The sequence below is a fragment of the Aeromonas sp. V90_14 genome (assembly GCF_029967615.1).
In the GTDB taxonomy this organism is placed as follows: domain Bacteria; phylum Pseudomonadota; class Gammaproteobacteria; order Enterobacterales; family Aeromonadaceae; genus Aeromonas; species Aeromonas hydrophila.
In genome coordinates this window covers 229,564-287,234 of sequence record NZ_JASCAS010000003.1, presented here as the reverse complement: position 1 = coordinate 287,234, position 57,671 = coordinate 229,564, and the positions used below count along the sequence as shown (strand labels likewise).

Genomic DNA, 57,671 nt, shown 5'->3' with positions numbered 1-57,671 from the left:
GCCAGGGCGCCCTGTTCATCCTCTGCCTGCAGATGTTCGGTCACTTCCTGCTGATCCCGCACTTTGCCAACTACTTCCAGTTCAACCTGGCGTTCCCGCGCGAGCAGATCGCCGCCCTCTATCTGTGCGGCGGCCTCGCCAGCATGGCCACCATGCGGCTGTGCGGCAGCTGGATTGATCAGGGCCGGGCCCAGGCCGCCATCCTGATCACCAGCCTGCTGCTGGCGCTGATCACCCTGCTCGGTTTCGCCATGCCGGTCGGCGTGCCCGTCTACCTGCTGTTCACCCTGTTCATGGCGCTGAGCTCGGCCCGCTCCAGCACCACCCTCGCCATCACGGCCTCCATCCCGGCCCCCCATCAGCGCGCCGCCTTCATGTCTTTTCAGGGCACGGTCACCAATGTAGCGGCCGGGCTCGGCAGCCTACTCTCCGCCAGGTTGCTGGTGTCGGATGAGAGTGGCGTGCTGCACGGATTTGCCCATCTGGCCTGGATCAATATCGGCTGCGGCCTGCTGGCCTGCGGCGGTGTCTGGCTCCTGCTCAAGGGGCTGGCACAGACAAGGAATAACAATAACCCCGAGTCTGGCACCGCCAGACAAGGAAGTCAGTGAGCCACCGGCCCCAGAGCCGGACCCCATAACCTCTGTTTTATTCATGGAGTTTTGACTATGCAGTTGCAGCCTGGCGTATTTCGCTTGAACCCGATTTTGCTCTCCCTCGGCCTGTTTGCCTTGCCGGGCCTGGCCCAGGCCGAAGCGGTCAAGGCCAACGAGACCATGGTGGTTACCGCCACCCAGACCCAGCACACCGAACTCTCCGCCCCGGCCAGCGTCTCTGTGGTGACCCGCGCCGATCTGGACAAGATGAACGCCAACAACGTCGGCGAAGCGCTCAAGCACGTGCCCGGCGTCAACATCATCGGCACCAACCCCACCGGTCGCAGCGAGATCAAGATCCGCGGCATGGGCGGCGACTACACCCTGCTGCTGATCAACGGCAAGCGGGTCAACGCCCGCGAAACCCTGGGCAGCTCGTTTGGCAATGACTTCGACTTGAGCTCCATCCCCATGGCCGCCATCGAGCGCATCGAGGTGATCCGCGGTCCCGTCTCCTCCCTCTATGGCGCCGACGCCCTCGGCGGCGTGGTCAACGTGATCCTGCGCCAGGCCAAGGAGCAGACCGAGGCGGCCTTCGGCTACACCCACACCATGCCCACCAAGGGTGATGGCGGTGATGCCAACCGTGGCAACGCCTTCGTCTCCGGCGCCCTGATCGACAACAAGCTGCTCGGCAGCCTGGTGGTGGAAGGCTATCAGCGCGACCGCTGGCACAGCGATCAGTCCAACAACCCGGACGCCGATGCGCTGGAGAAACGGGAAGTGGTCAACATGCTCTCCAGCCTGAAGTGGCTGGTGGCCGACAACCAGGATGTGGAGTTCGATCTGGGCTACAACCAGAACGACATGGACAGCTACTTCAACAACGTGCCGCGTGCCCCCACCGCCCCGGCCACCCCGCACAACGTGCAAAAACTCGATCGCCTGAGCCTGGGGCTGACCCACAATGGCCGTTGGGAGCACTTCGACAGCCGCGCCCGTTACTACTTCGAGCAGACCGATCTGATGGATGACTCCCAGCTCAACGGCGGCGCCGCCGATGTCACCCAGACCAACCACACGGTCGACGGCCAGCTGAGCGGCTACCTCGGGGATCACCTGCTGACCTCCGGCGCAGAATTCCGCAAGACCGAGCTGGAGCACAGCCGCAGCATCACCAACGGCAGCGTGGATGCGAGCCAGAGCGCCCTCTACCTGCAGGATGAGTTCAGCCTGGGGGATCTGGCGCTGACCCTCTCCGGCCGTCTGGATCACCACGAGACCTATGGCAACGAGTTCAGCCCGCGCGCCTATGCGCTCTACACCCTGAGCGACGAGTGGGTGATCAAGGGTGGCGCCGGCAAGGCGTTCAAGGCCCCGACCCTGGCCCAGTCCAGCGAAGGTTTCGCCACCACCGCCTGCCGCGGCGCCTGCAAGGTGATCGGCAACCCGGACCTGAAACCGGAAACCGCCGTCAGCTACGAGCTGGGCACCGCCTATGAAGCCGCTCGCTTCGGCGCCGGCCTCACCGGTTTCCACAACGACATCGAGGATCTGATCCAGAGCGATCAGTGGGGCCCGGGCTACCGTCCAACCGTCATGACCTACCTCAACGTCAAGAAGGCCCGGGTCAAGGGGCTGGAGCTGACCGGCTGGGTCGATGTGATGGACGACGTCAAGCTGACCGGCAACTGGACCATGCTGGACTCCGAAGACAAGAGCACCGGCGACGATCTGGCCAAGACCCCGGATCACACCGGCAACCTGAGCCTGGATTGGCAGGCCACCGAGATCGTCAGCACCAACCTGGCCTGGCAGTACGTAGGCAGCCAGTTCATCAAGGTGCCGATGCACAACTCCCAGGCACTCAAGTCCGACAGCTACCAGACCCTGGACGTCAACACCAAGTGGAAGGTCACCCCGGCGCTCGACTTCAAGCTGGGCATCACCAACCTCACCAACACCAAGCGTGACCAGGTCGCCACCGACGCCGACTTCATTCTGGAAGGTCGTACCGTCTACGCCGGCGTGGATTACAAGCTATAAACCCCGCAGGGAGCCCGTCAGGGCTCCCTTTTCTGCTGTTATTGCCTCGACGTGAAGGAGTAGCCGGGTGCACAGACACCAAACACACCTGTTCTGGCTGGGAGTGGTTCTCCTGTTCCTGCTCATCTGTCTCTCACTGGCCACCGGCGCCGGTGTCTATGGTGGCCGCGAGGTCGCCGGATTTCTGCTGGGCGATCCCGCCCTCATGGCCGATGAAAAGCTCGCCATGATCGTTCATACCCTGCGTCTGCCCCGCACCCTGTGTGCCCTGGTGGTGGGCGTCTGTCTTGCGCTGGCGGCCTCCATGCTGCAAAGCGCCACCCGCAATCCGCTGGCCGAACCCGGCCTGCTCGGGGTCAACGCCGGCGCCGTGTTCGCCCTGGTGATCGGCCTCACCTATTTTGGCGTCGAATCCGCCTACGGTTACCTGCTGTGGTCCGGCATGGGGGCCCTGCTCGGCAACCTCATCGTGCTCGGCCTCGGCCTGATGGTGGGGCGCTCCAACCCCCTCAAGCTCATCCTGGTGGGGGTTGCCCTCTCCGCCACCTTCGGCGGCCTCTCCAACTTCCTGCTGCTCTCCAACCAGGTGGTGCTGGAGCAGTTCCGTTTCTGGAATCTGGGGTCGCTGGCCGCCTCGGATCTCGATGCGGTGCTCACCGTGATGCCCTTTGCCCTGCTCGGCCTGCTGCTGACCCTGGCGCTCTGTCGTCAGCTCACCCTGATGCAGATGGGGGACAACCAGGCCCAGGCGCTCGGCATCCAGCCGACCCGGGTGCGCATCGGCGTGCTCCTGGCCGCCACTCTGTTTACCGCCTGCGCCATCGCCATCGCCGGCCCCATCGGCTTCGTCGGTTTTCTCGCCGCCTACTGCGCCCGTCTGGTGGAGCCGGTGCGCCTCGCCATCCAGGTGCGCTTCTCCGCCCTGTTCGGGGTGCTGTTCCTGCTCGGTGCCGACATCCTGGCACGCTGGCTGATCCAGCCGTTCGAGCTGCCCAACGGGGTGATCCTGGCGCTGATCGGTGCCCCCGTTCTCATCCTGGTAGTTCGCAGCGGCGGCTTCCGCTCCCTGCTGGCCGTCAAATAAGGTTGCCTGCCTCATGAACAATCCCATCCATCCCTCCCTCACCACGGCGCTTCCCACCGGCACCGTCTGCCTGCGCGTTGGCAGCCGCACCCTGTTGCTGCACCGCCGTGCCTGGCTGATCACGCTGGGGCTCCTGATCGCCCTGGTGCTGCTCTCCCTGCTGGCGCTGACCCTGGGCTCCGGCAAACTCACCATGCTGGGGGTGATCCAGACCCTGCTTGGCGAGGGCAACCGGCTGAGCGAGGTGACCGTCTTCAAGATCCGCTTGCCGCGCATCGTCGCCGTGCTGGTGGCGGGCGCCGCCATGGGCCTCTCCGGCTGCCTGGTGCAGACCCTCATTCGCAACCGCCTCGCCACCCCGGACATGATCGGGGTCAACGAGGGGGCCTCCTTGGCCATCATCGCCTTCTCCCTCTACCTGACCCTCGGCAGCTGGCCCTGGTGGGCCGCGCCGCTGGGCGCCCTGTTTGCCGCCGCCGTGCTCTATGCCCTGTGCAACAAGCCGGGGGAGCAGGGCTACCTGTTCGTGGTGATCGGCATCGGCGTCTCCGAGCTGATGAACGCCATCGGCCAGTTCGTGATGTCCACCCAGTCGCTGGTGCACCTCACCAGCCTCTACCTGTGGAACATGGGCAACTTCGTCGGCCAGGGCTACAGCACTGTGCTGCCGGTGGGGATCCTGATCCTGCTGGTCTGCCCCTGGATCATTTATCTCTCCCGGGCCCTGGGCGTGCTGCGTCTGGGCCCCGTCACCGCCCAGAGTCTGGGGGTGAACGTCAACCGGGTGCAGCTTGGCGTGCTGGCCCAGGCCATCGTCGTGGCGGCGCTCGGCACTGCCATCGGAGGCCCAGTGGTGTTCATCGCCATGGCGGCCCCGGTGCTCGCCTCCTGGCTCAGCCGGGATCGCATCGTGCCGCTGTGGATTGCCGCCCTGTGCGGCGCCCTGCTGCTGCTGGCCAGCGACACCCTGGTACGAGTGCTGGCCAGCCCCCACGAGGTGGCCACCGGCATCATGACCCGTATTCTCGGCGGCCTGCTGCTGCTGTTCATCCTGCTCAAAGACCGCCAGAAGGCCGACTGACGATGCCATTCATCCATTTTCAAGACAGACCGAGGGCCGCCTGATGACGCTCACCATCAATCACCTGCAATTTGGCTATCAGCACAAGCCCGTCTTCAAGGACATCTCCTTCACCATTCCCCAAGGCAAGCTGGTGGGGATCGTCGGCCCCAACGGCGGCGGCAAGTCCACTCTGCTCAAACTCCTGGCAGGCCAGGAGCAGCAGCAAGCCGGCGAGATCCTGCTCAAGGGCAAGCCGCTGGCAAGCTACGGCAAGAAGGCGCTGGCCCGCGAGCTCGCCTACCTGCCCCAGCGCCCGCTGGTGCCCGCAGGCATCCAGGTCGAGCAGCTGGTGCAGTACGGCCGCCATCCCCATCAGGGCTGGTTCAATCAGTGGAGCGAGGAGGATGCGCGCATGGTGCGCTGGGCCTGCGAGCGGATGCAGCTGGGCGACATTCTGCAGCAGAGCGCCAGCTCCCTCTCCGGTGGTCAGGCCCAGCGGGTGTGGCTCGCCATGGTGCTGGCCCAGGATGCGGACATCATCCTGCTGGATGAACCCACCAGCGCCCTCGACATCGGCCACCAGACCGAGGTAATGGAGGCCATCCACCAGATCACCGCCGAGGGCAAGACGGTGCTCATCGTCATCCACGACCTCGCCACCGCCGCCCGCTACTGCGACGAGCTGATCGCGCTGGGGGATGGCGGTATCCAGGCCATGGGGCCGGCCCGCGAGGTGGTGACCAAGTCCCTCATCGACCACCTCTACCAGACCGACGTGGACATACTGCACGCCCCCGGCGACGGCGCCCCCATCATAGTGCCGCGCCGCAGGCCGCACGCCTTTGCCATGAGGCAGCAGGCCTGAGCCCCATAAAAAAACCGCCGAGAGGCGGTTTTTTTATGTTTGCAGCTCGGCGCACCGCCACTCACAGCAGCAGGCTGGTGAGCACCCCGCCCGGTCGTGTTTGCCAGTGCCCTGTTTGCCAATGCTGTGTCTGCCAGTACATTGGCTGCCAGTAGAGCGTGCAGCACCAACCGGCGGGCAGCTCTGGAGTCAGCCCGCCCACCAGTTCGAGGGTGAGAGTCTGCTCCGTCATAGTCAGCCAGCGGGCATCGATAAAGTCAAAATAGCGCCCCACCCTGAGGTAGAGCGCCTTGAACAGGCTCTCCTTGGCCGAAAAAATCAAGGTGAGTGCCTCAGCCCTGCTCAGGCCGACGGCGCGGGCAGCGGCCGCCAGCCGGGTCCACTCCTCCCCGCTTGCAATGCCGGGCCAGAGCTCGCTCGCCTGCCCCTCTGCCAGCCAGCCCTCCAGATCCAGCCCCATCCCCGCCTGACCGGGGCGCACCGCACACAGCGCCATGCCGCGCCCCTGCAACAGGCTGTGGCTGATGCTGCCCTCAAACCCCGCAGGCCAGCAGGGTTCGCGGGCTGACCCTATGCTCACCTGCTGCTGGCCCAGACCAAAGGGGTGCAAGGCCCGGCGCGCCGCCAGCCGACCGGCCAGAAACTCCCCCAGCCGCTTGGGAGCCGCGCTCTGCAAGCTGGCGGGCAGCACCATGCCGGCTGCATCGTAACAGGCCGGGGTGAAGGCGGTAGGGTCAAAGCAGACCCGTTGCAGCGCCAGATGCGCTGCACCGGGCAGCGGCAGGCTGTCGGCCTGCACGATAAAGCGGTCCAGTGAACAGGCTGGCGCAGTGGCAATCAACATCACGAAGAGCCCTTGGTGGGTGAGCCAGCATGGTAGCAAACCGTCCCCTCTCTACGCCACAAACACAAATGACAATTCTTATCATTTGAATTTGTGGTAGCATGAGTTCGCCCGTTTGGGACCCAGTGTTCCACTGATTTCACCAAGAAGGATGTAACGATGAAGATCTCCTCTCCCCTGGCTGCCGTGCTGATGCTGGCCAGCCTGGTCGGCTTCCAGGCACAGGCCGGCAGCGAGACCCGTCAGGTGACCGATGCCGACGGCAAGACCCAGGTCGTACCGGCCCAGCCCAAGCGGGTGGTGGTACTGAGCGAAATCGATCTGGACAGCGCCCTGACCCTGGGGCTGCAACCGGTCGGCACCGTCAATGGCCGCGGCCAGTCCACCCTGCCCCGCTACCTGCTGCAACAGGCGGGCAAGGAGATCGCCGTGGTCGGCGATCTGGACAACCCCAACCTGGAGAAGCTGATCGATCTGGAACCGGATCTCATCCTCACCGGTCAGACCAAGCCCGAGCTGCTGGCCCTGCTCAAGGAGATCGCCCCCACCGTCGTCACCGGCAACTGGGGTGACTCCTGGAAGGAGATCTTCAATCGCAGCGCCCACGTGCTGAACCGGGACGCCGAAGCCAAGACCTTCCTCGCCCAGTATGACGCCCGTCTGCAGCAAGCCCGCAGCAAGCTTGCCAAGCATCAGGGCGAGCGCCTGAGCATAGTGCGCTGGAACCCCAAGGGCCCGAGCTACATGCACAGCGGCACCTTCGCCAGCAGCGTGGTGGAAGAGATGGGGCTGACCCGGCCGACCCACCAGATCGGTGACAAGACCCCCCACTCCCCGGCCCTGAGCCTCGAATCCCTCAACCTGCTGGACGGCGACTGGCTGGTGATCGGCACCCTCAGCGCCAGCGGCGATGCGGTGGATGCCATGAAGCAGGCCGAGCAGACCCCGGCCTTCCAGCAGCTCGGCGCCATCAAGAGCAAGCGCTTCGGCGCCGTGGACGGATCCCTGTGGACCTCCACCGGCGGCCCCCAGGCGGCCCTCAAGGTGATCGACGACGTCGAGCAGCTGCTGGCCAAACCCGATGCAGCCCCCATCACCCAATAAGCTCTCGTGATCAGCGCCCACAAAGAAGCCCGCATTTGCGGGCTTCTTTTTTATCCATGGCTTTTGACGTCCAACTTATTCCGGCAAGGGCAGCGCCTTCCTATCCAGTTTGCCGCTGCCGGTCTTGGGCAGGGCATCCAGCAGGATGAGCCGCGCTGGCACCATGTAGTGCGGCAACGTCGCCTGCAGCCCCTTGCGCAGGGCGAGGCGATTGAGGGTCACCCCGCTTTTCGCCTCCACGTAGCCCACCAGCATGGCCTCGTCCCCCTCGCCCACCAGACGCACCGCCACCTCCTGCACCCCGGCCTGGCGGCGCAGTCCCGCCTCCACCTCGCCGAGCTCGATGCGAAAACCGCGCAGCTTGACCTGATCGTCGCGCCGTCCCAGATAGAGGAAGCGGTCCGCCCCCAGTCGTCGCACCCGATCGCCGGTGCGATAGAGGCGATGGGTGGCAAGGCGCAGGAAGGCGGCGCTGGTCAAGGCCGGCTTGCGCCAGTACCCCTCGCACAGGGCCGGGCTCTCGATGCAAAGCTCGCCGCACTCCCCCTCTGCCACCGGCTGCCCCGCCTCGTCCAGCACCCAGTGCCGATAGCCGGGCAGGCTGTGGCTGATGGTGATCTGGCCATCAGTCGGTGGCCAGCGCACCTCGCTCACCAGCGACCAGACTGTGGCCTCGGTCGGCCCGTAGCAGTTCCACAGCCGCCGGGTGCGGGCACAGAGCTGCTCGGCCAGACCTGGGTCCAGCGCCTCGCCACCGCACAGGGCGGTGAGGGTATTGCGCCCCTGCCAGCCCGCCTTGAGCAGCATGCGCCAGCAGGCCGGGGTGGCCTGCAGCCAGTTGATGGAGGGGTCAGCCTCGAGCAGCGTCAGCATCCCCAGCGGATCCTTGTTGTACTCGCCGCCAGCCACCGTCAGCTGGCCACCACCCCAGAGCGGCCCCAGCATCTCCAGCAGGGAGATGTCGAAGGCCGGGGTGGTGATGAAGAGCCAGTGGCAGCTCGGTGAGAGCCCGAGCCGCTCGCGGATCCCGTCGAGGAAGCAGAGCAGGGCCCGCCGGCTGATGACCACCCCCTTGGGCTCGCCGGTGGAACCCGAGGTGAACATCATGTAGGCGGCCAGGGCGTCATCCACCTGGGGCCAGGAGACGGACCCTGCTGCCGGCCCGTCGAGGGTGCGCAGCGGACAGCCGAAGGCGGGAGCCGGCCTGTCGCCATCGCAGATCACCGCCGACAGGCGCGCCTGACGGGCGATCCCCTGCAGCCGCTCCACCGGAAAGTCCGGCTCAAGGGGCACGAAGGTGAGGCCGAGCCGCAGGCAGGCCAGCAGGCTGGCCACCAGATCAGGGCTGCGGGAGAGATAGAGGCCGACCCGCTCCCCCACCGCCAGCCCCTGCAGGCGGGCGGCAATCTGGGCCACCCGATCGTTGAGCGCGCCGTAGCTAAGCCACTGCTCATCTGATCCGCCCTCACTGAGGCCCTCCCCGCCCATACGGATGGCGGGGGCCAGCGGGGTGGCGGCCAGACAGGCCGCCAGCCGCGCGCCCAGGTTGGCCGCCCCCTTGGAGGCGCCTCTCAGGGGGGACACGGCCGGGGCCTTATGCTTGATGGTCACCGTCATAGCGCGGCCTCCGTTTGGCGCACCAGCCAGTGTCGATAGAGCCGGCTGGGGGATGGATGGGCCTTGAGGGTCTGCAGGGTGAGCGGCGCCCGATCCTGGCCAAACGCCTCGTTGAGGGCCGCCAGCAGGGCGAGCTGCTGCACCGAATCCACCCCGAGTTCACACAGGGTCTGCTGCCAGATGCCGGGTACGCCGCACTGGCGCTCCCACAGGGCCACCAGCACAAGGGCCTCGGCCGGCGGCTGAGCCAGGCCGGGCTCAGCCCTGGTGGAGGCCACCTGTGGCATCACCGGGGGCTGTGCCGCCGCCACTCTGGCCGGCTGGCTCAGATCCGCCTGTGCCAGCCAGTCGAGCTCGGCCAGCCAGGCAGCCAGCACCGCCTCGGCCTGGGCCTCGGGGATCTGCTCGCCGTCGAATTCGAGCCGCAGCTGGAGCGTCTCGCCCCGGCTGCTGACCACCAAGGAGAGCGGCAGCTCCACCTTCTCCACCACGGTGCCAAAGCGCGGCACCAGCTGGTGAGGTTCGGGGGCGGCAGGGGCCGCCGGCATGGGGTAGTTCTCGAACACGAACAGGCTCTGGAACAGACGCGCCCGGCCTTTGGTCAGCGCCGTCAGCGACTGGGTGCCGTGCTCGTTGAGCGCCATCAGGTCGGCCTGCAACCGAGCGATATGCTCGGCCAGGCTCAGCTCGGTGCGCCACTCAAGCGCCAACGGCAGGCTGTTGATGTAGAGCCCGACGCTCGCGGTGATCCCCTCGATGGGATAGTCCCGGCCCGGGGTCACATTGCCCACCAGGGTGACGGCATCGCCAGAGCGGCGTGCCAGCAGACGGTGCCAGGCATATTGGGCCAACAGGCCCGCGGTCACGCCTAGGTCGCGGGCACGGTGGGCGAGCAAGGTCGCCACCTCGGCCGGCAACGACGTGGCGCACACCGCCGGTCGCTGCTGGGTATGGCGCCCGCTTGAGCCAGCGTCCAGCGTCACCCCGAACAGGCAGGCGAGATCGTTAGGCGTTGCCAAGAGCTCGCCACGCCCCTGCCAGTAGGCCTCGGCGCTGCGGGTTTGGCTGGCGATATGGCGGCCAAATTCGAACCAGGCGGTATCCGGCTCGCCCTGCGGCAACAGGCCGTTCATCAGCGCCTGATAGCCGCGATGCAAGGAACCCAGCAACACGGGGCCGCTCCAGCCATCCAGCACGCCGTGATGGGCGCTGAAGATCACCTTGTGGTGATCGGGGGCCAATTTGAAACAGGCAAGGCGCAGCAGGGGCGCCTGCTCCAGCGGGATCGGACGGGCCAGATCCTGCTCGCGATAGGCCTGGACCCGTGCCTCTGCATTTCCCACCTCGGACAAGTCCTCATAGTGGAATGGCAACTCGGCATGCTTGAGGATGCGCTGCAGTGCCACCCCGTCCGCCAGCACCAGTTCGCTGCGAAGGGCCGGCCAGCGGGCGATCTGCCCCTGCCAGGCCTGACGGTAGACCGCCACGTCCAGCGGCTGGTGATAGGCGATCTCGGTCTGCAGGTGATAGGCGTGATCCCGGGGCAGCAACGCCCTGTGATGGAACATGCTCTGCTGAAGCGAGGTCATGGGCAGCAGGGTCTCCACCTCGCGTCCGCTCAGCACCCGATCGAGCGCGGCTTGCGAGAGGCCAAGCCCCGGGAAGTCGCTCGGGGTATGACGCGGAGCCTTCAGGTTGCAGCAGTGCTCCACCAGCGCCGTCAGGTTGTCCGCCAGCCGCGCCATCAGGGCGTCGCTCGCCTGCTGGTTGAGGGCGCCCACCTGGCGCAGGGTGAGGCGACCGTCGTAGATCCCCCCGTGCAGGCTGACCAGCTCGCGCGGCAGGTTGTCAGGGGACGTGGGTGCCCCCGGTGCCAGCGGCAGGGGCTGCCAGGCTTGGCTTGCAACGCCCTGATGGCTGACCCCCAGGTAATTGAAGACCACCAGGGTTTCGGGCAGTGCCCAGCCACGTGGGTGGTGCAGCCGCAAGGCGTTGAAGCCCACCCCCTTGTCCGGTACGGCGCGCAGCTGCTCCTTGGTGGCGCACACCAGCGCATCCCACTCCTTGGCATCCGCCAGCGCCAGCGGGTAGGTGCTGGTGAACCAGCCCAGGGTACGGCTCACGTCCAGTTCAGCATCGATGGCCTCGCGGCCGTGTCCTTCCAGCATCACGCAGTGACGGCTGCCGTAACCCTGCTCGCTCAGGGTACGGGTCAGTGCCGCCAGCAGCAGGTCGGGCACCCGGGTGAAGTAGGCCTGGTTGGCGGAGTCGATGAGACGGGCCGTGGTCTCCTGACTCAGTTGCAGCAGGCTGGCGGCGGCGCGGCCATCGGCGGCGCGGGCGGCTTCCAGCAGGTGACCCTGGCTGCCCTCCCCCTGAGCCAGCCAGAAGCCAAGCTGATCCTCTTCCCGTTTGGCGTAGGCCGCGAGCCCCTCGCCCCACTGGCGATAGCTGCTGCCCTTGGCGGGCAGCGGCTCGCCCCTGCTCACTCGAGCCAGATCTTCGGCCAGAATGCGCCAGGAGACCGCATCGATGACCAGGTGATGGAAGGCGAGGAAGAGCCCCTCCACCGTCTCGCCCTCGCACTCCCCCTCGAGGGAGAGATTGCGCAGGCGGGCCCAGGCCAGGGTGTGACCGCTGGCAGGGTCGAAATCTCCCTGCAGCTCGGTCAGGCGGGCCTGCAGTTCGGCCTCATCGAGGCTGCCAGCATCCAGGGTCGGCAGCGGCGGCAATGGCAGTTCGGCCAGGTAGCGCTGGCCGGTCGGGGTCACCGCCAGGCGCAGGGCATCGTGGTGCTGGCGCAACGCATTCAGCCAGCCGCGCAGGGCCTCATCGTCCACCCCGGCCGGCAGGCGCAGGATCACCCCCTGGTTCCAGTGACCAGACTTGGCAAAGCCCTGCTCGAAGAACCAGTGCTGAATGGGGTGGATCGGGAACTCGCCGGTCAGGCTGCCCTGCTCGCTTCTGTGGCTGACCGCCTGCTGCTGGCCGAGCTGGCGGCAGAGGCGGCGCACCGTCTTGGCTTCGAACACGTCCTTCACGCTGCAGTGCAGTCCCGCATCCCGCAGCCGGGTGGTGAGCTGGATGCTGAGGATGGAGTCACCCCCTAAGCGGAAGAAGTCATCCTCTACCCCGAGCGGTTGCTTGAGCACCCCTTGCCAGATGGCAAGCACGGTCTGCTCCAGTTCGTTTTGCGGCTCGCCCTTGCTCTGCTGCCAGACGATGGCGGGCAGGCGGCGCAAGTCCAGCTTGCCGTTGGGGGTGAGCGGCATCTCGGGCAGCCAGCAGAGGCGCGCCGGCACCATGTATTCGGGCAGGCACTCGCCGGCTCGCTGCAGCAGGGCGTCGCCGTCGGGCTCCCTTGCCCCGGCCTGCAGACAGGCATACGCCAGCAGGCGCCCCTCCTGCACCACCACCTTGATCTGACGAATGGCCGGGCACAATTCGGCGAGCCGGGTCTCTATCTCACCCGGCTCGATGCGATAGCCACGCAGCTTGATCTGCTCGTCTATCCGGCCCAGATACTGGATGTTGCCGTCGCGACGCAGCAGGGCCCGATCGCCGGTGCGATAGAGGCGATGGGTACGTTCCGCCAGCGCCAGCTCGATAAAGGCCTCCTGGGTGCGCTCCGGCAGATTAAGGTAGCCGCGGGCCAGCCCCAGCCCCGCCAGGCAGAGCTCGCCGGGCACCCCCACCGGGCAGAGGTTGCCCGCCTCGTCCAGGATCAGTGCCTTCAGGTTGTTGACCGGTCGACCTATGGTGATGGGCACCCCCGGGGTGAGCCGCGCGCAGAGCGCAGTGACGGTGCACTCGGTCGGGCCGTACATGTTGAACAGTGCCACCCGCTCCCCCCAGCGCTCCACCAGGCTGCTCGGGCACGCCTCACCGCCAAAGCCGATGGCCTTGAGGGAGCCGAGATCCGCCGCTGGCAATAGATTCGCCAAGAGCGCCGTGGGCAGGATCATATGGCTGGCGCCGCAAGCGATCGCGGCACCGATCACTCCCTCGCCCGGCTCGCCGAAGTGCAGGGCCGCGCCGCAGTACAGGGGCAGCAAGCTGGTCATGTTGCCCGCATCAAACGAGAGGGACATGCAGTTGAACATGGCGCCATCCTGATCAAGGGCGATGCGCTCGCCGTGATCCGCCATCAGGTTGACCAGGCTGCCCTGCTCCACCATGACCCCCTTGGGCAGGCCGGTGCTGCCGGAGGTGTAGATGATCTGGGCCAGCATGGCGGCGTCCCGAGGCAGTGCGGGCGTGCTGGTTGGCATCTTGTCCAGCGCCAGCTGGTGCAGATCGTGATATTCGGCAGTCGTGCCCGCCAGCGCCTCGCCAAGCCGCGGGTCCGGCACGCCACCCAGCACCAGGCTGATGCCAGCGTCGGTGAGGATATGGGCCAGCCGCTCGGCAGGATAGGCAGGGTCGAGCGGCACATAGGCCGCCCCCGCCTTCCAGCAGGCGAGCAGGGCGATGACGAAGGCGACATCCCGTCTGGCCTGGATGCCGATGGCGGCGCCCGGGGTGACCCCCTGAGCCTGCAGCCAGTGGGCCAGCCGGTTGGCACGCACCTCCAGCTCGCCATAGGTCAACGCTTGCGCGCCGTCGCTCACCGCCAGCGCGTCCTGGCACTGCCCAGCGCGCCGCTCGATATGACAGAGCAGGGTGTCGCGGCTCGGGTAGTCCGGCGGCAAGTCGGCAAGCTGCGCGGCCAGCGCTGCCTGGTCGGTGCCCGCCTCCAGCGGCAGTTGCCAGATGTCGGTCTCGGGGGCCGCCACCACGGCGCGCATCAGGTGCAGCAGGCGATCGGCAAAAGCCTGGATGGTCTCTCGCTCGAACAGGGCGGTGGCAAACAGCCAGTCCACCCTGACGGAGTCCATCAGTTCGGTCACCTTGACCGAGATGTCGGTCTTGGCCGGCAGCACAGGCGAGGTCTCCTCCACCAGATGGCAACCGGGGATGAGATCGTTGAAGTCCACCTTGGCCTGATAGACCAGCATGATCTGGAAGATGGGGTTGATGGCGGTGGTGCGATCGGCGCCGATGGCCTCGGCCAGCGCCTCGAAACGGTAGAGCTGGTGATCGAAGGCCGCCAGATCCTCCTCCCGGCACTGTTGCAGATAGTCGACAAAGCTGGGCTTGCCGCTGAGTTGAGTGCGCAGCACCAGCGTATTGACGAAAAAGCCCACCAGCGACTCGATTTCATGGCGCTCGCGATAGGCGAGCGGGGTGCCGATCACCACCTCCTTCTCGCCGCTCTGGCGCACCATCAGCAGGGCAAACAGGGCGTGCAGACCGATGAAGTTGGAGGTGCTGTGGCGCTGGCAGAGGCGCTTGAAACTCTCCCACAGATTGTTGTCGATGGTGGAGAAGACCAGCTCGCCGCCGCTGTCCTGATGGGCCGGGCGCGGCTTGTCGAGCGGCAGACCGTGCACCTCGGGGCTGCCACCGAGCCGATCGACCCAGAACGGTTTGAACTCGGCGTGATAATCGAGAAAACGCGGTGAGTTGAACCAGCGGGCATAGTCGATGTAGGTGAGCGGCAGCTCGCTCACCTGCAGGGGCTCGCGGTTCTGATGGGCAAGAAAGGCGCGCTTGAGATCCGCAAACATGTTCTTGACCGACCAGCCGTCGGAGATGATGTGGTGCTGGGTGATCAGCAGCACGTGCTCGCGGCTGCCCAGCCGAATAAGGTGCACCCGGCTCAGATCCCCCAGGGTCAGGGAGAAGGGGCGCCCGATCTCTTCCCGCACCCGGCGGGCCACATAGGCCTCGCGCTCGGTAGCGGGCTCTGCGCTCACGTCCTCAATCTGCAACGTGAAGGGCGTGTGTGGCAGGATCTCCTGCGCGCCCCTGCCCGCCTCGTCCTTGATGAAGCGGGTACGCATGCTGGGGTGGCGGGCAAACAGGTGGTCGAAGGCAAACTCCAGCGCTGCCGTGTCCAGCTCTCCCTTGACGCGAAAATAGACCGGCATGTTGTAGAGGTGGGAGGCCTCCTCGTACTGCTCGATAAACCAGAGCCCGCTCTGGGACGACGAGAGCGGGCCCTGCCGGGCGCCCTCGGCGACGATGGGCGCCTCGAAGGCGGCACGGGCCGCCAGGCAGCGCACCAGCTCATCCTTGTGGGCCTTGATGGTGGCGCCGATGGCCGGCGTCACCGCCTCCTTGCTCGACTGGGAGATAAGCTGGCCCTTGTCGTTCAGCGCCAGCTTGACTCCCTGCCGTTCCAGCTGTTTCAACAGCAAAATCATATTGTTCATCTGTACCTCAGACAGCCGGCGTGGCGCGATAGGAAGAAAAACCGTCCTGCCCCTTCTCATTCAGGGCGAGCTTCACGCTCTGACCGTCCAGCTGTTTCAACAGCAAAATCATATTGTTCATCTGTTTCTCAAGCCTCAGGCACTCAGGGTGGCGCCGCCGTCGACGACCAGATCCTGCAGCGTGATGTGGCTGGCCAGATCCGAGGCCAGGAAGAGGACGGTATGGGCGATCTCCGCCGGGGTGGCTACCTTGCGCAGGGGAATGCCGAGCTTGAACTGCTCCGGCAGCCCGGCAATGGTGCGGGCCATGGCCTCTTCGCTTGGCAGCATGCCGCGCAGCATGGGGGTATCCGTCGAGCCCGGCGACACCAGGTTGGCGCGCACGCCGAAGGGGGCCAGCTCCAGCCCCACCGTCTGGGTCAGGCTGGTGACCGCCGCCTTGGAGGCGCAATAGGCTGCCATCTGCATGCGCGGCACATGGGCGGCGTTGGAGCCGATGGTAACGATGGCGCCGCGCTGCTGCTCCTTGAAGTGGGGCACCAGGGCCCGCAGCAGATAGAAGACGCCGCTGGCGTTGACCGTCATGCAGTCATGCCAGTCGTCATCGCTTAAGGTTTCGGTGGGGCCGAGGCGCAGCACCCCGGCCCCGTTCACCAGCACATCCAGCCCGCCTTCCGCCAGCAGTGCTGCGCAGCAGGCGTTGACCGCCTTCGAGTCGCCAATATCGAGCAGCCGGGTGGCATAAGGGTAGTCGGCTTCGGGAAACGCCAGATCCAGCCCCACCACGGCCGCGCCGGCCGCCACGAACTGCATTGCCACCTCGCGGCCAATGCCGCGCCCGGCTCCGGTCACCCAGACCCGCTTGCCAGTAAAATCAAAGGCCATTGCTTGTTGCTCCTTGCTCATCACCACACCATCTCCACGCTCTCTTCGTCCTCGGAAAGCAGGCCGTCGAGGAAACGGCAGAAGTCATCGAGGCGCGGGTGATCAAACACGTCGGAGACCTTGACCTGCACCCCGAACTCGGCACCGAGCCGGTTGACGATCTGGATGGTCTGCAGGGACTGCCCCCCCAGCTCGAAGAAGTTGTCGGCGGGCGCCATGGTGGCCAGCCCCAGGATCTGCTGCCAGATGGTGCCGACCCGGTTCTCGGTCTCGCTGCCCAGGGTCAGGGCTTCGCCGCCCGCCTGGTAGGCGGCCAGCAGGGCCTTGCGATCCAGCTTGTTGGAGCCGGTGCGGGGCAGCTGATCATAGTGGCGATAGTCGGTGGGGATCATGGCGGCAGGCAGCACCTTGGCCAGCTGCGCCTTGATGACCCGGCTGTCGCGCTCCGACCCGGCCACGAAGGCCACCAGCCGGCGCACGCTGCCGATGCTCACTCCCTGCACGCACGCCTCATCCACTCCCGGCAGGGCCAGCAGCTGGGCTTCCACCTCACCGGGCTGGATACGATAGCCGCTTATCTTGAATTCGTTGTCGCGCCGACCGAGGTAGACCAGCCGGCCGGCCACCAGGCGCACCCGATCGCCGGTGCGATAGACGGGCACATCCTCCTCACCGATCCGCAGGGTGCCAAAGCTGCCTTGCACGCCCCCCACATAGCCGTTGGCCAGCTGCGGGCCGAGCAGCACCAGCTCCCCCTCGCTGGCGGGTTGCTCCCCCGCCCCCAGAATGAGCGCCTGCATGCCGGGCAGCGGCAGGCCGATGGGCAACTGGGCCTGGCTCGGGTCTTCCTGCTGCAACTCCTGAGTGGTCACCACCACGGTCGTTTCGGTGGGGCCGTAGGTGTTGAACAGGCGCACATCGGAGCGCCCCTGGCGCTGCCACTGGGCCAGCTGCTCGGGGTAGACTGCCTCGCCGCCGATGATGACGGTGGCCAGATTGGCAGGAATGTGGGCCTGACCCGCCGTCAGCGCCACCACCCACTCGTTCCAGAACGCAGTGGGCAGGTCGAGGTGGGTGATCCCCATCTGCTCCACCCCGGCCGCAAAGGCGGACATGGATTCCAGCAGGGCGTCGGTGCGCAGCACCAGGGTGGCGCCGGCGCTCAGGGTGGCAAACACCTCCTCGATGCTGGCATCGAAGTTGAAGGGGGCGAATTGCAACATCCGCGCGTCTTCATCCAGGTGATAACGGCCGCGGGCGGCGGCGGCGAAGTGATCCAGCGCGCCGTGGCTGACCGCCACTCCCTTGGGCAGACCGGTGGAGCCAGAGGTGAACATCAGGTAGGCGACGGCGCGGCCGGCGGCCGGCTGGTTCAAGCGGTTATCGCTCACCAGATCTCCCGCCAGCAGGGTACTCCCCTCAAACAGGCTGGCCAGCTTGTGACGGTACTCGGCCTGGGTGATCAGGGTCTTGACCTCCCCCAGCCGCAGAATATGGCCCTGGCGCTCCAGCGGCTGCTCGGGATCGAGCGGCACGTAGACGGCGCCGGCCAGCAGCACCGCCAGCTGAGCGAAGATGGCCTGGGGGGTGCGGGCCAGCATGACCCCCACCTTGTCGCCGGGGGCGACGCCTGCGGCCTGCAGGGCATCTGCCATCTGTTCGGAACGGGCCAGCAGCGCCTCATAACTGAAGCGGGCCTCTCCCTGCTCCAGCGCGATCTTGTCCGGGGTCTGGGCGGCGAAGTGGCAGAGCGCCTCCAGCACCGGCCGCGTCTTGATCACTTCATGGGTGGGGCCGGCGATCAGGGCGCTGGCCCGCTGCTCCGCCAGCCAGTCGGCCTTGAGCGCCCCCAGCGTCTGGGCGGGCTCGGCCAGCCAGCGGCCCAGCAGGGTAAACAGGGTATCGGCGATGGCTGCCAGATCTGCCTGCTGATAGCAGCCGGGGTTGGCGTCCAGATCCAGTCTGGGCTGGCCATCGACGCCAACCTGCACCTCGATGGTGAGATCCTCCACCGGGCCGGCACTGATGTTGAGAATATGGGCAGATAGTGGCCCGAAGCGGCGAGCGTGATCGAACGGCATGATGTTGACCAGCGGGCCGAACAGGCGCTTGTCGCCCCCCACCAGGCCAAGGTCGCGGCGTAGCAGCTCGTAGCGGTAGTGCTGGTGTTTGCGCACCCCGCGTTTGGCCTTGGCCACGGCGCCGGCGGCTCCCGCCAGACTCAGCCCCTCTTCGAGCTCCAGAGCAAGGGGGGTGATGTTCATCTGCATGCAGGGCACAGTCAACGATGCCGAGCCGATGCGGTTCATCATCATCAGGCCAAGCAGGGTCTTATCCTGGCCGCTCGACAGCGACAGCTGTGCAGACAGGCCGGCCAGCAGCAGATCGGGCCAGCCCAGCTTGTGCTCGTCGGCAAAGCCGGTCAGGGATTGCCACAGCACCGCCGGCAGCGGGCGGCTCTCACGGATAAATTCGGCGGCGATGGGCGCGCGGGTCTCGCCAAAGGATGTCACCTCGGGCCATTCCTTCAACTGCTCCTGCCAGAAGGCGCGAGCGGCGGCGTTCTTGCCGCTCTGCTCTCGGCTCGCCTCTTCGGCCAGCACCTCCGCCAACGAGCCGAAGGGGGATGGGGAGTTCATCTCACCGGCCAGCCCCTCTGCATACAACTCGGCGATGCGCTGGAACAGCAAGGTAGTGCCAAAGCCGTCGAGGGCGATGTGGTGCACGCAGCTGTAGAGATAATCGCGGCCGGGGCCGCGCAGCAAGGCGAAACGGCAGGGAGTCTCTTGGGTCAGCTCGAACGGGCGGCGCAGATCGGCCCAGGCCCAGGCGCGGGCCAGCGTCTCGTCATCGCGCTCGAGGGGGACCTCTGCATAGGCCAGGGGCAGCTCATGCGAGACGAAGCAGACCGCCTCCTTATCGTCTTCGAAGTAGCCCTTGAGTGCCTCGCACTCCCCCACCGCTTTGGCAAGGGCTGCGGCCAGCACGGCCGCCTCGACCTTGCCGTCGAAGGCGATGCACTCGGCGGTGTTGAACATCGCCTTGTCGTCGTTTAACAGATGTCCGGACCAGAGCCCCTGCTGGGGAATGGTCAAGGGGAAGCGGTTCATGGGGCCACCTCCAGCGCCTGGGCTGCCAGCTTGGCCTCGATGAGGCGCCACCAGCCGTTGAGGGTCGGCAGCTTGGCGAGATCCACGAAGCCGAGCTCCACCCCGGCGGCGCGCCACTCGGTGAGCAGGGCCATGATCCGCACCGAATCCAGACCGTAGTCGATAAGGTTCTCGTCGGGGTCAAACTCATCTTCGTCCTCGTCGATGTGACTCAGCAGCCGCGCCTTGAGCCCCTCATACGTCAGCAACGGATTGGTCTGGACGGCAGAAGCGGCAACCGGCGCAAGCGCCAGTACCTCCTCGCAGCGGATCACCTTGCCGCAGCGGGTCGCCACGTAGTCCAGCGCCATCTGGTGATCGGCCAGGGAGAAGTCCGCCACCCCGTCCGCCAGGAAGAAGGGCTGGATGTCGCGCATGAAGGCGTCGCAGGCGGTCATCATGCAGCCGATATGGCCGTAGATGCCGCCGATGATCAGCTGATCCCGCCCCAGCGCTTTGAGCATCTGCTCCAGCTCGGAGCGCTGGAAGGCGCTGTAGCGCCACTTGACCAGCACGGTGTCGTCACGCTCCGGGCGCAGTGCGGCCACCACCTGCTGCTGTTCGGGCCGCTTGTTGAGCCCCGGACCCCACATGTCGTTGAGCAGGGCGCGATCTTCAGGGGATTGATCCTTGGGCTGGGCGGTGTAGAAGACCGGGATGCCGAGGGCCTTGCACTGCTTGCGCACGGCGGCCAGGCGCTCGGTCAGCGCCGCGATCAACGGGCTGTTTTCGCCATAGAAGGCGGTGAAGTACTCCTGCATGTCGTGGATCAGCAGGGCGGCGCGTTTGGGATCCAGAGACCAGTTGACCTTGTTGGCCTTCCACTGGCTGGGCATGGCATAATTGTTCAGGGTTGGGATAGCCATAACGTCATGATTCCTTTTTAGTTTTATGCTGTTGTCAGGGGCTGGTTGGCGGCGATGGCGTGCGCAATGCGCGCCCGCAGTCCCTGCTTGTCAATCTTGCCCACCGCCGTCATGGGCAGGGCGTCCAGGGTTTCGAAACGGTCGGGCAGCTTGAAGTCCGCCACCCCGCGCTCACGCAGAAACTTGCGCAAGGCCAGCGGCTTGAGCCCCGGCTCGGTGGTGACGATAAAGGCGCAGCTCTTCTCCCCCATGGCGCTGTCGGGCATGGAGACCAGGGCCGCATGGGTGATGGCCGGGTGGTGCAGCAGCTGGTTTTCCACCTCTTCCGCCGCGATCTTCTCGCCGCCCCGGTTGATCTGATCCTTCTGTCGCCCCACCACGGTGAGGTAACCATCGGCATCCTGTACCACCAGATCGCCGGAGCAGTAGAAACCCTCGGCATCAAACACCCGGGCGTTGTGGGCCGGGCTCTGGTAGTAACCGCGGAAGGTATAGGGGCCACGGGTGTGCAGGGCGCCAGGCTCGCCGGGGGCAACCGGGTTGCCCGCCTCATCGAGGATGCGCACCTCGTCATCCGGGCTCATGGGGCGGCCCTGGGTGTGAATGACCTTCTCGTCGGGGTCATCCAGCCGGGTATAGTTGACCAGCCCCTCCGCCATGCCGAACACCTGCTGCAGCCGGCAGCCGAGCAGCGGCCCTATCTTGCTGGCCACCGCCTCCCCCAGCTTGGCGCCACCCACTTGCAGCAATGCCAGGCTCTCGAGCTGAGTGCGCGCAGTGGGATCCGCTTCCGCAGCCTGCAGCCAGAGCGAGACCGCCGGCGGCACCAGCGAGGTGAGATTGACCCGGTGGCGGGCTATCAGCGGGAAACAGCTGATGGGGCTGGGATCGGGTGCCAGCACCACGGTGCCGCCCGCCTCGAATACCCCGAGCGCCCCGGGGGAGCTCAGGGGGAAGTTGTGGGGCGCCGGCAGGGCGCACAGATAGCGGGTATGGGGACCGAGGCCACAAATTTCGTTGCTGCGGCGCACGCTGTACAGGTAGTCATCGTGGGTGCGGGGAATGAGCTTGGGGGTGCCGGTGCTGCCACCGGAGAGCTGGAAGAAGGCCACCTCGTCCGCCGGAGTCGGGCCAGATTTCACCGGCTCACCCTCAGCCCCCTTCGTCAACCAGCGGGTCAACCCCAGCTCCCCCGCGTCACCATCCAGCAGCACCAGCTCGGCGCCTATGGTTGTCAGCAGCTCGCTCTCGCGCCCCTTGCTCGCAAACAGCGGATGAGCCAGCGAGCCGATAAAGAGGCGCGGTGTGATCTGCTCGGCATAAGAGAGGAGCTCCAGCCGATTGTGGCTAAAGAGCGCGTTGACCGGCGCGATGCCGGCCTTGAGCAAGGCAAAGAACACCAGATAGAACTCGGCCACGTTGGGGAGCTGCACCAGCGCGGTATCCCCTACCCCCAAGCCATGGCGGGCCAGATTCGCGGCCAGCCGGCTCGAGGCGGCGTCCAGCTCGCGATAGCTGAAGCGGCGCTCGCCGCAGAGAATGGCCTCTGCATCCGGCGCCAGTTCGCTCTGGCACGCCAGCATGGCGGTCAAGGGCTCGCCACGCCAATAGCCCTTGGCGCGGTACTGCCGGGCCAAGGCATCAGGCCAGCGGGTATAGGGCAGGAAGCGGTTGGACTGGGTCATTGCGCTACCTCCAAATCCAGGCCCAGGGCTTTGAGCATGGTGCCCAGCTTGGTGCCGGTCTCGGCCCACTCCATGGCGGGATCCGAGCCCGCGACGATGCCAGCGCCGGCGAACAGCTCAACCTGATGGCCGTCGAGCACGCCGCAGCGGATCACCACGGCCCACTCGCCGTTGCCATGGCTGTCGCACCAGCCGACGATGCCGCTGAACAGGGCGCGCCGGAAGGGCTCCTGCTCGCGGATGAACTGGCGCGCCAGATCGGTGGGATAGCCGCACAGGGCCGGGGTGGGATGAAGCTGGCAGGCAAGTGACAATACCGATGCCTCGCCGCCATTGAGCCGCCCGGCGATGGGGGTGCCCAGATGCCAGAGGGTATCCGTGCTCATCAGCGAGGGGTGAGCGGGGATCGCCAGCTCGCGGCAGTGGGGGGTCAGCACCCTGCGGATCTCGTCGATCACCAGGCGGTGCTCATGCTGGTCCTTGCGAGAGGCCAGCAGATCCCGGGCTACCATTTCATCTTGCGCCGGCTCGCTCGCCCGTCTGGCGGAGCCCGCCAGCGGGTGGGTAAACACCTCTCCCCCGCTGACCCGCAGCAGCAGCTCGGGGCTGGCGCCAAGCAGGCGGCGGCCGTGGCCGAGCGGCAGGGAGAAGTGGAAGGCATGGGGGTTCTGGGCCATCAAACGGGCCATCACCTGCTTAGGGTCGGCGGGCTGGTGCAGGGTAAGGGTGAGTTTGCGCGACAACACCACCTTGGCGAGCCGGCCTTGTGCAAACGCATCCAGCGCCGCACTGACCGAGGCCTGGAATTCGCTGGCCGGCGGGGTGCTCTGCACCGCGATGACCCGGTTGGCCTCGACGGCCTGCTCTGCCATCACCGCTGTTGCCGGCACCTGCTTCGCTGGGACAGGGCGATCGCCCCGCTCATAGCGGCCGGGCACATAGAGGCAGGAGGCTTCCGTCGGGTCGAACGCGAAGGCACCGATGAGCAGGGGGTTGGCCTGGCCGGCGGCGCTGGCCGCTGCCAGCGCATCGGCAATCTGTTGTTCTAGCAAAGGCCATTCACAGGCGGGGGTGGTGATAGGCTGGCCCAGGTCAGTGGCACTGAGCGTGCCCTGACCCGAGGTAAACAAGAATTCGGGCGAAGACGCAGCCTGGGCAGGCGCGCTATTTTCCATCACAAGAGTATCCACGTTACACCCTCAAATATGATTCAAAATGATAATGATTATCAGTTTGTATTTGTGCGGCGGTAAAATACTCGCTTTGAAATCCCCCGGTCAATGGGATTTTTATGCCGATAAAACTGGAACTTATCTGTGGATATTGCGGGTGCCACGGCTGCTGCGGCCCACCGTGCAGGTCCGGCCAGCCTTGTCCGTATGAGCACCGCAGCCAACCCCCCATATGAGGCTGCGACAAAAACCGCGGGCTCGCCGCCCGCGCTGGCAGCGAACGCCATTTCCCCCTAAGATGGCTCCATCTTTATGACCATTGTCTCAACCCACGGGATCCTCGATGTTAAAGCACCTGCTTCTGCTCCCCCTCAGCCTGCTGCTGGCCGCCTGTTCACTCACCCAGTACAACGTCAGCGAAGGGGAGATCAACCAATACCTCAAAGAGAGGGTCGCCTTTGAAAAGCAGCTGGGGATCCCCGGCATCATGTCGAGCAAGATCCGCCTCGATGAGATGCAAAGCCGCATCGGTCGCCGCCAGGCTGACCGGGTCGAACTGGATGCCGCCGGCGATCTGCAGGTGGCGAGCCCCCTTGGCAGCCAGCAGATGAAGATCCGCCTCTCCCTGAGCGCCCGCCCCGACTACGTGGCCGAGCAGGGCGCCATCTACCTGCGCGATCTCGAGCTCATCTCGGTCAAGACCGAGCCGGCCGACGTGGGCACTGCCCTCACCCCGCTGCTGCCCACCTTCAACCAGTCGCTCTCGCTGTTCCTCTCCCAGACCCCCGTCTACCGGCTGGATGGCAGTCGCAAGAACGAAGCCAGGATCAAGGATAAAGTCGAAGCCCTCAAGGTGGAGCCCGGCCGGCTGGTGATCCCCTTCAAGCTGCTCTGACCCCCAACCGCGCCCCTCTTCTCTTCAACTCCAGGGGCGCGGTTTTTTCTTCTCAAGCTCCCCCCTTTGCCTCATAATGCACACCATTCTCATTTAGATTCATGAGAAGCGTCATAATAAAATCAAACATATGGTGAGAAGGGACATGAGAAAAACCGTACTGGTTCAGGCGATCGCCTGCGCGATCCTGAGCGGCGCCGCACACGCCGCCGTCAAGGTAGAAGACAAGACATTCAACACCGCCGCCAACATGCTGGCCTACACCGAGTTCGAACTCTCCGGCGAGCCGCTGGCCGAGGCCCTCGGTCTGGATCTGGATGTGCTGGACGCCAACCGCGCCGATGAGCCGACGCCATTCGACTTCGCCGCCGGCATCGAATCCTACGAATACTCCGAAGAGGCGATGTACGCCCTCAACTATCAATCCGGCATGGGCCCCCATCTGGTAAACGGGCCGCAAAACCAGGCTCGCGGTGGCACCATGGCCTCCCTCGGCCAGCGGGTGCTGGCCATGGCCGATGCGGTCGGCTTCCCGGCCGATGAAGTGCCGCAGGGCATGTATCCCCTCTCCCTGCCCTACTCCTCCGCCAACCCGGAGTTCGCGCAAGCCGTCAACGCCACCCCGGTCAACGGCGACCAGATCACCATCAAGACCGCCAAGGGCAACGAAAAGAGCGTCAAGACCCAGGTACCGGCCTACTTCCGCGACTACGCCACCCTGCGCTGGAGCGGCAGTGACAACCTGCTGGTGCCGGCGGCCGTGGGCGGCATCCTGCTCAAAGAGGTGATGTGGTCCCAGGACTTCCTCGGTGGCATGCACGTGGCCGACACCGATGAAGAGGTGGAAGCCGCGTCCGCTACCATGGATCAGGACGGCAAGCACAAGCTGGGGGTCTCTGCCGCCGACGGCTTCAACGGCATGATGCTGACCGAGCAGTCCATCGACAAGCTGGCCATCCTGCAGGGCCAGCTCGGCTTTGACGGCAAGCAGCTGGGCGCCAAGATCACCCCGCAGTACGATCCGGCCAAGGGTATCGTCTACTTCCCCCATCAGGTGAAAGTGACCGAGACCGGCAAGAACGACGTCGGCGCCATCGGCAAGCTCGAGGTGGTTGACGGCTCCGCCCAGCTGCGCGACGCCTGGATGATGCTGTGGCCGCTCTCCGAGTTCTACGCCTTCACCGATCAGCGCAGCGCCAACACCAACCAGAACCCGGCCTTCCACGCCGTGTTCGACGGTGCCCCGTTCGCCGCCGCACCGGCTGCCAACAAGGGCAGCGATGCCGCCAAGCTGGTGGCGGGTGATGATGCCTTCTCCCTGGCGCTGAACCTCTCCGGCATGGTGTTCAAGAACCTCAATGCCCTGCACTTCGAACCCAAGGCCGGCACCCTGGTGGACAGCTGGCAGTCAGGCAAACAGGGCAAGCACGTCACCACCTTTGACGCTGCCTACAGCCTGGTCGCCCTGCAGATCTTCCAGCGTGCCCAGGATGCGCTGCCGGTCGGCTACGCCGCCGGTGACAATGGCGAGCTGAACCTGAAAACCGCTCAGGGCCAGCAGGCGCTGGTGCTCATTCGCCAGCAGGCTGATTTCATCCTGGCCAATCTCAAGGGCAAAAATGGGCTGGTGCACGATGGGATCACCCTGGGTGGCAAGCTCGATGCCGGCCAGTCCATTGACGCACAGTTTGCCGCCATCCGCGGCCTGACCGCCGCCTTCTTGGCGACCTCGGATGCCAAGTACCGCACGGCGGCGCGCGAGCTGTTCATCGCAGCCGACAAGGCCTACTTCAACCAGAAGGCCGGTACCTGGCTCGCCGGCAAGCAGGGTGAATACACCCCCTGGACCCAGGCCGCCATCTCCGGCGCCCTGCGCTCCGCCATGCTGAACCTGCGCAACGAAGGCGGCGAGAAAGCCCCGGCGCTGGAGCTGGCCCAGCTGACCCAGCGCTACGTGAGCTGGTTCCGTGGCACCGTCAACGGCGGCATGCAGATGGCCGAGTGGATCGGCGACTCCGGCGAGAACGTCATCGAAGGGGCCGGTGGCGACACCGACGAAGATGGCGTCCCGCAAGTGACCGCAGCCGGTGGCAAGCACGGCACCGCCATGGTGATGGCCGCCAAGGCGCTGATCACCGAAAAATAATCAGCCACTCGCTGAATAGAAAAAGGGAGCCATATCGGCTCCCTTTTTAGTTGTGGCGTCTGGCGTTGGGCGTGACATCACCCCAGCTTGGCCAGCATCTCCTTGGTTACCAGCACGATACCCTGCTCGGAGCGATAGAAGCGGCGGCTGTCCTCGTCGGCGTTCTCCCCCACCACCAGCCCGTCGGGCAGCTTGCAGCCCTTGTCCACCACTACCCGCCGCAACCGGCAACCCGAGCCAATCTCGACGCCCGGGAAAATGATGGCCTGATCCAGGGTGCAGAAGGAGTGCACCCGCACATGGGTGAACAGCACGGAGTTGAGCACGAAGGAGCCGCTGACGATCGAGCCCCCCGCGAACATGGAGTTGATGGTCATGCCGTGCTGGCCGTTTCTGTCCTGCACGAACTTGGCCGGCGGCGTCATGGTCTGGCTGGTCCAGATGGGCCAGTTCTCGTCATAGATGTCGAGCTCGGGCACCACGGAGGCGAGATCCATGTTCGCCTCCCAGAACGAATCCAGGGTACCCACATCGCGCCAGTAGGGTTTCTGTCCCTCCTTGGCCCCCACGCAGGACATGGTGAACGGGTGGGCAAACGCCTTGCCCTCCCCCACGATGCGCGGGATCACGTCCATGCCGAAATCGTGTTTGGACTCCTGGTTGTGGATGTCCTCTTCCAGCAGCTGATAGAGGTACTCCGCCTCGAAGATGTAGATGCCCATGGAGGCCAGGGAGACGTTCTCGTTGCCCGGCATGGCGGGCGGATTGGCCGGCTTCTCCACGAAGGCGCGGATCTTGCGCTGCTCGTCGATGTCCATCACCCCGAAGGCGGAGGCCTCCGCACGTGGCACCTCGATGCAGGCCACCGTCACCTTGGCGCCGAGGCGCACGTGATCGAGCAGCATGGCGGCGTAGTCCATCTTGTAGATGTGATCCCCCGCCAGCACCACTATGTATTTGGGGCCGTAGTCACGGATGATGTCGACGTTCTGGTAGATGGCGTCGGCGGTGCCGCGATACCAGTGCACCTCGTCCACCCGCTGCTGGGCGGGCAACAAGTCGATGAACTCGTTCATCTGGTAGCGCAGGAAGGACCAGCCCGATTGCAGGTGGCGCAGCAGGCTGTGGGACTTGTACTGGGTCACCACCCCGACCCGGCGAATGCCGGAGTTGATGCAGTTGGAGAGCACGAAGTCGATGATGCGGAACTTGCCGCCAAAATGGACGGCAGGCTTGGCGCGGTTGTCGGTCAACTGCTTCAGGCGACTGCCCCGTCCCCCCGCGAGCACCAAGGCCATACTCTGGTTCAATAGTTGCCGTGCTTTGGCAGTATTTACGGGTTCTAACAACATAATTACCTCTGCCTTGTTTTGGTCCATTTTCGATTCATCTTCGCCTGTTTCCGGCGCCATGAAAGTGGTTTCACTCACATTTAACTGATTTCAATTGGCCCTTTTCCAGGAGTTGAGCGGGATCTCATGCTTTGCGGCGCGAGCTTGGTTAGAATTTCAGCATCAACGACATCATCAAGGATGACACAATGTTGAACAAGCTCGGGAGCAACCAGTTGCTGGTGATCGCTCTCCTCTGCGCTCCCCTGCTGCTGTTGCAGGGGCTCTGGCTCGCCTTCACCAGCACGCTGCTGACCCTGCTTATCATCCTCGCCACCAGCCTGCTCGGCTTTGGCTTGCTGAGCATGCTGACCCTGCGCCTCCAGCAGGTAGAGCGCAGCCACCAGGAGCAGGTGTGGTGCCGGGCACTGCAGCTGCGCGACCCCACCTGTCTCACCACCCCCGAGGCCCAGGCCGCCCTGCAGCAGCTGCTCGCCCACTTCAACGAGGCCGAGCGCGATGCTCACCGCCAGATCAGCGAGCTGCACAACCAGGCAACCCAGGACGAGCTGACCCAGCTGCAAAACCGCCATGCCTTTCGCCGCGACATGACCGAGCTGCTGCAGCGGGATCAGGACACCCAGACCGCCACCCTGGTGCTGATCCGCGCCACTGAGCTTGGCAAGCTCAACGCCCAGCGCGGCTTTCAATCGGGGGATGCCTACATCAAGGATATCGCCAATATCATCACCAGGGTGGTGAGCCGCTTCCCCGGCCATCAGGTCTACCGCATCTCGGGGGCCGACTTCGCGGTGCTGGTGCAGCCGGTCGCCAACATCCCACCCCCCCTGCTCGGGCGGGATCTGAAGATCGCCTTCGATCACTATCAGCAGCAGCATGAACTGGAGAGCGCCGCCTACTCCGGGCTGACTCGGCTCAGCAGCGGCCAGAAGATAGAGGCCATTCTGGCCAGGGCGGATCTGGCGCTGGCCCGTGCCCAGACCGAGACGGTCAACGGCTGGGCCATCCAGCAGGATGACAGCGTGGTGGAGCTGCAGGGGCAGCATCACTGGAAGCTGGTACTGACCGAGCTGCTGGAGCAGGAGCGGATCAGCTTCACCTACCAGCCGATCCAGCCGATGCACCGCAGCATGCTGGCCTACAACGAGATCTACACCCGTTTCAGCAGTGCCGACGGCACTGTGCTGCCCACCGACACCCTGTTCGCCATGGCCCAGCGGCTGGACATGGTGATGCGGCTGGAACAGATGCTGGTGACCCACGTCATGCGCCAGTACCGGGCCTTTGGCTCGAATCAGAGTCGCTGGGGCATCAACCTCTCCAGCAACCTGCTGCAAAACAGCGCCTTTCTGATCTGGCTGGACCGACAGCTGCTCAACGACCCCAACACCAGCGCCAACCTGGTGTTCGAACTGGATGAGGAACATCTGGAGCGCAACCTGACCGGAGCCAAGCGGGTGTTCGAACTGCTCAGGCGCAACGGCAGCCGCTCTGCCATCTGCAACTTCGGCAAGGGGATAGGGTCATTCAACCTGTTTCGCGAGCTCAAGCCCGACTACATCAAGCTGGATCCCGCCCTCATCACCGGGCTGGAGCAGGATCTGACCAATCAGCAGTTCGTGCGGATGATCGTCGACGTGTCACACCGGATGGGTTGTCAGGTGATTGCGGAAGGGGTGGAGCAGCTGGGCCAGAAGCAGCTGCTGCAGGGCATGTATGTGGACGGACTGCAGGGCTATCTCATCGCCAAGCCCCAGCAGTTGCGACCGGATATCAGCCAGCTCGGGCTGTTTACTGAGGATGCTTCAACTTCAACAGAGTCAGAATGATGTCGTTGAGCTGGCGATAGCGCTCCAGCTCCTTCTGATCGTAGCGGGTCGCCAGGGTGGTGGGATTGTGGCGATTCTTGAGGTAACGATTGATCTGCAGCCGGTTGAAACCGGCCACCTGATAGACCTGCCCCAGCAGAGCATTGAGCTCTTCGTGTTCAAGACCGGCCTTGGCGAGGTAATCCTCCTGGGCCGGGCTCTCCAGCTGGCAGCTCTGCTTGGCGATGCGGCCGGTCTCCTGCAAATAGCTGAGCCACTGCTCCAGGTAGAGCGGCTTGCAGCCCGCCAGCAGATTGAAGAAGCCCACCGCATCGCAGCGGCAGTCGGTCAGCAGCAGCACCGCCAGTTGATCGTCATCGCAGCGGAAGGTGACGGGGCCGCTCTGCCCCCAGTCCAGCGCCTGAACCCGGATCTCGGCTCGCGCCCCTGCAACGCCGGTGACGTCGAATACAAACATGGCTCCTCCCGCTCGGCAAAAGGTTGATGATGGACCATCCCTCTGACGGGTGCAAAGCCAAATCGCCTTTTCATTCAGTATTCTGCAAGCCGGCCATAAAAAACCGACATCCGTAATGGATATCGGTTCTCGTCAGACGGGCCCAGGCCCGGCTCAATGCAGTGTGGTTCAGGCGTCCAGTTCCACCAGCGCCTTGGCCAGCTCGATGGGTTCGAGCTCCTGCCCTTCCAGATCGGCGTTCCAGTTCGGGCCGACCAGCACGTCGTCTTCGTCCAGATCGTTGATCCAGATGTCGAGAAACTCTTCCAGCTCGATCACTTCCGGCTCGTAATCGGCCCACTCGTCCACGCAGTGCAGGCGGGCATCCCCTTCGGCGGACCAGAGCGGCATCACGTCGGCATCTTCGAACTCGGCAGAGCGGCAGACGACCCAGTCTTCACCGTAACGCAAGCCCCATACCTGACCCGACTCGCGGACTTCTTCGATGAACAGTTGGAAATTGGCGTCAAGATTGTCAGTTAACTTACTCATGGGGCTCTCTCTCTATCGGGTGCTGCGGCCACGGCAGTGCCGAGTGGCAATGCGGTGGCCAAATGGTGTCGCAAAAGTGACATGGACTCAAGCATCTTGGGGTTTATCACACAAAAAACTGCCCGCGGCCGGGTTTTACCTGACAAAACGCCTCCCGAAGGAGGCGTTTTCAGCGCAAGGGGCGGGATCAACGCTCCCAGTACACCTCTTCCAGGCTGTCTTCCTTCTCCGGCAGACCGCGCGACAGGCGCGGGCTGCTCTGGGCCAGCACCTCGTAGCTCACCCGGTTGGCGTACTTGCACACCTGGGAGAGCGAGGAGTAGGTGAGGAACTCGGCCACGTGCTTGGCGGAGTTGGGCACGGCGCTGCGGTGATAGGCGTTGGCCACCATGTCGTGCAGCACGGCGGAGAGGGCCCCGTCCCCTGCCCCGTTGGTGTTCTTGATCTTCTCCGGTCCGCCCATGTAGGGAGAGATGTGGGAGTAGATGCGCTTGGGCACGCGGCAGCCGCTGCGGGTCATGGGGCGGCTGAACTCGTACATGTTGAACTCGGGGATGACACCGGGCAGCAGCGGCAGCGTGGTCTCGCGCTTGAAGTCCTCTTCGGTGTAGGCAGCCATGTAGAGCCCCACCGGCCCTGCGGTGCAGAGCACCATGTCGGCCCAGTCCAGCGCCTTGTCGGCGGCAGCCAGCGGATCGGAGAAGCCGGTCAGGGCCTCGCCCTCTTCCTCGTTCATGGCGAGTACGGTGACGTTCTCGCTGATGAAATCGCGCCACCACTGGGGGTCGGACTCGATGACGAAGCGGGTACCCAGGGTCAGCACCACCGGCACGCCGGCCTCGCGGGCATAGCGCACCGCGGTCATGGCCGCGTCCTTCATCGGGGTGCCATCTTCACCGCGCACCAGGTAGGCGGTGATGACCAGGGCGGAGGACTCCTTGATGATGGTCTCGGGGATGTGGGCCACATCCAGATGGTCCATCTTGCCGGCGTTGATGCCGAAGCTGCGCTCGCCCCCTTCGGTGATGAAGGTGAAGCAGCGGCCGACCGGGCCGTCTACCGGCTGCAGGTAGTCGAGGTTGACCCGTGACGAGGTGTTGCACAGGTAACGGTAGGCGTAGCTGCCGATGCGGATGTCCTGGCTCATGACGCCGAGCAGGATGGAGTGGGAGTCCGCCAGCACCGAGTAGTTGTGCATGGTGTTGCCGATGGTGCCGCCGGCAAACTCGCTCACCACCATGTTGTTGCTCTTGAGCTCGTCGTAGATCTGCTCGGCCACGTCATCGGAGATGAGCATGGAGTGGCCGCGGCTCAGGCCGTACCGCTCGAGAAATGCCAGATCAACGTGCGCCTCGATGTCGACCAGCGTCTGGTCAATCCCGACCACATAGGCCTTGCCCCGCTCCGCAAGCACCGCGCTCTGGGAGATGAGGGGATCACGACGATCCACTGGAAAGTAGTGTTTGGACTTGCGCTGACCGGGAAATTTCATGGCAATGTTCTTGTGCTCTGGGGGAAAGAGGGGCGGGATTTTAACACAATCCGCCGCGCCGAAAAGTCGCCTGATTAAAATATGAAGTCAGTATAGGCACGGCCTGCAGAGGAAAACGTTTACCAAAACCCATCAAAAAAACCACCTCGCAAGGAGGTGGTTTTTGCAGCGAACAAGACTCAGCCGGCGGCGAACCCCTGTGCCAGCGCCAGCACCGAGAAGAGCCCCAGCGCCAGCCAGAACAGCAGGGTGCCGACCAGCCTTGGCAGGTTGGGGGCCTTGGGGATCTGGATGCCGATGGCATGCAGGATGCGTCCCACCAGCAGCGCCAGGCCACCGGTATGGAGCCAGAATGCCCCGACACCCGCCAGCTCGCACAGCGCCATCAGCAGCAGGGTGAGCGGCACGTACTCGGCAAAGTTGCCGTGGGCCCGGATGGCGGCGCGCATCTCGGGTGCCTCCCCTTCCCCTATCATCACCTTGAACTGGGCCCGGCGCTTGACCACCCAGAAGGAGAGCAACAGGAACAGCAGCCCCAAGAGGCCGGCGTAAATCAGGGTGATATGCATCATGGTGAAACTCCTTCTCCTTGGACAATCAACGATCAGAGCCCCGCACCGATGGATGGTGCGGGCGATGCCCCGTCAGGCCAGCTCGCGGCAGATCAGCGACACCATCATGCGGATGTGGGCCTGATCGCTGTTGAGGGCCGGAATGTATTCAAACTGCTCGCCACCGGCGGCCATGAAGATCTCCCGGTTCTGCACCTGGATCTCCTCCAGGGTTTCGAGGCAGTCGGCGGCAAAGGCGGGGCAAATCACGTCAAGCCGCTTGATCCCGGTTGCCGGCAGGCCGCCGATGGTCACGTCGGTGTAGGGCTTGAGCCACTCCTCCTTGCCAAAACGGGACTGGAAGCTGGCGGTCCACTGGCTGGCCTCCAGCCCGAGTGCCTCGGCCAGCAGGGCAGCGGTGCGCCGGCACTGGTGACCATAAGGATCACCTTCCCGCTCGTAGCGCTCGGGAATGCCGTGGAACGACATCAGCAGGTGTTCGCCCTGGCCGTGCTGTTCCCAGTGGCGACGCACACTCATGGCCAGCGCCTGGATATATTCGGGGTGAGCATGGTAATCACGAATGAGCCGTACCACCGGCAGGTTGCGCTCTTTTTTCATCGCCTTGGCCCAGCCATCGAACACCGAGGCGGTGGTGCTGACCGAATACTGGGGATAGAGCGGCAACAGGATCACCCGGTTGACCCCCTTGGCCTTGAGCGCCTGCCAGCCCTCATCCAACGAAGGGGAGCCGTAGGTCATGGCCAGCTCCACCGGCACCTCGACCCCTTCGCGCTTGAGCTCCTGCTCCAGCGCCGCGCGCTGTTGCTTGCTTATCACCATCAGCGGCGAGCCCTGCTCGGTCCACACCTGCTGATAGAGCTTGGCCACCTTGGGAGAGCGGGTCGGCAGGATGATGAAGTGGAGCAGAGGACACCAGAGGTAGCGCGGCAGGTCGACGACCCGCTGATCGTGCAGAAACTGGCTGAGAAACGCCTTGACGGCGGCCGTGGTGGGCGCGGCTGGGGTACCCAGATTGACCAGCAAGATCCCGGTTTTCGTGGTCACGTATGCTTCCTGTCGTTCTGTTGTTATGTCTGAATGCAAGAAAGGGCCCATGCCGGGCCCTTGTCTCACTGGCACATTGCCGCAGGCCCCTTGGGGACGATGGCAATGGCGGGCTTAGCCCAGGATGGTCGCCAGCTGCTTGCTGACCAGATCCACCGGCTGGGTGCCATCAATCTTGACGTAACGGGTGTTGCCCGCTTCCGCTTCCTTGCCGTAGAAGCCGATGAGCGGTGCGGTCTGCTGATGGTACACATCCAGACGCTTGCGCACTGTGGTCTCTTCGTCGTCGGCACGGATCACCAGATCTTCACCGGTCACGTCGTCCTTGCCTTCCACTTTCGGCGGGTTGAACACCACGTGGTAGGTACGGCCGGAGCCGGAGTGAACGCGACGACCGCTCATGCGCTTGACGATCTCTTCGTCCGGCACGTCGAACTCCAGCACGAAGTCCACGGCAACACCGGCGTCCTTCATGGCTTGCGCCTGGGGAATGGTGCGCGGGAAACCGTCCAGCAGGAAGCCGTTGGCGCAATCCGGTTGGGCAATACGCTCTTTGACCAGGCCGATGATGATGTCGTCAGAGACGAGCTGACCTGCGTCCATCACGGCTTTGGCCTTGAGGCCCAGCTCGGTGCCCGCCTTGATCGCGGCACGCAGCATGTCGCCGGTGGAGATCTGCGGAATACCGTGTTTTTCCATGATGAACTGAGCCTGAGTACCCTTGCCGGCACCCGGAGCCCCCAACAGAACAATGCGCATACACGCTCCTATTGATTGGTTATTCAATTCTTGAGAAGGCAAAAAACTACACGGTTTCGCCCATTTTCACAAGCTTGCCCCGTGTGAGTGGCTTATTTTTCACCATCTTTCCGACATGGCAATACGACCATTGGCGCAGATCCGTGTACGAAAAATGAGTGAAAATGCAGCAGCGCTGCACGCAACTGGCGCCCGCCCCAGAAGGGCAGGCGCCAGAAAAGAAAGAGCCCACTGCACGCAGTGGGCCCAAACATCATGCCTGGAGTAACAGACGGTTGATACGGGAGACGAAGCTCGCCGGATCATTGAGCCCACCCTGCTCGGCCAGCTGGGCCTGTTCGTGCAAGAGGGTGACCCACTCGCCAAACAGCGCCTCGTCTTCGATGGCGCCCAACTTCTTCACCAGGGCGTGGTCGGGGTTCAGTTCCAGAATGTACTTCTGCTCCGGCACCGGCTGGCCGGCGGCGCGCATCAGCTTGATCATCTGGGTGCTCATGCCGTGGGCATCGGTAACGATGCAGGACGGTGAGTCGGTCAGACGGTGGGTGACACGCACCTCTTTTACCGCATCCCCGAGGCTCTGCTTGACACGCTCAACCAGACCGGCGTTGGCTTTCTCGGCCTCTTCCTGGGCCTGTTTGGAGGCTTCGTCTTCCAGATCGCCGAGATCCAGCTCGCCACGGGTGACGGAGACCAGCTGCTTGCCGTCGAACTCGGTCAGGTGGCTCATCAGCCACTCGTCGACCCGCTCCCACATCAGCAGCACTTCGACGCCCTTCTTGCGGAAGATCTCGAGGTGCGGGCTGTTCTTGGCGGCGGCGTAGGAGTCGGCGGTGATGTAGTAAATCTTCTGCTGGCCTTCCTTCATGCGGCCAACGTAATCTTCCAGCGACACTGTCTGGGCTTCGCCCTCGCCGGCAGTGCTGGCAAAGCGCAAGAGCTTGGCGATCTCTTCGCGGTTGGCGTAATCCTCGGCCGGGCCTTCTTTGAGCACGTTGCCGAACTCGCTCCAGAACTTGGCGTACTTCTCGGCATCATCCTTGGCCAGCTTGGCGAGCATGGTCAGCACGCGCTTGGAGCAGGCCTTGCGCAGGGAGACGGTCACCTTGTTGTCTTGCAGGATTTCACGGCTGACGTTGAGCGGCAGATCGTTGGAGTCCAGCACCCCTTTGACGAAGCGCAGGTAAGCCGGCATGAACTGTTCGGCGTCGTCCATGATGAAGACGCGCTGCACGTAGAGCTTCAAACCGTGTTTCTGATCCCGGTTGTAGAGATCGAACGGTGCGCGGGCCGGCACGTAGAGCAGGCTGGTGTACTCCTGCGCCCCTTCCACCCGGTTGTGACCCCACAAGAGCGGATCTTCGAAGTCGTGGGCGACGTGCTTGTAGAACTCCTGATACTCCTCGTCCTTGATCTCTTTCGGGTTGCGGGTCCACAGCGCGGTGGCGCGGTTGACCTGCTCCCACTCGCCCGGGGTGCCGACGATGGTTTCACCGTCTTCTTCCCGATCCGGGGTGCCCTCTTTGAACATCTCCACCGGCACGCTGATGTGGTCGGAATATTTGCTGACCACGGAGCGCAGACGCCAGTCGTCGAGGAACTCGTCCTCTTCGGCGCGCAGGTGCAGGATGACATCGGTACCGCGACCGGCTTTGGTCACGTCAGCCACGGTGAAGGAGCCTTCCCCTTCCGACTCCCACTGCACGCCCTGCTCCGGTGCGGTACCGGCGGCGCGGGACACCACGGTCACCTTGTCGGCGACGATGAAGGCGGAGTAGAAGCCCACCCCGAACTGACCGATCAGCTGGGAGTCACGGCCCTGATCACCGGAGAGGTTCTTGAAGAACTCGGCGGTGCCGGACTTGGCGATGGTGCCCAGGTGCTCGATCACCTGATCACGGGTCATACCGATCCCGTTGTCGGAGATGGTCAGGGTCCGATTTTCTTTATCAACCACCAGGCGAACGCGCAACTGGCCGTCGTTTTCGAACAAAGAGGCATCGGAAAGCGCCTTGAAGCGCAGCTTGTCCGCCGCATCGGAGGCGTTGGAAATAAGCTCGCGCAGGAACACTTCTTTGTTGGAGTAGAGGCTGTGGGCCATCAGGCTCAGCAGTTGTTTGACTTCAGTCTGAAACCCGTGGGTTTCGGCATGAACGCTTTGGGTCATCGACACTATCCTCAGGCGATTCGGGTTGAACATATTCCCGATCCAAGATGGGGCCGGCGATCGCCATTTCAAGGGGGGCAAAACGTCGAGGCGTGCGAATGGCGATTTTTGCGCCAATCGACCCTCTTGCCCAACAAAAAACCCGCCGAGGCGGGTTCTGGTATTGCTGCTGAGTCGCGACACAGGGCCTGTTGAAGAACAGACGCTGACTCAGTTGAGGGGCTGACGCTGACTCAATTAAGGGGCTGGCGCCCCATCAGGGAGTGGGAGAGCGTGGTGCCGTCCACCAGCTCCAGCTCGCCGCCCACCGGCACCCCGTGGGCAATCCGGCTCACCTTGACGCCGGCGGCGCGGGCCATGTCGGCGATGTACCAGGCGGTGGCATCCCCCTCGATGGTGGGGTTGGTGGCCAGAATAAGCTCGCTGATTGCCTCGTCTTTCAACCGTCGCTCCAGGATCTCCAACCCCAGCTCCTCGGGGCCAATGCCGTCCAGCGGCGAGAGGTGGCCCATCAGCACGAAGTAGCGGCCGGAGAACTGGCCGGTCTGCTCAATGGCGGCCACGTCCGCCGGGCTCTCCACCACGCACAGCAGGCCGTTCTCTTCGCGCTTGGGATTGGCGCAGATCTCGCAGCGCTCGTTCTCGGTGAAGGTGCGGCAGTGGCTGCAGTGGCCAATCTCGGTGAGGGCGCGAGAGAGCAGCTGGGCCAGCCGCAGGCCGCCGCTGCGCTCACGCTCGAGCAGGGTAAATGCCATGCGCTGGGCCGACTTGGGGCCGACACCCGGCAGCACCTGCAGGGCTTTCATCATCTCATCCAGCAGCGGGCTGAATTTCATGGGCTTGGTATCCTTTGACGCTGTGTCGGCCGCGGCGCCCTGACGGGCAACAAGCGCGACCGAACCTATCTTGTTGGCGCAGGACTATACCCGAGCCAACCCCGAGCGCCAATGGCCTTGTGCCCTCAGCCCTCTGCCGAAACGGGGGATGATGCCGCGCTCGCCAGCAGGATGCGCTGGCGGCCGCTGTAGATCTCGGCCCGCCCCGGGCGGCAAAAGCCCACCAGGGTGAGCCCGGTCTGCTCGGCCCGCTCGACCGCGAGCTCGGTGGCGGCGGAGATGGCGAGCAAGATCTCCACCCCGGCGCTGGCGCACTTTTGCACCATCTCGAAGCTGGCGCGGCTGGTCACCAGGATGGCGCCGTCGCGCCGTTGACTTCGCTGCAGATGCCCCACCAGCTTGTCGAGCGCGATATGGCGCCCCACGTCCTCGCGAATGGCGAGGATGTTGCCCTCGCCATCCACGTGCACGGCGGCATGGGTCGCCCCCGTGCTCTGCCCCAGCAGCTGGAGCGGGCGCAGCGCGCTCAGCACCTTGTCGATATGACCTACCGCAAAGCGCTGGCTGTCGGGTAGTCTTGGCTGGGCGCGCACCACCTGCTCCAGGCTCTCGCTGCCGCAGATGCCGCACCCGGTGCGCCCGGCCAGGGTGCGCCGCTTCTCTTTCAGACGATGGACGCAGCGATTGGCCAGGGTGATGTGCAGCTCGATGCCGCGACAGGCGCTCTGCTGCTCGATGTCGTGGATATCGAGCAGACTGTCGATGATCCCCTCACAGAGCGAGAAGCCGATGGCAAAATCTTCGAGATCAGCGGCAGAGCACATCATCACGCTGTGGGCGATGCCGTTGTAGACCAGCGCCACCGGGGTTTCGCAGGGCAGTTGCATGGCGCTGTCGGTGGTGACACCGCGCTGATGGTAATGGACCACCTCGCGATGGGCGCTGAGCGCCTGCAGGGTGTCGCGGTCGAGTTCAAGCAACATCTGGGTCCCCTTAGTTGAGGGTGCGGGGATCTTTGGCCGAGATCCCGAGCCGTTTCATTTTCGACAGCAAGGTGGTGCGCTTCATGCCGAGGCGCTGGGCCGCGCCCCGCTCACCGGCAACGATGCCGTTGCACGCCTTCAGCGCCCTGATGATGCTGGCCCGCTCATCTTCCCCCTCTGCCTCTTCACCCTGCGGCAAGGCGGGCAGCGGCTCGCGAAACAGCTCGCGGGCCGGCTCGTCATAGACCAGGGTCTCTATCTTGTGAAAGCCCTTGAGGGGCAGCAGCTCGTCCGGCGAGAGGTTGAGCACATGGCCGCGGGTCATCACCACCGCCCGCTCGATGATGTTTTCGAGCTCGCGGATGTTGCCGTACCAGGGGAGCGACACCAGCATCTTCATTGCGTCGGCCGGGATCGAGGTGATGGTGCGGCGCATCCGCTTGGCGATCTTCTTGATGAAAAAGTTGACCAAGAGCGGAATATCCTCGCGCCGCTCGCGCAGGGGCGGCAGCTCGATGGGAAAGACGTTGAGCCGGTAATAGAGGTCGCTGCGAAAGCGCTTGTTCTTGACCATGGAGAGCAGATCGCAGTTGGTGGCCGCCACCAGCCGCACGTCGATGGCAATGGGGTTGCTGTTGCCCACCCGCTCCAGCTCGTGCTCCTGCAAGACCCGCAACAGTTTGGGCTGCAGATCGAGCGGCATGTCCCCCACCTCGTCGAGGAACAGGGTGCCCTTGTGGGCCCGCTCGAAGCGGCCGATGCGCTGGGTCAGTGCGCCGGTGAAGGCCCCCTTCTCGTGGCCGAACAGATCGCTCTCGATGAGGCCGGTGGGAATGGCGGCGCAGTTCACCTTGACCATCTCGTGATCGTGGCGGGTACTCAGGGCGTGAATGGCCTGGGCGATCAGCTCCTTGCCGGTGCCGGTCTCCCCCAGAATGAGCACGGTGCAGTCGCTCTGGGCCACCAGCTTCACCTTCTCCAGCACCTTCGCCATCACGGCGCTCTGGTAGATGATGTTGGCAAAGTCCCCCTGCGGCGCGGGCCCGTCGACCCGAAGGGTCTTCTCCCTGGCGCCGGTGGTGTTGGAGATCTCCTGCTGCGCCTGCACGTTGTTCATGGCAATTGCCGTGCGCGCCGCCACTTGTTCGAGCAGCGAGATATCGAGGTCGGCGAAGAAATCCGCCTCGGGGTGGGAGAGGATCAACACCCCCAGCAGGTTGCCCCGATAGCGCAGCGGCAGGATGCAGGAGCTGTCGGCGTCGGGGGGCAGGATCTGGGAGGTGAAGCGGCAGCTCGATTGGCAGCCGTGGCCCTGCTCGCGATAGAGGAAGAAAGGCTCGCTGTGGCCGAGCGCCCCCTGCAGGCAGTTCTTCTCAAAACACGAATGGTTGATGATGCCGGGCTGTTCGCGCTGCTGCTGATTGACCAGGTAGCTCTTGAAGCTGTCGGAGGTGGCGTTGTACTCGGCCAGGCACAGGCTGCTGATGCCAACGTGGTGGTGCAGTATGGTGAACAGGCTCTGGGGCAGCTCGGCGATGCGCACTAACTTAATCACCGCGTTGGTCACGTCCACCAGGATCTTGCAGCTGTCGCGCTCAAGGCGCAGGGAGTTGGCCTGCTCCAGGGTGCGCTCCTTGTCCAGCACGTTCTCCAGCGCAATGGCGACGATGGCCGCCAGCTGGGTCAGCTTGGCCAGGGTCTCCATCGGGAAGGCGTTGGCCTCGCGGCTGATGAACTCCACCCCGCCCAGGTGGCTGCGGGCGGTGGTGATGGGCAGCTGGCAGTAGGATTGCAAGCCGTCATAGACCGGAGTGCTCGCCAGCTGTTCGCAGCGGTGGCGAAAGCGGCTCGCCGGCAGCACGATGGCCTGCTCGCGGGAAAAATGGAGATCGGCCTTGCGGCAGATGAGGTGAGCCGGCCCCTGCTCCCCCAGGTAGTAGAAGACCGCCTCCTCCCCCGTCCCCAGATTGAGGATGAGGTTGACCCGATCCACCTGGCGAAAGCAGGGCTGGATCCGGTTCAGCTTCTTGATGAAATCGTCCAGGGTGACGGCAGAGAGCAGGTTCTTGGAGAGGGAGAGAAAGCCGTCATCCCAGATGGGTGAGATGTCGGTCAACGGAATGGCACTCACATTCAGCATTCAGGCCTCGCATTACATCTAGATGGGTACCCTTGCCGGCCAATTGCAGCACGACAACAACGGTAAACAATGCATCAGCCATCGCAGTCAGATGTTATAATTAATTTTTAAAAACTTAACGCTTAATTATAAAAACTAACATGCACAGAAATAGCATCGCGCAGATTATCGCAGGATGGCTGGCATAATAAGTTAGCCCCATCCCCATTACAACCAAGCCGGCCCTGGCACATATTACAGCTCCGTCAGCGGATATTTCCCGCCGCGCCCAAATATGGCGTCACTATCGCCGTCATTCGCCGCATATCGCCGCCAACTGGCCCATCCTCTGCCCCTGTTGCCGCTGTCGCAGGCTCATGAGGAGAGCAGCCGGTAGTTGTGCAGCTTCAATCCGCCGAAGATGAAGGCGGCCGAAAAGAGCTGAAGCCCCAGCAATAACCCACTGATATTGTCAGCTATTTCCACCGACACTACCCGATGGGTGAGATAGACCCCGAGCCCCAGCACGCCCGCCAGCAGGCAGTTGACCAGGGTGGTGGAGAGAAAGGCGATGAGCCAGGCCGCCTGCACGCTCAATGCCGCCAGCACGGCGCTCATGGCGATGCGCGCGGCGATAAAACAGCCGAAAAAGGCAAACCCCAGCAGAAATATCAATTCGTCGTGCCATAGAAAACACCCAATCCCTAACAACATCACCAACAAATAAGCGGAGACATAAAAGATCCCGAACGAAAGATTTAATTCATTTTTCATGATGGACACCTGCCAGCTGAAAAAAGGATGAGCGGATCCGGGCCCTGTATACAGAGCCTGGATCCACTTTATTAACGACGATTACCCTTTGGCGGCGCTGCGCAATTTCGCCTTGAGCGCGCTGTATTCAGTCTGGACGTACACTTCCGCCCCTGGCTGATCCTCGATACGCTCAATTTTCACTGCGCAGTACTTGTACTCCGGCGTGTAGGAGACGGGGTCCACGTGCTCGATGGTGAGCTCGTTGCAGGCCCCGATCCACCACTGGTAGGTCATGTAGACTACCCCGGCGTTGACCCGCTCGTTGTAGTTGGCCCGGGTGATCACCTTGCCACGGCGCGACGAGATCCAGACCAGCGCCTGATCCTTCACCCCGAGCTTCTTGGCATCGCTCGGGTGGATCTGCACATAGCCAGGCTCATCGGCCAGGGTCTGCAGCGCCGAGCAGTTGCCGGTCATGGAGCGGCAGGAGTAGTGACCGACTTCGCGCACGGTGGAGAGCACCAGCGGATACTCGGCACAGGGCTGCTCCAGCGGCGGCCGCCACTCGGAGGCGATCAGCTGGCCCTTGCCGCTCGGGGTGGTAAACACATTCCCCTCGAACAGGGTGCTGGTGCCCGGGTGATCCTCGGTCGGACAGGGCCACTGCACGCTCTTGAGATCGGCCATCTTGTCATAGCTGACCCCGGCGTAGAGCGGGCAGAGTCCGCGCAGCTCGTCCCAGATCTGCTCGGTGTCGCGATACTCCATGGGATACCCCATGGCGGTGGCCATCAGCGAGAAGATGGCCCAGTCGGGCTTCACGTTGTCCGGCGGCGTCACCGCCTTGTAGAAGCGCTGGAAGCCGCGATCCGCCGAGCTGTAGACCCCCTCGTGCTCACCCCAACTGGTGGCGGGCAGAATGACGTCGGCCATCTCGGCCGTCTGGGTCATGAAGATATCCTGCACGATCACCAGCTCCATGCCGCCCAAGGTACGGCGGAACTGACCGAGATCGGCCTCGGTCTGGGCCGGATCTTCACCAAAGATATAGAAGGCCTTGCACTTGCCCTCCTCCACCTTGTGGCCAAGCTCGGTCAGGCGATAGCCGGGTTTCTGGGAGAGTGACTCCACGCCCCACGCCTTGGCAAACTTGGCGCTGATGGCGGGGTCGCTCACCGACTGATAACCCGGGAACTGGTGAGGCAGCATCCCCATGTCGCAGGTGCCCTGCACGTTGTTCTGGCCGCGTACCGGCCCGCAGCCGGTGCCACGGCGACCGAAGTTGCCGGTCAGCAGCGCAATCCCCGCCAGCCCCTTGACCACATCCACCGCCTGACCGTACTGGGTCACCCCCATGCCCCACAGGATCATGGACGCAGGCGATGCGGCATAGGTGCGAATGGCGGCGCGGATATCGGCAGCCTTGAGGCCGGTGATCCCCTCCACGTATTCCGGGGTGTACTTGGCCACCGTCGCCTTGAAGGTCTCGAACCCTTCGGTGTAGTTGGCGACAAATGCCTTGTTGTAGAGCCCTTCATTGATCAACACGTTGGCGAAGGCGTTGACCAGCGCCATGTTGGAACCGTTTTTGAGCGGCAGCCACTGATCGGCGATGCGGGCGGTCTCCACCATGCGGGGATCACACACAATCACCTTGGCCCCGTTTGCCTTCGCCTTGAGGATATGGCGGGCGACGATGGGGTGAGAGTCAGCAGCGTTGTAACCAAACACCAGCAGGCACTTGGTCTCTTGAATTTCGGGAATGGCGTTGCTCATGGCGCCGTTGCCTACAGTTGTCTCCAGACCGGAGACTGAGGGTGCGTGTCACACCCTCGCGCAGTGGTCGACGTTGTTCGTCCCCAGCACCGCACGGGCAAATTTCTGCATCACATAGTTGGCTTCATTGCCGGGGCCACGGGCAGAGCCGGTGGTCATGATGGCGTCCGGGCCATATTTCGCCTTGATGGCAGAGAGGCGGCTGCTGGCGAACTCGATGGCTTCATCCCAGGAGACGGCTTCGAGCTTGCCACCGCGCTCGCGGCGGATCATCGGGCTCTTGAGACGGGGGGTCAGCAGGTTGGTGTCGTTCAGGAAATCCCAACCGTAATAGCCCTTGAGGCAGAGCTGCCCCTCGTTGGTCCGGCCGTTGGCGCCTGCGGCCCCCACCACCTTGTCGTTTTCAACCAGCAGGTTGATTTTGCAACCGGTGCCGCAATAGGGGCACACGGTAATGACTTTTTTCATGACTCACACTCTTGTTTGTTAACGAAAAACGGCTCGGCAAGCCCGCTCACACCCGCGCCGGCATCGCCAGCAGGGCCTCGGCACTGGCCAGCTGCTTCTGCCGGTTCAGGGTGTCAAGATGCGCCGGCGTGACCAGCCGCAGCGCCTGGGTCGGGCACACTTCGACACAGGCCGGGCCCGCCTCGCGGTGCTGGCAGAGATCGCACTTGAGCGCCTGCGCCTTGGTCTGCGGCCGCTTGAAGAGCGAATCGGCCGTGGGGGCCACCTCTTTCACCACCACCGCCATGGCGCCGTAAGGACAAGCCACCACGCAAGACTTGCAGCCGATGCAGCGCGCCTGCAACACCTTGATGCAGCCATCCTCGCTGACGATGGCGTTGTTGGGGCAGGCCATGGCACAGGGCTTGTCTTCACACTGGCGGCAGAGCACCGGCGTGGTCACCTTGCTGCCCACGATCACCTTCAGGCGCGGCTGAAAATGGCTGTCCTTGGAGACCAGATGTCCATCCTCGATGGCAAGATGCAGACCGCCCTCCCGCTCAAGGGTCCCGCTGCAGGACCCTGACTGGTGTGAAACGGCGCAGGCCACCTCACAGGTACGACACCCAATACAGAGACTGGGATCTGCAATCACGAAGCTGTTCATAGAGAGGGATCCTAAATGGTTCGTTACACCCGACCGCCCTCACCCACCTGGCAGGCGACAACGCGGTCTGCCCCCACAAAGCATTTATCAGACCAACACGGGCAGATGGCCCGTCATAAAATCACAAGCCAATGAAAATAAAGAGATAATCTTGATGATAAAGGCGGTATTAGTCGCAACTGACGAGGGTGACGAAGGGGCCGGCCTTCTGATCGACATGACAAAAGTGACGAGGTCGACACTGATTTGTCATTCTCTGCCCCAACAACATTACATTAGGATAAGAGGCACTCGGAACAAGGAGCCTACTCATGCCTAAAACAAGCGGAGGGATGAAAGCTAGGGAGATCAGCCATACAAAACGCCCAAAATAGTGGGCACATAACGTAGAAGCAGATCAACTCAGTAACATATTGTTATTGGTCAGACAAGCTGTACTAATCCATAACAGAACAAACACAAGTTCATTATTGGTAAATTTGTTGAACTAGAACAGATTTTCAACCACCTCCCCTTTTGTTTTTTACTCCTCCGGTTAACATGAGCCAGTTGGTAACCTAGCTGCATAGGGAAAGGGATAAGGGGTTTAAAATGAAAAAATTAAAAAAGACTACAAATCATCTCTAGTCTCACGTTTGTCGTTAACACTAAATAACCAATATTTTTGCATCAAAATAAAAGGAATATTTCATGACACAAAAAAAATCCCCTGAAACATTTTGTTATACAGATGGTGATTTAAAATCATCCTTTGCCCTTGCATTAAAAAATATAATAAAATTTGGCGATACAGATATTTTCCCATTTCCTTATGAAACAAGAGTTTTTTCTGACATATATAGTGATATGATCACCTCTCTTGAGGAAACACATTGTCATTTCCACGACAGATTAAATGAGTGCCCACCCGTAAATATCAGCACATGTTCGACAGTTGGCTATAATGGTTATAGGTGGGCAACACAAATAGACCCATATTGGAATGCATATTTTCTAGGTTTAGTTCTTTTTGTTAGCAATGAGATTGAAAAAAATAGAGTTACTAATGAAAATGTCTATTCATATCGGTACTCACCAGACTTTAACAAGGGGTCAATATTTAATAAGGATGTTAACTGGCGGAAGTTTCAAGAGGACAGTCTTGAACTTGCAAAAAGTGACACATCTATAAACTATGTATTAACGTGTGACATTGCAGATTTTTATACAAGAATTTATCACCATCGTTTAGAAAATGCATTAGATAGAATAGATCCTCAGAAAGATGTTTCATCAAAAATAAAAAAATTGATTCAAACTTTTTCTGGCACAAACTCTTATGGACTTCCAGTGGGAGGACCTGCGGCAAGAATATTGGCTGAACTTGCCCTAGATTCATTAGACCATATATTATTGATTAGCGGCATCAGATATAAAAGATACGTAGATGATTTCTTGATTTTTTGTAGAACCAAAGAAGAGGCCCATTCAATTCTTACTTTAATTAGTCGAAAATTAATGGAGAATGAAGGCCTTACTCTTCAAAAACATAAAACAAACATTTTATCTAAAGATGAATTCACATCGTTGACAAATACAAAACTGCAAGGACTAGATGAAGATGAGGGTTCATCTATGAAGGCTAAATTCATGAGTCTTCCGATAAGATTTGATCCTTATTCAGAAAATGCATATGAACAATATGATAAAGTTAAAGAGTCCCTTCAAGATTTTGACTTATTAGGTATGTTAAGTAATGAATTACAAAAATCAAAAATAAACCAACCGTTTAGTAAGCAACTTGTTAGAGCTTTTGCTGCAACTAATGACCAAGTATTATCCAATGCATTTAATGTGATTTTTGATGGCGTTGCTGAGCTATATCCTATCTTTAACACTATTATGCAAGTAACAGCCACCAACTGGGTTCGTTTCAATTTAGATACTCAAACTAAAATACGCTCAAAACTTATTGAGTTGATTAAAACTGATTCATTTATTTTAAAAACAGAACTCAATCTTGCCTATACCGTGAAGGTTTTTGCTAAGGAAAATAGTGTTGAAAGCCAAACAATATTAACTGAAATATATAAGTCCAATCCAGATAGCATTCTAATCACTCTTGCAATAACTCAAGCCATGGCCAAATGGAATACACACTACTGGCTATCAGAACTAAGACGAACATTCCCAACAATGACACCATGGCAAAGAAGGCTTTTTATTGTCACATCTTACTTATTGGGTGATGAAGGTAAACATTGGCGCACTCATAACAAAGGAAAATTCAACTTTATTGATGAACTATACAGTGATTGGGGGGCGTTAAGAAAAACTAGCAGAAACTTGGAGGAAGCCCTATGATTTCTGAGGCTACATTTTCAAAAAAATATACTTCATTTTGGAATGAAACACTACCTAACTCTAAGAATTATGTTAGATTAATAAATAGTGGTTTATTACAGGCAATTTATGAGCCTTTTTCTCCAGCTGACAGGAAAAATAATACAGCACTAGTCAATGTATTATTTTTTAATATCTTTAGACATGCAAATGAAAACAAACTAAGATTTGAAAATTATAATAGACCATCATTCTTTGAAAGCAATGAATTTATTCAGATGCAAAATAAATCCATTGAATATTTGTCAAGGTTCAGTTATGGGAATGAATGTGCCCTACCTTTATCTGACATTGAAAAAAGGCAAACACTTCAACTATTCAGAATGATATATTCAAGATATATGGACCGCCATAAACGATTTATCGATGATGATTTCACATTGATCATTGACCCAGTGTTTGATGGTTGTGGTTTTATCAATGAGTCCGTTGGTGATTTTTTGTTCGGTGATACTTTAGTTGAGATAAAGTCAGGGGAACGCAGTTTCAGTTCTATAGATGTCAGACAAGTACTTACTTATCTAACTCTAAATCACTTTTCGAAAAAACCATACAAAATAAACAAAATTGAGCTATTCAATCCAAGAATGGGGATTTCATTCTCAGAAAGTGTAGAAAGTTTTTGCAAAAATCTAAGTGCGTTGAGCAGTCAGGAACTCTTCTCTGAAATAGAAAAATTCATAGTTGAAAATAACTTCATTGAAGTCTATGGAACTTGAATAGAAACAACCATAACGTGGAGCATATTTAGTGGTGCAATTTACTTAGTTCATTGCACCTACTTTCCTATCGCCCAAATAAAAGACTCTATTGCCACCCCCCCAATCTCTTTACCCACCTCGTCATCCATTATTGGTCAGCATTTTATCGTTTATTTCTTAGCCAGCTTGATGCAAAACGCTGGCAAAAATGGATAGCCAGCTAAAACAATCACTTGCCAGGGTCTGGACGGGGTATTTCAATCAGTGGCCAATTAATAATTTCGTTAGCCACCCCTTTTTGATTATTTATACCTGAGCATAAACCCACGACGGGTGTGTCATTATACCCTTAACGGCAGATGAACAGACTGTGTCCCATGATGAGCCTCTTTATATCCAGTTAGCTCCCTTTCCCATCGCAATCCATTAATGCGTTCCTGCGGCACCTGCCGCACGCCCGATAGACGGGGGCGGCCCGTGCTGGCCAATCGTCACCATCAAACTGACAGACAACTTCATGAACGGTAATCACAAACAAGCCCTGTCCGGCGTTACGCTGGCGGCGATCGGCGTGGTCTATGGCGACATCGGCACCAGCCCGCTCTATACCCTGCGCGAGTGCCTCTCCGGCCAGTTCGGTTTCGGGGTAGAGCCCGCCTCCATCCTGGGCTTTCTCTCGCTGATCTTCTGGCTGCTGATCCTGGTGGTCTCGGTCAAGTACCTCTCCTTCGTGATGCGGGCCGACAACGCCGGCGAAGGGGGCATCCTCACCCTGATGTCGCTGGCCACCCGCAACACCCCGGCCAAGTGGACCCCCTTGCTGATCATCCTGGGGCTGATTGGCGGCAGCTTCTTCTATGGCGAGGTGGTGATCACCCCGGCCATGTCGGTGATGTCGGCCATCGAGGGCTTGAACATCGCCGCCCCCTCCCTCGACCCTTACATAGTGCCGCTCTCGGTGCTGGTGCTGACCCTGTTGTTCGCCATCCAGAAACACGGCACCGCCACCGTGGGCAAGCTGTTCGCCCCCATCATGCTCACCTGGTTCATCACCCTGGCGGTGCTGGGCCTGAACAGCATCTTCCAGCACCCCGAAGTGCTGGGGGCGCTCAACCCCGTCTGGGCGCTGCGCTTTTTTGCCAAGTACCAGACTGCCTCCTTCTTTGCTCTCGGCGCCGTGGTGCTGGCCATCACAGGGGTGGAGGCGCTCTACGCCGACATGGGCCATTTTGGCAAGAGCCCGATCCGGCGCGCCTGGTTTATGGTGGTGTTGCCCTCTTTGGTGCTCAACTACTTCGGCCAGGGGGCGCTGCTGCTGGCCCATCCCGAGGCCATCACCAACCCCTTCTTCCTGCTCGCCCCTAAATGGGCGCTGCTGCCGCTGCTGCTGCTGGCGACCCTGGCCACGGTGATCGCCTCGCAGGCTGTTATCTCCGGGGTCTTTTCGCTGACCCGGCAGGCGGTGCGGCTCGGTTATCTCTCACCCATCCGCATCGTGCACACCTCCGAGCAGGAGTCCGGCCAGATCTATATTCCAGTCATCAACTGGATGCTCTATATCTCGGTGGTGATCGTCATCATGAGCTTCGAGCACTCCAGCAATCTGGCGGCGGCCTACGGCATCGCCGTTACCGGCACCATGGTGCTCACCTCCATCCTCTCCTGCTCGGTGGCTCGCCACAGCTGGCACTGGAACAAGTACCTGGTGGCCGCCCTGTTTATCGCGCTGCTGGCAATCGACGTGCCGCTGTTTGCCGCCAACCTCGCCAAGATCTTCTCCGGCGGCTGGCTGCCGCTCACCCTGGGGGCGGTGATGTTCACCGTGATGACCAGCTGGAAGAGCGAGCGCTTTCAGCTTATTCGCCGCCTCAACGAGCACGGCAACTCGCTGGAGCCGATGATCGCCTCGCTGGAAAAATCCCCGCCGACCCGGGTGGCCGGCACGGCTGTCTATATGTCGCGGGTGGTCAATGTGATCCCCCATGCCCTCTTGCACAACCTCAAGCACAACAAGGTGCTGCACGAGCGGATCATCCTGCTCACCCTGCGGGTGGAAGAGGTGCCCTACGTCCACAACGTACGGCGGGTCTGCATCGAGCAGCTCTCCCCCACCTTCTGGCGGGTGGTGGCAAGCTACGGCTGGCGCGAGACCCCCAACGTGGAGGAGATCTTCCACCGCTGCAACGCCGAGGGGCTGAGCTGCCGGATGATGGAGACCTCCTTCTTCATGGCCCATGAGTCGCTGATCATGAAGGAGCGCCCCTGGTATCTCTACCTGCGCGGCAAGCTCTTTATGCTGCTGCAGCGCAACGCCCTGCGCGCGCCGGATCAGTTCGAGATCCCGCCCAACAGGGTCATCGAGCTGGGATCCCAGGTGGATATCTGATGGCGTGAGTGGCGCTAAAGAGAGAGGGAGGCATTGGCCTCCCTCTTTTTTTGGCATTAACCCCGATGGCCGCCCCCTCATCCCCAACCCTTCTCCCACTAGGGGAGAAGGGAGCAAAACCACGGTGACCCCCACAGACATCCCACCGTAGGGTGCAACAAGCGCAGCGCCGTGCACCACGAACATATTTTGATAGCGGTGCAATTCACTTCGTTCTTTGCACCCTACTCATGCTGCATTTTCCAAGGTGACGAACCCTCCCGGCGGCTTCGTCACAAGTGACGAACGTCACGCATCGACAGTGGGACAAGGCCTCGACACCCGTCGGCTCGATTTTCAACATCATTTAAAAACAAACACTTACACTCATCCAACCAGACAAAACCAAGCTGGCCCGTATCTTGCCAACCTGCCCCTACTTTCTCCGTTCGCGACACGACAAGGTAGGCTATGAACCGCTTCGTTATCGCTGACCCCAAGCTTTGTATCGGCTGTGGCACCTGTATGGCGGCCTGCAGCGAGGTACACAAGGCGCAAGGTTTGCAACAAGCCCCCCGTTTAACCGTTATGCGACACGAGCAGGCGACCATGCCGGTTCAGTGCCGTCACTGTGACGATGCCCCCTGCAGCAAGGTGTGCCCGGTCGAGGCAATTCGCCAGACCGGCGATTGCGTGCAACTCAACGAGTCGCTCTGCATCGGCTGCAACCTCTGCGCCGTGGCCTGTCCCTTTGGCGCCATCCAAAGCGGCGGCAGCCGTCCGGTGGCCGTGGCCACCAGTTACGACACCTATATCCCCTGCTCCATCCGCTCCAGCAACCCCTCCACCTCCGCCGGCTTGCGCTGCTTTGGCGAGGATCTGCTGAGCTGGGAGCCGGGCGTGCGCAGCATCGCCGTCAAGTGCGACCTGTGCGAATTTCGTGCCGAAGGGCCGGCCTGTGTCGGTGCCTGCCCCTCCCAGGCATTGAAGCTGGTCAATGACGGCGACACCGAACGCGCCGCCCGTATCCGTCGCCAGCAAGCGGCCGACACCAACCCGCAAGGGGCCTCTGCCTTCTCGGCGCCTGCCACGGCGATCCCTGCATCCGATTTATCTACCACAGAGGGAGTTCGCTGATGTTGTCCCCCCTTGTTATGGCCACGCTCCTGCTCTTTTTGCTGGGCGCTGCCGCCGGTTTGCTGCTGCAAAAGCTGCCCGCACTGGCCAACCGCCTCAATAGCGGCTTTGCCCTGCTGGGCTCGCTCGCGGGTCTGGTCGCCGCCATCCAGATCTTTGCCCAAGGCGCGCCCGTCGACGGCCAGCTCTGGCTGCTGGGCTCGGTTCATCTCGACATGCTGGCCGCGCTGATGCTGCTGGTGATTAGCACCGTCGGTGTTGCCGTCGCCCTCTACTCCTTTGCCTATATCCGCGAATATCAGGGCAAGGGGGATGTGGCCATCGGCGCGCTGATGAACCTCTTCCTCTTTGCCATGGTGGGCATGGTACTGGCCGACAACGCGCTCGGTTTCTTGCTCTGCTACGAGCTGGTGACCCTCACCACCTACTGGCTGGTCAAGACCAACCCCGAGGCCGCCAAACAGAGCCGGCTTTACTTGGTGATGAACCATATCGGCATGGCGCTGGTGCTGATCGCCTTCTGGCTGCTCTGCCGCGAAAGCGGTTCGCTGGAGTTCGCTGCGCTGCGCGAGCACCATCTGGCGGGCGGATTGGCCTCCCTGGTGTTCCTGCTCAGCTTCTGCGGCTTTGGCCTGCGCGCCGGTTTTGTGCCACTGCACGGCTGGCTGCCGGTGGCCGAGCCCGTCGCCCCTTCCCATATCTCGGCGCTGATGTCCGGCGTCATGGTGAAGCTGGGTCTCTTTGGCATCTTGCGGGTCAGCATCGATTTTCTCGGCGCCAGCCAGCTCTGGTGGGGCTATGTGGTGCTGATCTTCGGTGCCTGTTCGGCGGTGCTCGGGGTGCTGTTTGCGCTGGCCGAGCATGACCTCAAGCGGCTGCTCGCCTACCACACGGTGGAGAACATCGGCATCATCCTGATGGGGATGGGCATCGGCATGATCGGCATCGCCAACCAGCAACCTGCACTGGTGGTGCTGGGGCTGCTCGGCGCCCTCTATCACCTGCTCAACCATGCCATCTTCAAGAGCCTGCTCTTTATGGGTACCGGCTCTGTGATGTTCCGCCTGCACACCCGCGACATGGACAAGATGGGGGGGCTGGCCAAGCTGATGCCCTGGACCGCACTGGCGTTCCTGATCGGTGCCATGGCCATCTCGGCGCTGCCGCCGCTGAACGGCTTTGTCAGCGAGTGGTTTATCTATCAGTCGCTCCTTTCCATGACCAAACTCGGCACTTCCGTCGTCGCGCCGCTCGCGGTAGTGATGCTGGCGGTGACCGGCGCCATGGCGGTGATGTGTTTCGTCAAGGTCTACGGCATCTGCTTCTGCGGTGCACCGCGCAGCGAGAAAGCGAGCCACGCCCGCGAAGTGCCGGGTGCCATGGTGGCAGGCACCCTGCTGCTGGCCGCGGTCTGTCTGGTGCTGGGTCTGGGCGCCCCCTGGATTGCCCCCCATATCGCCAGCTATGGCCAAGCCTTGGTAAGCGGCCAGATAAACGTGGCCACTGGCGCCACCCTGCTGCCGCTCGATAGCACTCAGGCGATCCTCTCCCCGCCCGTTATCGCCATCACCTTGCTGGGGCTGTTCCTCATTCCTCTGCTGGTATTGGCCATCTTCAAGGGGCCCAAGCTGGGTCGTCGTCACGCAGGCACCCCGTGGGCCTGTGGTTACACCTATGAGGATCGCATGAGTCTCACCTCCGGCGGTGTCACCCACACCTTGCGCCAACTCTGCGCGCCGCTCTATCGCAAGCAGCCGCAGCTCGATCTGGCCAGCGCCCTGCACGGAGTGAGCGATGCCAGCGGGACGACCGGCTGGCTGCTGCACGGCATTGTGCTGGCGCTCTTTATCCTGATGGCTGTAGGAGTCTGATATGCCTGTTCTTGAAATGCCGAGCTGGGGCATGGTTGCCCTCGCCCTGACCCAGGCCATCGCCATGCTGGCGCTGGCGCCGCTCGCCACCGGTTTCAACCGGGTGCTGCGGGCCAAGATGCACTCCCGTCAGGGACCGGGTCTACTGCAGGATTACCGGGATATCGGGAAGCTCCTGCGCCGCCAAGAGGTGACCCCGGAGCCTGCAGGCATCATCTTCAACCTGATGCCTGCGCTGCTCATTGCCGCCCTGCTGCTGGTAGGGATGGCGCTGCCGACCCTGACTCACGAGTCCCCCTTCCCCATCGCCGGGGATCTCATCACCGACATCTATCTGTTCGCCATCTTCCGCTTCTTCTTCTCCCTGGCGGGTCTGGATAGCGGCAGCATGTTTGCAGGGATCGGTGCCCGCCGCGAACTGACCCTCGGCATTCTGGTGGAGCCCATTCTGGTGCTCGCCTGCTTCATCATGGCGATGATGGTGGGCAGCTCGGATCTGGGCAATATCAGCAGTTATGTGGCGACCCAGCCGCTGGCCGCGCCGGTTGCTACCCTGCTGGCCGGCGCCGCCTGCGCCTTCGCGGTGTTTGTCGAGATGGGCAAGCTGCCCTTTGACTGCGCCGAAGCCGAACAGGAGCTGCAGGAGGGGCCGCTTACCGAGTATTCCGGTGCAGGCCTGGCCCTGCTCAAGCTCTCCATCGGCCTCAAGCAACTGGTGGTGGTGCAGCTCTTTCTGGTGATTTTCCTGCCCTTCGGCAAGGCGGCCAACTGGAGTCTGCCTGCGCTCATCGGCGCGGCGCTGATCCTCGCCTGCAAGCTGCTGGTGGCCTTTTTGCTGGCCGGCATCATCGAAAACGCCATGGCCCGTACCCAGTTCGTGCACACCCACAAGCTCACCCGCTACGGGTTGGGGCTGGCCCTGCTGGCGCTGCTCGCCTATCTGGTCGGGATCTGAATCATGCCCGCCAGCACAGCAACTTTTTCCGATTTCATCATTTGTGAATGCTCATTCCCGAACATTAAAGTGAGAACTGCATGACCATCGCCATTTCGGATCGCATCGGCTGCGACTACATCCAGCAGGTGCGAGCCCAACTGCCCCACGCCATCGTCGACGAGGAGTGGCAAACCGCCGATCAGGCCACCATTACCGTCAAGCCCACCAGTCTGGTCGAGACGGCCAGCCTGATCTTCCACCAGCTGGGGGGCTGGCTTCCCCTCTCCTTTGCCAATGACGAGCGCAGCCTCAACGGCCACTTCGCCGTCTACCACGTCTTCTCCATGGAGGGCGACACCAAGTGCTGGATCACCGTCAAGGTGCTGGTGGATGCCGATACCCAGGAGTACCCCTCCATCACCCCGACCATTCCGGCGGCGGTGTGGGGCGAGCGGGAGATCCGCGACATGTACGGCCTGCGCGCCATCGGCCTGCCGGACGAACGTCGTCTGGTGCTGCCGGACGACTGGCCGGAAGATATCCATCCGCTGCGCAAAGACGCCATGGATTATCGCCAACGCCCGATGCCCACCACCGACACCGAGACCTACCCCTTCGTCAACGAGCTCGGCAGTGATGCCAACCGCATCGTGCCGGTCGGCCCGCTGCACATCACCTCGGACGAACCGGGCCACTTTCGTCTGTTCGTCGATGGCGAAGACATCATCGATGCCGACTACCGCCTCTTCTATGTCCATCGCGGCATGGAGAAGCTGGCGGAAACCCGCATGGGCTACAACGAAGTGGCGTTTCTGACCGACCGGGTCTGCGGCATCTGCGGCTTTACCCACAGCGTCGCCTACACCACCTCGGTGGAGAACGCCATGGGTATTGTGGTGCCGGAGCGGGCCAAGATGATCCGCGCCGTGCTGCTGGAGGTGGAGCGCCTGCACAGCCATATCCTCAACATCGGCCTGTCGAGCCACTTCACCGGTTTCGACACCGGCTTCATGCAGTTCTTCCGGGTGCGGGAGAAATCCATGACCCTGGCCGAGCTGCTGACCGGTGCGCGCAAGACCTACGGCCTCAACCTGATTGGCGGGGTGCGCCGCGACATCTTCAAGGAAGATCGCATCAAGGGTGCCCAGCTGGTGCGCGAGCTCCGTGATGAGCTCAAACCCCTGGTGGCCATGCTGCTGGATACCGCCAACATCTCCTCCCGCCTCATCGGTATCGGCAAACTCGACCCGCAGATTGCCCGCGATTTCAGCTGCGTCGGCCCCATGGTGCGGGCGAGCGGCTTCAAGCGCGACGTACGCCGGGTCCACGACTTTGCCGGCTACCGCGAGCTGCCGATGGAGATCCAGACCAAGGCGGGTTGCGACGTGCAATCCCGGGTGCTGGTGCGCATCCACGAGCTCTACGACTCCCTCGACATGATTGAGTTCGGCCTTGAGCACCTGCCGGAGGGGCCGCTTTTGACCGAAGGGTTCACCTACCAGCCGGGCAAGTTTGCGCTGGGCTTTACCGAAGCGCCCCGCGGCGAGAACGTGCACTGGAGCATGACCGGAGATAACCAGAAGCTGTTCCGCTGGCGCTGCCGCGCCGCCACCTACGCCAACTGGCCTGCTCTGCGCTACATGCTGCGCGGCAATACCGTGGCCGATGCGCCGCTCATCATCGGCAGTCTGGATCCCTGCTACTCCTGTACCGACCGGGTCACCCTGGTCGACCCCAGGAAGGGCAAATCCACCGTGGTCTCCTACAAGGAGATCGAGCGCTACGGCATCGATCGCAAAAACTCTCCGCTGAAATAAGGGGTCATCATGATCAAGCTGTTCAAGACCATCCTCAAGGCTGGCACCCCGACCGCCAAGTACCCCTTCGCCCCTTACGAGGTGAACCGGGATTTTCGCGGCAAACCGAAATATCAGGCGGATCAGTGCATCGCCTGCGCCGCCTGCACCAAGGCCTGCCCGGCCAACGCGCTGGTGATGGAAGTGGACATGGAGACCGGCGAACGACGCTGGGAGATCTCCATGGCGCGCTGCATCTTCTGCGGCCGCTGCGAGGAGGTCTGCCCGACCCGCGCCATCGCCCTCTCCCCCGAGTTCGAGCTGGCGGTGACCAACAAGGCGGATCTCTATGAGGAGGCCCGCTTCGCGCTGGCCCCCTGCACCCTGTGCGGCACCTACTTTGCCCCGAGCAAGCTGGTGGCGCTGGTGGAGGACACCCTCAAGCAGGCGGGCACGCCGCTCACTACCCCGGAGCGACTGCACCACTGCCCCGACTGCAAACGAAAACAGAGCATGCTGAGCCAGCCTGACTCGGCCCTGATCACACCGATAGCCACACCGATGGCCGCACAACAGGAGTGGATGTGATGAGCAAGATCAAAGGCATAGAACCGGTTGTCGGCCATGCCCATACCCGCGCCGTGCCGCTGGCACAGGATCCCGAGATCACCAAACTCAAGAAGACCCTGCTCAAGGACATTCGCCGCTCGGCCTATGTCTACCGGGTCGATTGCGGCGGCTGCAACGCCTGCGAGATCGAGATCTTCGCCACCATCACCCCGCTGTTCGATGCCGAGCGTTTCGGCATCAAGGTGGTCGCCTCCCCCCGCCACGCCGACATCCTGCTCTTTACCGGCGCGGTGACCCGGGCGATGCGGGTACCAGCCCTGCGCGCCTACGAGGCGGCGCCCGATCCCAAGATCTGCATCGCCTATGGCGCCTGCGGCTGTGACGGCGGCATCTTCCACGATCTCTATTGCGTCTGGGGTGGCACCGACAAAATCGTACCGGTGGATGTCTATATCCCGGGCTGCCCCCCCACACCGGCAGCCACCATCTACGGCTTTGCCGTGGCGCTCGGTCTGCTTGAGCAGAAACTCAAAGCCACCAGCCACGAGGTGCAACCGGGTGAGCGGGTCGAACTGCGCCACACCGGCATCCCCAACGAAATCCGGGTGATGATCGAACGCGAAGCGCGCCGCATGGCAGGTTATCGGCAGGGGCGGATCATCGCCGACGAGTTTATGGCCCTGCTCGAAGGGGCAACCCAGCAGGATGTGGATCTGCGCATCCAGAGCTACCTCGATCAACATGACGATCCGCGCTTGGCGGAGATCATCAACAACCTCGCAAACGCCTGCCTCAACCGGGCGGCCGGCAAGGGAGAGGCGGTGCATGGCTGACGAGGTTTTCTTCTATCGCCTCTCGCGCAAGTTCGTCGACGAGCAGTTCGACGTGCCGGAAGAGGCCAGGGAGGTGATGTACTACAGCCTCGCCATCGGCCACCACCTCGGCATCGTCGATTGCCTGCGAGCAGACCTGGTCTGCTCGCTGACCGGTTATCGCGACTGGGTGGCCAAGCTGCCAGAAGGGAGCGAAGCGCGCCGCAAGATGGAGGGGTTTCTCACCTTTGGCGAGATCACCATCTATCGCGAGCACTGCCATATGCTGGCCTGCGCCTTCGACCGACTGCGCAAAGCCGACAATCTGCTCGATGAGCAGGAGCTGGGCTGGACCAACACCTTTATGGATCAGCTCACCGCCCTCTTTAACGACCCCCATATGTACCTGATGATAAGGAGCCGCTGATGGGCTGCAATCTCGTGTTGACCGTGGGCAATGCCATGATGGGGGACGACGGTGCCGGCCCCTATCTTGCCGACAAACTGCAAGCCGCCCCCCTGTCCGGCTGGATCCATATCGACGGCGGCATCGCGCCGGAAAATGTGGTCTACAAGGTGCGGGAGCTGCAACCGGAGCGGGTAGTGCTGGTGGATGCTGCCGAGATCGGCGAGAAGGCGGGTACCCTGCAGGTGATTCCCCCCGAGACCATCGCCGAGATGTTTATCTTCTCGACCCACAATATGCCGCTCAATTTCCTGATCGACGAGCTCAAGACCTTTGTCCCCGAGGTGATCTTTGTCGGGGTACAACCGGCCATCGTGGCGTTCTCCTTCCCGATGACCGAGATGGTGAGCGGGGCCATGGATTATCTCTACGATCATCTGGAAGAGGCCAAAGATAGCGAGTTGTTAATAAACCGGCTGGCCCAGTGGAATATCACCAATGCGGCCACCGATTATTTGCCAGCTTGTTAACGGCAGCAGTCTGCGCTCCCTCTAAAGGCATATATAAACGCCCGATGTTAAATTAAAAACATCGGGCTAACTGCCATGAAATTGATATAAATCAACGCGC

42 protein-coding genes (1 of these 42 running past the window's edge) are annotated in these 57,671 nt (G+C 62.2%); 20 read left to right on the top strand and 22 right to left on the bottom strand.

Going from position 1 to position 57,671, the window contains the following annotated elements; translation table 11 throughout:
• The 5 genes from QLG02_RS04860 to QLG02_RS04840 all read left to right on the top strand — a co-directional run.
• Positions 1-611: the 3' portion of a siderophore amonabactin export MFS transporter gene (locus tag QLG02_RS04860; protein ID WP_026080106.1), read on the top strand. It extends 619 nt beyond the left edge of the window; 611 of the gene's 1,230 nt are visible here — the last part of the coding sequence; the start codon falls outside the window, past its left edge; its stop codon occupies positions 609-611.
• Between the two features lie 57 nt (positions 612-668).
• Positions 669-2,642: a siderophore amonabactin TonB-dependent receptor gene (locus QLG02_RS04855; protein ID WP_282464654.1), complete on the top strand. Its 1,974-nt coding sequence runs from the start codon at positions 669-671 to the stop codon at positions 2,640-2,642.
• A gap of 67 nt (positions 2,643-2,709) precedes the next feature.
• Positions 2,710-3,726 (top strand): amonabactin ABC transporter permease subunit 2, encoded by a 1,017-nt coding sequence (locus tag QLG02_RS04850; RefSeq protein WP_282464653.1) that lies wholly within the window; start codon positions 2,710-2,712, stop codon positions 3,724-3,726.
• Positions 3,727-3,739: 13 nt separating this feature from the next.
• A complete protein-coding gene (locus tag QLG02_RS04845; RefSeq protein ID WP_282464652.1) occupies positions 3,740-4,807 on the top strand; it encodes an amonabactin ABC transporter permease subunit 1 in 1,068 nt (355 codons plus the stop codon).
• A gap of 43 nt (positions 4,808-4,850) precedes the next feature.
• Positions 4,851-5,654, top strand: coding sequence for an amonabactin ABC transporter ATP-binding protein (locus QLG02_RS04840; RefSeq protein WP_282464651.1), 804 nt, complete (start codon positions 4,851-4,853; stop codon positions 5,652-5,654).
• 61 nt (positions 5,655-5,715) lie between these two features.
• Here the strand turns inward: QLG02_RS04840 and amoD are convergent, their stop codons facing one another.
• The gene (gene amoD, locus QLG02_RS04835; RefSeq protein WP_282464650.1) at positions 5,716-6,501 is read right to left on the bottom strand and encodes an amonabactin biosynthesis phosphopantetheinyl transferase AmoD; all 786 of its coding nucleotides are present in this window, start codon (positions 6,499-6,501) and stop codon (positions 5,716-5,718) included.
• A gap of 156 nt (positions 6,502-6,657) precedes the next feature.
• Between amoD and QLG02_RS04830 the strand changes: the two genes are divergently transcribed.
• Positions 6,658-7,602, top strand: a complete 945-nt coding sequence (locus QLG02_RS04830; protein WP_017786862.1) for an amonabactin ABC transporter substrate-binding protein — start codon at positions 6,658-6,660, stop codon at positions 7,600-7,602.
• 75 nt (positions 7,603-7,677) lie between these two features.
• On the opposite strand, the gene amoH is transcribed toward QLG02_RS04830, so the two are convergent.
• From amoH to amoC, 7 genes are all read right to left on the bottom strand, one after another.
• Positions 7,678-9,219, bottom strand: a complete 1,542-nt coding sequence (gene amoH, locus QLG02_RS04825) for an amonabactin biosynthesis glycine adenylation protein AmoH (protein WP_282464649.1) — start codon at positions 9,217-9,219, stop codon at positions 7,678-7,680.
• On the bottom strand, positions 9,216-15,476 hold the full coding sequence (amoG, locus tag QLG02_RS04820) for an amonabactin biosynthesis non-ribosomal peptide synthetase AmoG (RefSeq protein WP_282464648.1): 6,261 nt from the start codon (positions 15,474-15,476) through the stop codon (positions 9,216-9,218). The genes amoH and amoG overlap by 4 nt, the downstream gene beginning before the upstream one ends.
• Before the next feature lie 135 nt (positions 15,477-15,611).
• Positions 15,612-16,361 carry an amonabactin biosynthesis protein AmoA gene (gene amoA, locus QLG02_RS04815; RefSeq protein ID WP_282464647.1) on the bottom strand — a complete coding sequence of 250 codons (750 nt, stop codon included), beginning with the start codon at positions 16,359-16,361 and terminating at the stop codon, positions 15,612-15,614.
• A 20-nt stretch (positions 16,362-16,381) separates the two neighbouring features.
• Positions 16,382-19,471 (bottom strand): amonabactin biosynthesis non-ribosomal peptide synthetase AmoF, encoded by a 3,090-nt coding sequence (gene amoF / locus QLG02_RS04810; protein ID WP_282464646.1) that lies wholly within the window; start codon positions 19,469-19,471, stop codon positions 16,382-16,384.
• Positions 19,468-20,376 (bottom strand): amonabactin biosynthesis bifunctional protein AmoB, encoded by a 909-nt coding sequence (gene amoB / locus QLG02_RS04805; protein WP_282464645.1) that lies wholly within the window; start codon positions 20,374-20,376, stop codon positions 19,468-19,470. The genes amoF and amoB overlap by 4 nt, the downstream gene beginning before the upstream one ends.
• 23 nt (positions 20,377-20,399) lie before the next feature.
• The gene (amoE, locus tag QLG02_RS04800; RefSeq protein WP_282464644.1) at positions 20,400-22,061 is read right to left on the bottom strand and encodes an amonabactin biosynthesis (2,3-dihydroxybenzoyl)adenylate synthase AmoE; all 1,662 of its coding nucleotides are present in this window, start codon (positions 22,059-22,061) and stop codon (positions 20,400-20,402) included.
• Positions 22,058-23,251 carry an amonabactin biosynthesis isochorismate synthase AmoC gene (gene amoC / locus QLG02_RS04795; RefSeq protein WP_282464643.1) on the bottom strand — a complete coding sequence of 398 codons (1,194 nt, stop codon included), beginning with the start codon at positions 23,249-23,251 and terminating at the stop codon, positions 22,058-22,060. The genes amoE and amoC overlap by 4 nt, the downstream gene beginning before the upstream one ends.
• 325 nt (positions 23,252-23,576) lie before the next feature.
• Between amoC and QLG02_RS04790 the strand changes: the two genes are divergently transcribed.
• Both QLG02_RS04790 and QLG02_RS04785 read left to right on the top strand, forming a co-directional pair.
• A complete protein-coding gene (locus tag QLG02_RS04790; protein ID WP_024944003.1) occupies positions 23,577-24,128 on the top strand; it encodes a lipoprotein in 552 nt (183 codons plus the stop codon).
• Between the two features lie 145 nt (positions 24,129-24,273).
• Positions 24,274-26,274 (top strand): hypothetical protein, encoded by a 2,001-nt coding sequence (locus QLG02_RS04785; protein ID WP_282464642.1) that lies wholly within the window; start codon positions 24,274-24,276, stop codon positions 26,272-26,274.
• Positions 26,275-26,351: 77 nt separating this feature from the next.
• Here the strand turns inward: QLG02_RS04785 and glgC are convergent, their stop codons facing one another.
• Positions 26,352-27,626, bottom strand: a complete 1,275-nt coding sequence (glgC, locus tag QLG02_RS04780) for a glucose-1-phosphate adenylyltransferase (RefSeq protein ID WP_011706313.1) — start codon at positions 27,624-27,626, stop codon at positions 26,352-26,354.
• Between the two features lie 188 nt (positions 27,627-27,814).
• On the opposite strand from glgC, the gene QLG02_RS04775 reads away from it, so the two are divergent.
• Positions 27,815-29,455, top strand: a complete 1,641-nt coding sequence (locus tag QLG02_RS04775) for a GGDEF domain-containing protein (protein WP_043165838.1) — start codon at positions 27,815-27,817, stop codon at positions 29,453-29,455.
• Here QLG02_RS04775 and QLG02_RS04770 read toward each other — a convergent pair.
• From QLG02_RS04770 to QLG02_RS04710, 13 genes are all read right to left on the bottom strand, one after another.
• A complete protein-coding gene (locus QLG02_RS04770) occupies positions 29,418-29,912 on the bottom strand; it encodes a hypothetical protein (RefSeq protein WP_017408190.1) in 495 nt (164 codons plus the stop codon). The two genes, QLG02_RS04775 and QLG02_RS04770, sit on opposite strands and share 38 nt — an antisense overlap.
• Positions 29,913-30,080: 168 nt before the next feature.
• Positions 30,081-30,443: a DUF2750 domain-containing protein gene (locus QLG02_RS04765; protein ID WP_010674427.1), complete on the bottom strand. Its 363-nt coding sequence runs from the start codon at positions 30,441-30,443 to the stop codon at positions 30,081-30,083.
• Between the two features lie 187 nt (positions 30,444-30,630).
• Positions 30,631-31,935 carry an inosine/guanosine kinase gene (locus tag QLG02_RS04760; RefSeq protein WP_011706316.1) on the bottom strand — a complete coding sequence of 435 codons (1,305 nt, stop codon included), beginning with the start codon at positions 31,933-31,935 and terminating at the stop codon, positions 30,631-30,633.
• 179 nt (positions 31,936-32,114) lie between these two features.
• Positions 32,115-32,507, bottom strand: coding sequence for an MAPEG family protein (locus tag QLG02_RS04755; protein WP_282464641.1), 393 nt, complete (start codon positions 32,505-32,507; stop codon positions 32,115-32,117).
• Between the two features lie 72 nt (positions 32,508-32,579).
• Complete coding sequence (hemH, locus tag QLG02_RS04750; protein WP_026080103.1) at positions 32,580-33,554, bottom strand: ferrochelatase; 975 nt, start codon at positions 33,552-33,554, stop codon at positions 32,580-32,582.
• A 114-nt stretch (positions 33,555-33,668) separates the two neighbouring features.
• Positions 33,669-34,313: an adenylate kinase gene (adk, locus tag QLG02_RS04745; protein WP_011706319.1), complete on the bottom strand. Its 645-nt coding sequence runs from the start codon at positions 34,311-34,313 to the stop codon at positions 33,669-33,671.
• 253 nt (positions 34,314-34,566) lie between these two features.
• Complete coding sequence (gene htpG, locus QLG02_RS04740; RefSeq protein ID WP_077096584.1) at positions 34,567-36,480, bottom strand: molecular chaperone HtpG; 1,914 nt, start codon at positions 36,478-36,480, stop codon at positions 34,567-34,569.
• Positions 36,481-36,713: 233 nt separating this feature from the next.
• Positions 36,714-37,316: a recombination mediator RecR gene (recR, locus tag QLG02_RS04735; RefSeq protein ID WP_010633741.1), complete on the bottom strand. Its 603-nt coding sequence runs from the start codon at positions 37,314-37,316 to the stop codon at positions 36,714-36,716.
• A 125-nt stretch (positions 37,317-37,441) separates the two neighbouring features.
• Positions 37,442-38,299 (bottom strand): formate dehydrogenase accessory sulfurtransferase FdhD, encoded by an 858-nt coding sequence (gene fdhD, locus QLG02_RS04730; RefSeq protein ID WP_282464640.1) that lies wholly within the window; start codon positions 38,297-38,299, stop codon positions 37,442-37,444.
• Positions 38,300-38,309: 10 nt separating this feature from the next.
• Complete coding sequence (locus QLG02_RS04725; protein ID WP_282464639.1) at positions 38,310-40,439, bottom strand: sigma 54-interacting transcriptional regulator; 2,130 nt, start codon at positions 40,437-40,439, stop codon at positions 38,310-38,312.
• A gap of 354 nt (positions 40,440-40,793) precedes the next feature.
• Positions 40,794-41,093 (bottom strand): hypothetical protein, encoded by a 300-nt coding sequence (locus QLG02_RS04720; protein ID WP_010633738.1) that lies wholly within the window; start codon positions 41,091-41,093, stop codon positions 40,794-40,796.
• 180 nt (positions 41,094-41,273) lie between these two features.
• On the bottom strand, positions 41,274-43,418 hold the full coding sequence (fdhF, locus tag QLG02_RS04715) for a formate dehydrogenase subunit alpha (RefSeq protein WP_282464638.1): 2,145 nt from the start codon (positions 43,416-43,418) through the stop codon (positions 41,274-41,276).
• A 46-nt stretch (positions 43,419-43,464) separates the two neighbouring features.
• Complete coding sequence (locus QLG02_RS04710; RefSeq protein WP_282464637.1) at positions 43,465-44,064, bottom strand: 4Fe-4S dicluster domain-containing protein; 600 nt, start codon at positions 44,062-44,064, stop codon at positions 43,465-43,467.
• A 690-nt stretch (positions 44,065-44,754) separates the two neighbouring features.
• Here QLG02_RS04710 and QLG02_RS04705 point away from each other — a divergent pair.
• From QLG02_RS04705 to hycI, 11 genes are all read left to right on the top strand, one after another.
• Positions 44,755-46,407, top strand: coding sequence for an RNA-directed DNA polymerase (locus QLG02_RS04705; protein ID WP_282464636.1), 1,653 nt, complete (start codon positions 44,755-44,757; stop codon positions 46,405-46,407).
• A complete protein-coding gene (locus tag QLG02_RS04700; RefSeq protein WP_282464635.1) occupies positions 46,404-47,165 on the top strand; it encodes a hypothetical protein in 762 nt (253 codons plus the stop codon). The genes QLG02_RS04705 and QLG02_RS04700 overlap by 4 nt, the downstream gene beginning before the upstream one ends.
• Before the next feature lie 499 nt (positions 47,166-47,664).
• Entirely contained in the window at positions 47,665-49,533 is a 1,869-nt protein-coding gene (gene kup, locus QLG02_RS04695; RefSeq protein WP_010633733.1) for a low affinity potassium transporter Kup, read from the top strand.
• Positions 49,534-49,983: 450 nt separating this feature from the next.
• On the top strand, positions 49,984-50,649 hold the full coding sequence (locus QLG02_RS04690) for a 4Fe-4S dicluster domain-containing protein (protein WP_282464634.1): 666 nt from the start codon (positions 49,984-49,986) through the stop codon (positions 50,647-50,649).
• The gene (hyfB, locus tag QLG02_RS04685; RefSeq protein ID WP_282464633.1) at positions 50,649-52,520 is read left to right on the top strand and encodes a hydrogenase 4 subunit B; all 1,872 of its coding nucleotides are present in this window, start codon (positions 50,649-50,651) and stop codon (positions 52,518-52,520) included. Before QLG02_RS04690 ends, hyfB begins: the two co-directional genes overlap by 1 nt.
• A gap of 1 nt (position 52,521) precedes the next feature.
• A complete protein-coding gene (locus QLG02_RS04680; RefSeq protein WP_282464632.1) occupies positions 52,522-53,475 on the top strand; it encodes an NADH-quinone oxidoreductase subunit H in 954 nt (317 codons plus the stop codon).
• Positions 53,476-53,555: 80 nt separating this feature from the next.
• Positions 53,556-55,274 carry a hydrogenase large subunit gene (locus QLG02_RS04675; RefSeq protein WP_226031825.1) on the top strand — a complete coding sequence of 573 codons (1,719 nt, stop codon included), beginning with the start codon at positions 53,556-53,558 and terminating at the stop codon, positions 55,272-55,274.
• 9 nt (positions 55,275-55,283) lie between these two features.
• Complete coding sequence (locus tag QLG02_RS04670; RefSeq protein ID WP_274278459.1) at positions 55,284-55,841, top strand: formate hydrogenlyase complex iron-sulfur subunit; 558 nt, start codon at positions 55,284-55,286, stop codon at positions 55,839-55,841.
• Positions 55,841-56,656, top strand: coding sequence for an NADH-quinone oxidoreductase subunit B family protein (locus tag QLG02_RS04665; RefSeq protein WP_282464631.1), 816 nt, complete (start codon positions 55,841-55,843; stop codon positions 56,654-56,656). Before QLG02_RS04670 ends, QLG02_RS04665 begins: the two co-directional genes overlap by 1 nt.
• On the top strand, positions 56,649-57,062 hold the full coding sequence (locus QLG02_RS04660) for a formate hydrogenlyase maturation HycH family protein (protein ID WP_282464630.1): 414 nt from the start codon (positions 56,649-56,651) through the stop codon (positions 57,060-57,062). Before QLG02_RS04665 ends, QLG02_RS04660 begins: the two co-directional genes overlap by 8 nt.
• On the top strand, positions 57,062-57,571 hold the full coding sequence (gene hycI / locus QLG02_RS04655) for a hydrogenase maturation peptidase HycI (RefSeq protein ID WP_201904810.1): 510 nt from the start codon (positions 57,062-57,064) through the stop codon (positions 57,569-57,571). Before QLG02_RS04660 ends, hycI begins: the two co-directional genes overlap by 1 nt.
• The last annotated feature ends 100 nt before the right edge of the window (positions 57,572-57,671 follow it).

What these genes read in the sequence shown, in the direction of transcription:
- QLG02_RS04845 (WP_282464652.1), top strand. Translation starts at nt 3,740, where the DNA reads ATGAACAATCCCATCCATCCCTCCCTCACCACGGCGCTTCCCACCGGC.
- QLG02_RS04775 (WP_043165838.1), top strand. Translation starts at nt 27,815, where the DNA reads ATGTTGAACAAGCTCGGGAGCAACCAGTTGCTGGTGATCGCTCTCCTC.
- QLG02_RS04725 (WP_282464639.1), bottom strand. Translation starts at nt 40,439, where the DNA reads ATGCTGAATGTGAGTGCCATTCCGTTGACCGACATCTCACCCATCTGG.
- QLG02_RS04680 (WP_282464632.1), top strand. Translation starts at nt 52,522, where the DNA reads ATGCCTGTTCTTGAAATGCCGAGCTGGGGCATGGTTGCCCTCGCCCTG.
- amoG (WP_282464648.1), bottom strand. Translation starts at nt 15,476, where the DNA reads ATGAACAATATGATTTTGCTGTTGAAACAGCTGGAACGGCAGGGAGTC.
- hycI (WP_201904810.1), top strand. Translation starts at nt 57,062, where the DNA reads ATGGGCTGCAATCTCGTGTTGACCGTGGGCAATGCCATGATGGGGGAC.
- QLG02_RS04840 (WP_282464651.1), top strand. Translation starts at nt 4,851, where the DNA reads ATGACGCTCACCATCAATCACCTGCAATTTGGCTATCAGCACAAGCCC.
- QLG02_RS04665 (WP_282464631.1), top strand. Translation starts at nt 55,841, where the DNA reads ATGAGCAAGATCAAAGGCATAGAACCGGTTGTCGGCCATGCCCATACC.
- fdhD (WP_282464640.1), bottom strand. Translation starts at nt 38,299, where the DNA reads ATGTTGCTTGAACTCGACCGCGACACCCTGCAGGCGCTCAGCGCCCAT.
- QLG02_RS04830 (WP_017786862.1), top strand. Translation starts at nt 6,658, where the DNA reads ATGAAGATCTCCTCTCCCCTGGCTGCCGTGCTGATGCTGGCCAGCCTG.
- QLG02_RS04675 (WP_226031825.1), top strand. Translation starts at nt 53,556, where the DNA reads ATGACCATCGCCATTTCGGATCGCATCGGCTGCGACTACATCCAGCAG.
- amoA (WP_282464647.1), bottom strand. Translation starts at nt 16,361, where the DNA reads ATGGCCTTTGATTTTACTGGCAAGCGGGTCTGGGTGACCGGAGCCGGG.
- amoF (WP_282464646.1), bottom strand. Translation starts at nt 19,471, where the DNA reads ATGAACCGCTTCCCCTTGACCATTCCCCAGCAGGGGCTCTGGTCCGGA.
- QLG02_RS04705 (WP_282464636.1), top strand. Translation starts at nt 44,755, where the DNA reads ATGACACAAAAAAAATCCCCTGAAACATTTTGTTATACAGATGGTGAT.
- QLG02_RS04785 (WP_282464642.1), top strand. Translation starts at nt 24,274, where the DNA reads ATGAGAAAAACCGTACTGGTTCAGGCGATCGCCTGCGCGATCCTGAGC.
- QLG02_RS04765 (WP_010674427.1), bottom strand. Translation starts at nt 30,443, where the DNA reads ATGAGTAAGTTAACTGACAATCTTGACGCCAATTTCCAACTGTTCATC.
- QLG02_RS04700 (WP_282464635.1), top strand. Translation starts at nt 46,404, where the DNA reads ATGATTTCTGAGGCTACATTTTCAAAAAAATATACTTCATTTTGGAAT.
- recR (WP_010633741.1), bottom strand. Translation starts at nt 37,316, where the DNA reads ATGAAATTCAGCCCGCTGCTGGATGAGATGATGAAAGCCCTGCAGGTG.
- amoH (WP_282464649.1), bottom strand. Translation starts at nt 9,219, where the DNA reads ATGACGGTGACCATCAAGCATAAGGCCCCGGCCGTGTCCCCCCTGAGA.
- QLG02_RS04790 (WP_024944003.1), top strand. Translation starts at nt 23,577, where the DNA reads ATGTTAAAGCACCTGCTTCTGCTCCCCCTCAGCCTGCTGCTGGCCGCC.
- amoE (WP_282464644.1), bottom strand. Translation starts at nt 22,061, where the DNA reads ATGACCCAGTCCAACCGCTTCCTGCCCTATACCCGCTGGCCTGATGCC.
- QLG02_RS04670 (WP_274278459.1), top strand. Translation starts at nt 55,284, where the DNA reads ATGATCAAGCTGTTCAAGACCATCCTCAAGGCTGGCACCCCGACCGCC.
- QLG02_RS04710 (WP_282464637.1), bottom strand. Translation starts at nt 44,064, where the DNA reads ATGAACAGCTTCGTGATTGCAGATCCCAGTCTCTGTATTGGGTGTCGT.
- hyfB (WP_282464633.1), top strand. Translation starts at nt 50,649, where the DNA reads ATGTTGTCCCCCCTTGTTATGGCCACGCTCCTGCTCTTTTTGCTGGGC.
- kup (WP_010633733.1), top strand. Translation starts at nt 47,665, where the DNA reads ATGAACGGTAATCACAAACAAGCCCTGTCCGGCGTTACGCTGGCGGCG.
- QLG02_RS04770 (WP_017408190.1), bottom strand. Translation starts at nt 29,912, where the DNA reads ATGTTTGTATTCGACGTCACCGGCGTTGCAGGGGCGCGAGCCGAGATC.
- QLG02_RS04760 (WP_011706316.1), bottom strand. Translation starts at nt 31,935, where the DNA reads ATGAAATTTCCCGGTCAGCGCAAGTCCAAACACTACTTTCCAGTGGAT.
- QLG02_RS04855 (WP_282464654.1), top strand. Translation starts at nt 669, where the DNA reads ATGCAGTTGCAGCCTGGCGTATTTCGCTTGAACCCGATTTTGCTCTCC.
- glgC (WP_011706313.1), bottom strand. Translation starts at nt 27,626, where the DNA reads ATGTTGTTAGAACCCGTAAATACTGCCAAAGCACGGCAACTATTGAAC.
- htpG (WP_077096584.1), bottom strand. Translation starts at nt 36,480, where the DNA reads ATGACCCAAAGCGTTCATGCCGAAACCCACGGGTTTCAGACTGAAGTC.
- QLG02_RS04755 (WP_282464641.1), bottom strand. Translation starts at nt 32,507, where the DNA reads ATGATGCATATCACCCTGATTTACGCCGGCCTCTTGGGGCTGCTGTTC.
- QLG02_RS04660 (WP_282464630.1), top strand. Translation starts at nt 56,649, where the DNA reads ATGGCTGACGAGGTTTTCTTCTATCGCCTCTCGCGCAAGTTCGTCGAC.
- amoB (WP_282464645.1), bottom strand. Translation starts at nt 20,376, where the DNA reads ATGGCTATCCCAACCCTGAACAATTATGCCATGCCCAGCCAGTGGAAG.
- QLG02_RS04690 (WP_282464634.1), top strand. Translation starts at nt 49,984, where the DNA reads ATGAACCGCTTCGTTATCGCTGACCCCAAGCTTTGTATCGGCTGTGGC.
- adk (WP_011706319.1), bottom strand. Translation starts at nt 34,313, where the DNA reads ATGCGCATTGTTCTGTTGGGGGCTCCGGGTGCCGGCAAGGGTACTCAG.